Annotated in this window: 60 protein-coding genes and 1 pseudogene (2 of these 61 running past the window's edge); 38 read left to right on the top strand and 23 right to left on the bottom strand. The window is 72.7% G+C overall.

Annotation, left to right across the window (positions count from 1 at the left end; translation table 11 throughout):
• From FHU28_RS05190 to FHU28_RS05200, 3 genes are all read right to left on the bottom strand, one after another.
• Positions 1–257: the 5' portion of an HAD family hydrolase gene (locus FHU28_RS05190; protein WP_184681392.1), read on the bottom strand. It extends 394 nt beyond the left edge of the window; 257 of the gene's 651 nt are visible here — the first part of the coding sequence; its start codon is at positions 255–257; the stop codon falls past the left edge of the window.
• Between the two features lie 31 nt (positions 258–288).
• Complete coding sequence (locus FHU28_RS05195; RefSeq protein ID WP_184689252.1) at positions 289–1,137, bottom strand: SCO6745 family protein; 849 nt, start codon at positions 1,135–1,137, stop codon at positions 289–291.
• 139 nt (positions 1,138–1,276) lie between these two features.
• Positions 1,277–2,029, bottom strand: a complete 753-nt coding sequence (locus tag FHU28_RS05200; RefSeq protein WP_311773520.1) for an FKBP-type peptidyl-prolyl cis-trans isomerase — start codon at positions 2,027–2,029, stop codon at positions 1,277–1,279.
• A 76-nt stretch (positions 2,030–2,105) separates the two neighbouring features.
• On the opposite strand from FHU28_RS05200, the gene FHU28_RS33015 reads away from it, so the two are divergent.
• A complete protein-coding gene (locus FHU28_RS33015) occupies positions 2,106–2,330 on the top strand; it encodes a pyridoxamine 5'-phosphate oxidase family protein (protein WP_311773521.1) in 225 nt (74 codons plus the stop codon).
• Positions 2,331–2,377: 47 nt separating this feature from the next.
• On the opposite strand, the gene ku is transcribed toward FHU28_RS33015, so the two are convergent.
• Positions 2,378–3,373 (bottom strand): non-homologous end joining protein Ku, encoded by a 996-nt coding sequence (ku, locus tag FHU28_RS05210; RefSeq protein ID WP_184681396.1) that lies wholly within the window; start codon positions 3,371–3,373, stop codon positions 2,378–2,380.
• Positions 3,374–3,459: 86 nt separating this feature from the next.
• Here ku and ligD (FHU28_RS05215) point away from each other — a divergent pair, with 86 nt between their 5' ends.
• Together ligD (FHU28_RS05215) and ligD (FHU28_RS05220) are read left to right on the top strand one after the other, a co-directional pair.
• Positions 3,460–4,398 (top strand): non-homologous end-joining DNA ligase, encoded by a 939-nt coding sequence (gene ligD / locus FHU28_RS05215; RefSeq protein WP_184681397.1) that lies wholly within the window; start codon positions 3,460–3,462, stop codon positions 4,396–4,398.
• A complete protein-coding gene (gene ligD / locus FHU28_RS05220) occupies positions 4,388–5,302 on the top strand; it encodes a non-homologous end-joining DNA ligase (protein ID WP_184681399.1) in 915 nt (304 codons plus the stop codon). The genes ligD (FHU28_RS05215) and ligD (FHU28_RS05220) overlap by 11 nt, the downstream gene beginning before the upstream one ends.
• Here the strand turns inward: ligD (FHU28_RS05220) and FHU28_RS05225 are convergent.
• Positions 5,229–6,329 (bottom strand): hypothetical protein, encoded by a 1,101-nt coding sequence (locus FHU28_RS05225; protein WP_184681401.1) that lies wholly within the window; start codon positions 6,327–6,329, stop codon positions 5,229–5,231. The two genes, ligD (FHU28_RS05220) and FHU28_RS05225, sit on opposite strands and share 74 nt — an antisense overlap.
• A gap of 94 nt (positions 6,330–6,423) precedes the next feature.
• Positions 6,424–6,798: a DUF4267 domain-containing protein gene (locus FHU28_RS05230; RefSeq protein ID WP_184681404.1), complete on the bottom strand. Its 375-nt coding sequence runs from the start codon at positions 6,796–6,798 to the stop codon at positions 6,424–6,426.
• An 88-nt stretch (positions 6,799–6,886) separates the two neighbouring features.
• Here FHU28_RS05230 and FHU28_RS05235 point away from each other — a divergent pair, with 88 nt between their 5' ends.
• From FHU28_RS05235 to FHU28_RS05255, 5 genes are all read left to right on the top strand, one after another.
• On the top strand, positions 6,887–7,465 hold the full coding sequence (locus tag FHU28_RS05235; protein ID WP_184681407.1) for a TetR/AcrR family transcriptional regulator: 579 nt from the start codon (positions 6,887–6,889) through the stop codon (positions 7,463–7,465).
• Positions 7,466–7,492: 27 nt separating this feature from the next.
• Positions 7,493–8,191: a TIGR03089 family protein gene (locus FHU28_RS05240; RefSeq protein WP_184681410.1), complete on the top strand. Its 699-nt coding sequence runs from the start codon at positions 7,493–7,495 to the stop codon at positions 8,189–8,191.
• 316 nt (positions 8,192–8,507) lie between these two features.
• Positions 8,508–9,365, top strand: a complete 858-nt coding sequence (locus FHU28_RS05245; RefSeq protein WP_184681418.1) for a GNAT family N-acetyltransferase — start codon at positions 8,508–8,510, stop codon at positions 9,363–9,365.
• The gene (locus FHU28_RS05250; protein ID WP_184681420.1) at positions 9,358–9,681 is read left to right on the top strand and encodes a hypothetical protein; all 324 of its coding nucleotides are present in this window, start codon (positions 9,358–9,360) and stop codon (positions 9,679–9,681) included. The genes FHU28_RS05245 and FHU28_RS05250 overlap by 8 nt, the downstream gene beginning before the upstream one ends.
• A gap of 92 nt (positions 9,682–9,773) precedes the next feature.
• Positions 9,774–10,727, top strand: a complete 954-nt coding sequence (locus tag FHU28_RS05255) for a zinc metalloprotease (protein ID WP_184681422.1) — start codon at positions 9,774–9,776, stop codon at positions 10,725–10,727.
• Positions 10,728–10,776: 49 nt separating this feature from the next.
• On the opposite strand, the gene FHU28_RS05260 is transcribed toward FHU28_RS05255, so the two are convergent.
• On the bottom strand, positions 10,777–12,456 hold the full coding sequence (locus FHU28_RS05260) for a DNA repair helicase XPB (protein WP_184681424.1): 1,680 nt from the start codon (positions 12,454–12,456) through the stop codon (positions 10,777–10,779).
• Between the two features lie 195 nt (positions 12,457–12,651).
• On the opposite strand from FHU28_RS05260, the gene FHU28_RS05265 reads away from it, so the two are divergent.
• The gene (locus tag FHU28_RS05265; RefSeq protein ID WP_184681426.1) at positions 12,652–13,527 is read left to right on the top strand and encodes a L,D-transpeptidase family protein; all 876 of its coding nucleotides are present in this window, start codon (positions 12,652–12,654) and stop codon (positions 13,525–13,527) included.
• A gap of 122 nt (positions 13,528–13,649) precedes the next feature.
• Positions 13,650–13,886: a hypothetical protein gene (locus FHU28_RS05270; RefSeq protein WP_184681429.1), complete on the top strand. Its 237-nt coding sequence runs from the start codon at positions 13,650–13,652 to the stop codon at positions 13,884–13,886.
• 4 nt (positions 13,887–13,890) lie between these two features.
• On the opposite strand, the gene FHU28_RS05275 is transcribed toward FHU28_RS05270, so the two are convergent.
• Positions 13,891–16,353 carry a helicase-associated domain-containing protein gene (locus FHU28_RS05275; RefSeq protein ID WP_184681431.1) on the bottom strand — a complete coding sequence of 821 codons (2,463 nt, stop codon included), beginning with the start codon at positions 16,351–16,353 and terminating at the stop codon, positions 13,891–13,893.
• Positions 16,354–16,390: 37 nt separating this feature from the next.
• Between FHU28_RS05275 and FHU28_RS05280 the strand changes: the two genes are divergently transcribed.
• Positions 16,391–17,014: an HAD family hydrolase gene (locus FHU28_RS05280; protein ID WP_184681433.1), complete on the top strand. Its 624-nt coding sequence runs from the start codon at positions 16,391–16,393 to the stop codon at positions 17,012–17,014.
• Positions 17,015–17,042: 28 nt separating this feature from the next.
• Positions 17,043–17,429: a cold-shock protein gene (locus FHU28_RS05285; RefSeq protein ID WP_073826071.1), complete on the top strand. Its 387-nt coding sequence runs from the start codon at positions 17,043–17,045 to the stop codon at positions 17,427–17,429.
• Here FHU28_RS05285 and FHU28_RS05290 read toward each other — a convergent pair.
• Together FHU28_RS05290 and FHU28_RS05295 are read right to left on the bottom strand one after the other, a co-directional pair.
• Complete coding sequence (locus FHU28_RS05290; RefSeq protein ID WP_073826067.1) at positions 17,390–18,220, bottom strand: 1,4-dihydroxy-6-naphtoate synthase; 831 nt, start codon at positions 18,218–18,220, stop codon at positions 17,390–17,392. The genes FHU28_RS05285 and FHU28_RS05290 overlap by 40 nt on opposite strands.
• A gap of 34 nt (positions 18,221–18,254) precedes the next feature.
• On the bottom strand, positions 18,255–18,965 hold the full coding sequence (locus FHU28_RS05295) for a TetR/AcrR family transcriptional regulator (protein ID WP_184681435.1): 711 nt from the start codon (positions 18,963–18,965) through the stop codon (positions 18,255–18,257).
• A gap of 116 nt (positions 18,966–19,081) precedes the next feature.
• On the opposite strand from FHU28_RS05295, the gene FHU28_RS05300 reads away from it, so the two are divergent.
• A complete protein-coding gene (locus FHU28_RS05300) occupies positions 19,082–20,065 on the top strand; it encodes an NAD(P)-dependent alcohol dehydrogenase (RefSeq protein WP_184681437.1) in 984 nt (327 codons plus the stop codon).
• A 56-nt stretch (positions 20,066–20,121) separates the two neighbouring features.
• Here the strand turns inward: FHU28_RS05300 and FHU28_RS05305 are convergent, their stop codons facing one another.
• Entirely contained in the window at positions 20,122–20,778 is a 657-nt protein-coding gene (locus tag FHU28_RS05305; RefSeq protein WP_184681439.1) for a futalosine hydrolase, read from the bottom strand.
• Positions 20,775–22,388, bottom strand: a complete 1,614-nt coding sequence (locus FHU28_RS05310; protein WP_184681441.1) for an MFS transporter — start codon at positions 22,386–22,388, stop codon at positions 20,775–20,777. Before FHU28_RS05310 ends, FHU28_RS05305 begins: the two co-directional genes overlap by 4 nt.
• Before the next feature lie 87 nt (positions 22,389–22,475).
• On the opposite strand from FHU28_RS05310, the gene FHU28_RS05315 reads away from it, so the two are divergent.
• Positions 22,476–23,315, top strand: a complete 840-nt coding sequence (locus tag FHU28_RS05315; RefSeq protein ID WP_184681443.1) for a DUF3027 domain-containing protein — start codon at positions 22,476–22,478, stop codon at positions 23,313–23,315.
• A 4-nt stretch (positions 23,316–23,319) separates the two neighbouring features.
• Here FHU28_RS05315 and FHU28_RS05320 read toward each other — a convergent pair whose 3' ends face one another.
• Positions 23,320–23,583 carry a DUF2530 domain-containing protein gene (locus tag FHU28_RS05320; RefSeq protein WP_030503567.1) on the bottom strand — a complete coding sequence of 88 codons (264 nt, stop codon included), beginning with the start codon at positions 23,581–23,583 and terminating at the stop codon, positions 23,320–23,322.
• Between the two features lie 92 nt (positions 23,584–23,675).
• Here FHU28_RS05320 and FHU28_RS05325 point away from each other — a divergent pair, with 92 nt between their 5' ends.
• The 5 genes from FHU28_RS05325 (at position 23,676) to thpR (ending at position 28,180) form a co-directional block, all read left to right on the top strand.
• Positions 23,676–25,157, top strand: coding sequence for an NCS2 family permease (locus tag FHU28_RS05325; RefSeq protein WP_184681445.1), 1,482 nt, complete (start codon positions 23,676–23,678; stop codon positions 25,155–25,157).
• 61 nt (positions 25,158–25,218) lie between these two features.
• The gene (locus tag FHU28_RS05330; protein ID WP_184681447.1) at positions 25,219–25,668 is read left to right on the top strand and encodes a MarR family winged helix-turn-helix transcriptional regulator; all 450 of its coding nucleotides are present in this window, start codon (positions 25,219–25,221) and stop codon (positions 25,666–25,668) included.
• 68 nt (positions 25,669–25,736) lie between these two features.
• Positions 25,737–27,023 (top strand): MFS transporter, encoded by a 1,287-nt coding sequence (locus FHU28_RS05335; RefSeq protein WP_184681450.1) that lies wholly within the window; start codon positions 25,737–25,739, stop codon positions 27,021–27,023.
• 79 nt (positions 27,024–27,102) lie between these two features.
• Complete coding sequence (locus FHU28_RS05340; RefSeq protein WP_184681452.1) at positions 27,103–27,612, top strand: hypothetical protein; 510 nt, start codon at positions 27,103–27,105, stop codon at positions 27,610–27,612.
• 4 nt (positions 27,613–27,616) lie between these two features.
• A complete protein-coding gene (thpR, locus tag FHU28_RS05345) occupies positions 27,617–28,180 on the top strand; it encodes an RNA 2',3'-cyclic phosphodiesterase (RefSeq protein WP_184681454.1) in 564 nt (187 codons plus the stop codon).
• Positions 28,181–28,260: 80 nt separating this feature from the next.
• Here the strand turns inward: thpR and FHU28_RS05350 are convergent, their stop codons facing one another.
• The 3 genes from FHU28_RS05350 to serC form a co-directional block, all read right to left on the bottom strand.
• A complete protein-coding gene (locus FHU28_RS05350) occupies positions 28,261–29,247 on the bottom strand; it encodes an aldo/keto reductase (RefSeq protein ID WP_184681456.1) in 987 nt (328 codons plus the stop codon).
• Positions 29,248–29,310: 63 nt separating this feature from the next.
• Positions 29,311–30,399 carry a septation protein SepH gene (sepH, locus tag FHU28_RS05355; protein ID WP_184681458.1) on the bottom strand — a complete coding sequence of 363 codons (1,089 nt, stop codon included), beginning with the start codon at positions 30,397–30,399 and terminating at the stop codon, positions 29,311–29,313.
• Positions 30,400–30,590: 191 nt separating this feature from the next.
• Positions 30,591–31,718 carry a phosphoserine transaminase gene (gene serC, locus FHU28_RS05360; protein WP_184681460.1) on the bottom strand — a complete coding sequence of 376 codons (1,128 nt, stop codon included), beginning with the start codon at positions 31,716–31,718 and terminating at the stop codon, positions 30,591–30,593.
• Between the two features lie 239 nt (positions 31,719–31,957).
• Here serC and FHU28_RS05365 point away from each other — a divergent pair, with 239 nt between their 5' ends.
• Entirely contained in the window at positions 31,958–32,356 is a 399-nt protein-coding gene (locus FHU28_RS05365) for a DUF3592 domain-containing protein (RefSeq protein WP_184681463.1), read from the top strand.
• Between the two features lie 69 nt (positions 32,357–32,425).
• Here FHU28_RS05365 and FHU28_RS05370 read toward each other — a convergent pair whose 3' ends face one another.
• Positions 32,426–33,532, bottom strand: coding sequence for a citrate synthase 2 (locus FHU28_RS05370; protein WP_073826022.1), 1,107 nt, complete (start codon positions 33,530–33,532; stop codon positions 32,426–32,428).
• 273 nt (positions 33,533–33,805) lie between these two features.
• Between FHU28_RS05370 and pdxH the strand changes: the two genes are divergently transcribed.
• The 7 genes from pdxH (at position 33,806) to FHU28_RS05405 (ending at position 39,700) form a co-directional block, all read left to right on the top strand.
• Positions 33,806–34,435 carry a pyridoxamine 5'-phosphate oxidase gene (gene pdxH, locus FHU28_RS05375; protein WP_184689257.1) on the top strand — a complete coding sequence of 210 codons (630 nt, stop codon included), beginning with the start codon at positions 33,806–33,808 and terminating at the stop codon, positions 34,433–34,435.
• Positions 34,432–35,724: an MFS transporter gene (locus FHU28_RS05380; protein WP_184681465.1), complete on the top strand. Its 1,293-nt coding sequence runs from the start codon at positions 34,432–34,434 to the stop codon at positions 35,722–35,724. Before pdxH ends, FHU28_RS05380 begins: the two co-directional genes overlap by 4 nt.
• A gap of 16 nt (positions 35,725–35,740) precedes the next feature.
• Positions 35,741–36,667, top strand: a complete 927-nt coding sequence (locus tag FHU28_RS05385) for an aldose 1-epimerase family protein (protein ID WP_116503603.1) — start codon at positions 35,741–35,743, stop codon at positions 36,665–36,667.
• A 2-nt stretch (positions 36,668–36,669) separates the two neighbouring features.
• Positions 36,670–37,272, top strand: coding sequence for a nitroreductase family protein (locus tag FHU28_RS05390; protein ID WP_184681467.1), 603 nt, complete (start codon positions 36,670–36,672; stop codon positions 37,270–37,272).
• A gap of 54 nt (positions 37,273–37,326) precedes the next feature.
• Positions 37,327–37,632 (top strand): type II toxin-antitoxin system VapB family antitoxin, encoded by a 306-nt coding sequence (locus tag FHU28_RS05395; protein ID WP_013283726.1) that lies wholly within the window; start codon positions 37,327–37,329, stop codon positions 37,630–37,632.
• 31 nt (positions 37,633–37,663) lie between these two features.
• Positions 37,664–38,824 (top strand): acyl-CoA dehydrogenase family protein, encoded by a 1,161-nt coding sequence (locus FHU28_RS05400; protein ID WP_184681469.1) that lies wholly within the window; start codon positions 37,664–37,666, stop codon positions 38,822–38,824.
• Positions 38,825–38,923: 99 nt separating this feature from the next.
• Positions 38,924–39,700, top strand: coding sequence for a DUF4230 domain-containing protein (locus tag FHU28_RS05405; RefSeq protein ID WP_184681471.1), 777 nt, complete (start codon positions 38,924–38,926; stop codon positions 39,698–39,700).
• 83 nt (positions 39,701–39,783) lie between these two features.
• Here FHU28_RS05405 and FHU28_RS05410 read toward each other — a convergent pair whose 3' ends face one another.
• Positions 39,784–39,987: a PspC domain-containing protein gene (locus tag FHU28_RS05410; RefSeq protein ID WP_030503550.1), complete on the bottom strand. Its 204-nt coding sequence runs from the start codon at positions 39,985–39,987 to the stop codon at positions 39,784–39,786.
• A gap of 712 nt (positions 39,988–40,699) precedes the next feature.
• Here FHU28_RS05410 and FHU28_RS05415 point away from each other — a divergent pair.
• From FHU28_RS05415 to FHU28_RS05440, 6 genes are all read left to right on the top strand, one after another.
• Positions 40,700–42,070, top strand: coding sequence for an L-serine ammonia-lyase (locus tag FHU28_RS05415; RefSeq protein WP_184681473.1), 1,371 nt, complete (start codon positions 40,700–40,702; stop codon positions 42,068–42,070).
• Between the two features lie 65 nt (positions 42,071–42,135).
• Complete coding sequence (locus tag FHU28_RS05420) at positions 42,136–42,963, top strand: ABC transporter permease (RefSeq protein ID WP_184681475.1); 828 nt, start codon at positions 42,136–42,138, stop codon at positions 42,961–42,963.
• Complete coding sequence (locus FHU28_RS05425; protein ID WP_184689259.1) at positions 42,960–43,706, top strand: ABC transporter ATP-binding protein; 747 nt, start codon at positions 42,960–42,962, stop codon at positions 43,704–43,706. The genes FHU28_RS05420 and FHU28_RS05425 overlap by 4 nt, the downstream gene beginning before the upstream one ends.
• The gene (locus tag FHU28_RS05430; RefSeq protein WP_376700647.1) at positions 43,703–45,637 is read left to right on the top strand and encodes a DUF5941 domain-containing protein; all 1,935 of its coding nucleotides are present in this window, start codon (positions 43,703–43,705) and stop codon (positions 45,635–45,637) included. The genes FHU28_RS05425 and FHU28_RS05430 overlap by 4 nt, the downstream gene beginning before the upstream one ends.
• Before the next feature lie 16 nt (positions 45,638–45,653).
• A complete protein-coding gene (locus FHU28_RS05435; protein ID WP_184681477.1) occupies positions 45,654–47,837 on the top strand; it encodes a bifunctional glycosyltransferase/CDP-glycerol:glycerophosphate glycerophosphotransferase in 2,184 nt (727 codons plus the stop codon).
• Between the two features lie 158 nt (positions 47,838–47,995).
• Positions 47,996–49,309, top strand: a complete 1,314-nt coding sequence (locus FHU28_RS05440) for an ABC transporter ATP-binding protein (RefSeq protein ID WP_184681479.1) — start codon at positions 47,996–47,998, stop codon at positions 49,307–49,309.
• A 47-nt stretch (positions 49,310–49,356) separates the two neighbouring features.
• Here FHU28_RS05440 and FHU28_RS05445 read toward each other — a convergent pair whose 3' ends face one another.
• Both FHU28_RS05445 and FHU28_RS05450 read right to left on the bottom strand, forming a co-directional pair.
• Positions 49,357–49,704 carry a hypothetical protein gene (locus FHU28_RS05445; protein ID WP_073825983.1) on the bottom strand — a complete coding sequence of 116 codons (348 nt, stop codon included), beginning with the start codon at positions 49,702–49,704 and terminating at the stop codon, positions 49,357–49,359.
• Positions 49,701–49,949 carry a hypothetical protein gene (locus tag FHU28_RS05450; protein WP_184681480.1) on the bottom strand — a complete coding sequence of 83 codons (249 nt, stop codon included), beginning with the start codon at positions 49,947–49,949 and terminating at the stop codon, positions 49,701–49,703. Before FHU28_RS05450 ends, FHU28_RS05445 begins: the two co-directional genes overlap by 4 nt.
• 157 nt (positions 49,950–50,106) lie before the next feature.
• On the opposite strand from FHU28_RS05450, the gene FHU28_RS05455 reads away from it, so the two are divergent.
• Together FHU28_RS05455 and FHU28_RS05460 are read left to right on the top strand one after the other, a co-directional pair.
• Complete coding sequence (locus tag FHU28_RS05455; protein ID WP_184681482.1) at positions 50,107–50,907, top strand: helix-turn-helix domain-containing protein; 801 nt, start codon at positions 50,107–50,109, stop codon at positions 50,905–50,907.
• Complete coding sequence (locus FHU28_RS05460) at positions 50,898–51,086, top strand: DUF397 domain-containing protein (protein WP_184681484.1); 189 nt, start codon at positions 50,898–50,900, stop codon at positions 51,084–51,086. The genes FHU28_RS05455 and FHU28_RS05460 overlap by 10 nt, the downstream gene beginning before the upstream one ends.
• A 30-nt stretch (positions 51,087–51,116) precedes the next feature.
• Here FHU28_RS05460 and FHU28_RS32430 read toward each other — a convergent pair whose 3' ends face one another.
• Together FHU28_RS32430 and FHU28_RS32435 are read right to left on the bottom strand one after the other, a co-directional pair.
• Complete coding sequence (locus FHU28_RS32430; protein WP_311773688.1) at positions 51,117–51,518, bottom strand: YybH family protein; 402 nt, start codon at positions 51,516–51,518, stop codon at positions 51,117–51,119.
• Positions 51,510–52,208, bottom strand: a pseudogene (locus FHU28_RS32435) (cytidylate kinase family protein); the annotation flags it as partial. The pseudogene FHU28_RS32435 and the gene FHU28_RS32430, both read right to left, overlap by 9 nt.
• On the opposite strand from FHU28_RS32435, the gene FHU28_RS05475 reads away from it, so the two are divergent.
• A complete protein-coding gene (locus FHU28_RS05475; RefSeq protein ID WP_184681486.1) occupies positions 52,207–53,163 on the top strand; it encodes a sulfotransferase family protein in 957 nt (318 codons plus the stop codon). The pseudogene FHU28_RS32435 and the gene FHU28_RS05475 sit on opposite strands and share 2 nt — an antisense overlap.
• 70 nt (positions 53,164–53,233) lie before the next feature.
• On the opposite strand, the gene FHU28_RS05480 is transcribed toward FHU28_RS05475, so the two are convergent.
• Positions 53,234–53,758 (bottom strand): hypothetical protein, encoded by a 525-nt coding sequence (locus tag FHU28_RS05480; RefSeq protein ID WP_184681487.1) that lies wholly within the window; start codon positions 53,756–53,758, stop codon positions 53,234–53,236.
• A gap of 109 nt (positions 53,759–53,867) precedes the next feature.
• Here FHU28_RS05480 and FHU28_RS05485 point away from each other — a divergent pair, with 109 nt between their 5' ends.
• On the top strand, positions 53,868–54,281 hold the full coding sequence (locus FHU28_RS05485; RefSeq protein ID WP_184681489.1) for a GntR family transcriptional regulator: 414 nt from the start codon (positions 53,868–53,870) through the stop codon (positions 54,279–54,281).
• Positions 54,278–54,911 carry the 5' portion of an ABC transporter ATP-binding protein gene (locus FHU28_RS05490; RefSeq protein WP_184681490.1) on the top strand. Its footprint extends 275 nt past the window's final position, so the window shows 634 of its 909 coding nt (coding positions 1–634); it begins with the start codon at positions 54,278–54,280; its stop codon lies off the right edge, out of view. Before FHU28_RS05485 ends, FHU28_RS05490 begins: the two co-directional genes overlap by 4 nt.

Genomic DNA, 54,911 nt, shown 5'->3' on the forward strand with positions numbered 1-54,911 from the left:
ACGGGTACGCGCTGCGCGTACCGCCGGGCCATCTCGGTCACCACCTCGGTGGCGACCTGCTCGGCCGACCTGTCGACGCCCAGCTCACCGCTGAGATAGGCGGCCCACTCGCCGGTGCTCATGCCCATCAGCCGGCGCTGCGTGTCCGGTTGCCAGGTGCCGCCGTGCTGCGCCACGTACGCGCGCCGGACCTCCTCCCAAACCGGCTCGGAGTCCACGATCACGCCGTCCAGGTCGAAAAGCACCGCGTCCACCATGCCGCCATCCTGCCCCAGCCGGCGGCCCGGCTCACCGTGGCAGCGCGGCTCCGGCCGACCGCTGCGCCGGCAGACCGATCGGCGCCTTGGCCGGAATGATCGTGCGGCAGCGCGTCGCGATCGGTTCCAGCAGTTCCCGCAGCCGGGCGGTGCGCTCCGCGCCCAGCGCCCGCCACGGGCCCGAAGCGGCCCGGTCGGTGGCCTCCTCGACCGTGCGGAACGTCTCGGTGGCGTACGGCGTGGGGCTCCGGTCGTCGGTCAGCCAGCCCTTCTCCACCAGCCGCTCCTCGGCCGTGGTCCACTGCTCGTCGGTCCAGCCCCGGGCCGGCTGGTGGAACTCGCGGGACTGGTCCACCCGGCACCGCCAGGCCACCACCTCGACCGGTTCCAACCCGGTCGTCACCAGCGCCGCCACATGCCCGTCGCCGCGGTGCTCGCGCAGCGTGGTGGCGGCCTGCCAGAGCCGGGCCAGCGGGTACTCGCCTTGAGGCAGCGCGGCGTTGACCGCGCCGAGCACCCGGCCGGCGACGTCCACCCGCCCGGCCGCCTCCTCCAGCAGGTCGGCGGCCTCGACCAGATGCGACTCGGGCAGCTCGTAGGTGAACTCGGCGAGCGCCTGCACACCCCCGGTGAGCCGGGCCCGCAGCGCCTCCTCCGGGGTGGCCAGGCGCCACACCGACGGCAGCGCGCGGGCCACCATGGCCGGCGCGAAGCTGAAGAACGCCGCAGTCACGGCGGGCGCGTCGACCGCGCCCAGCGGCGCGGCCCGCCCGGCGAAGTAGCCGCGCCAGTAGCCGCGCAACCCGACCGCCTCGAACGCGGCGCGGGCCCGCGGGTGGAAGTAGGTCACCGCGTGGACCGGCTCGTACAGCGTCCACATCTGCCGGGTCGCCCCGGCCCCGTCCAGCGCCGCCACGTGCACCTCCGCGTCGGTGAGCAGATCACCGCGGGCGGACGTACCGCCCGCGGTGACCATGAACCTACTGCCGCAGGGTGACCGGACGGAAGCCCGCAGTGAGCTACTGCGCAGCCAGCACGTCGACGACGAAGCGCAGCGGCCCGGCCGGACGGCCGCCCGCGGCGTCGTTGCCGTACGCCAGATCGGCCGGCAGGTCCAGCTGCACCCGGCTGCCCACCGGCACGCCGACCAGGCCCTGGTCCCAGCCCTTGATGACCTGGCCCACGCCGATCGGGAAGGTGGCCGGCTGGCCGTTGTCCCACGACGCGTCGAACTGCTTGCCGTCCTTGTAGAACACACCCACGTAGTTCGTGGTGATGTTCTGCCCGGCCTTCACCGCCGGCCCGGTGCCCTTCACCAGCGTGGTGACGGTGAGCTTGGTCAGCTCGCCGGTGCCGGCCTGCACGGTCGGCTTGGTCTTCAGCGCCGGGTCGATGCCGGCGGGCAGCTCCTGAGCGGGCATCGCGCTGGACTCGCCCGGGGCGGTGGGGCTGGCCGAGGAGCCGGCGGTGGCAGCCTTGTCGTCGTCCCCGCTGTTCAGCCAGACCAGGCCGCCGACCAGGGCCACCACGGCGAGCACGCCGACCGCCGCGCCGAGCATCGACTGCCGGCGGCGACGCGCCTCGGCTGCCTTCTTCTCGGCCAGTTGGGCGGCCAGCCGCCGCTGTGCCTTGGTGGCCGGGGCCTGGCCCGCCGACCGGTTCTCCACACGCTCGCTCACGTCGACTCCCTGCAGGGTGGGTGGGTGCGCCCCCGGCGGGCCGCCGCCGAGGCCAGCGCACACGGTACCCGCCCGGACCCCCAGCGTGCCCATACGCCCGCACCGATCAGGACACAGAGCCCGATACGGGGGCACCGCACAGGCCAAGGGGCGGCAGAAGTACCTGAACATGTCGCGCAACCCGGTGGTCGCGGTCTCGGTGGCGGACAAGGCCGACGACTTCCGCACGCTCTGGATCAAGGGCACCGTCGAGTTCGTCACCGAGGGCGCCGACGAGCACATCGACCGGATGGCGAAGAAGTACCTCGGCCAGGACACGTACCCGTGGCGGCGCCCCGGCGAGGAGCGCGTCATCGTCCGGGTCACCCCGACCGAGAAGCTCGGCCGAGGCTGAGCGGTCCGGCCCCGCCTCCACCGAGGGCGGGGCCCCGGCCGTACGCGTCAGGCGGTCTTCTTCTTCTTCGCCGCCGTCTTCTTGGCGGCGGTCTTCTTGGCCGGCTCGGCCTTCTTCGCGGCCGTCTTCTTCGCGGGCGTCTTCTTGGCCGCCGTCTTCTTGGCCGGCTCGGCCTTCTTCGCCGGCGCCTTCTTCGCGGCCTTCTTCGCCGACCGGGCCGACGAGATCGGCGTGGGCTCGGCCCCGCCGCCGGACGGCGCCTCGCCCCGGGCCGCCCGGGCCCGCTCCACGGACGCCTTCAGCGCGGCCATCAGGTCCACCGCGGCGGCCGGCGCGGCCTCTTCCTCCTCCGGCTGCACCACCTCGCGGCCCTCGACCTTCGCGTCGATGACCTCCTGCAACGCCGCCCGGTAGTCGTCGGTGAAGGCGTCCGGCTCGAACTCCCCGGCCATCGAGTCGATCAGCGAACTGGCCATCGCCAGCTCGGGCGGGCGTACCTTCAGGTCCTCGTCCAGGAACCCGAAGTCGGGCCGGCGGATCTCGTCCGGCCACAGCATGGTGTTGAGCAGCAGCACACCCTCGCGTACCCGCAGCGTCGCCAACTGCTCCCGCTGGCGCAGCGCCACCTTGACGATCGCCACCCGCTCCGAGTCGGACAGCGCGTCGCGCAGCAGCACGTACGGCTTGGTGGCCGAGCCCTCCGGCTCCAGGAAGTACGCCTTGTTGTAGAGGATCGGGTCGACCTGCTCGGCCGGTACGAACTCCAGCACGTCGATCGCGTGCGAGGTGCTCAACGGCAGGTCGGCGAAGTCCTCGTCGGTGAGGATGACCATCTCCCCGCCGCCGATGTCGTACCCCTTGGCGATGTCGTCGTAGGTGACCTCCTCGCCGCAGACCGAGCAGGTGCGCTTGTAGCGGATCCGGCCGCCGTCCTCACGGTGCACCTGGTGGAAACGGATGTCCTTCTCCTCGGTGGCCGAGTAGACCTTCACCCCGATCGACACCAGGCCGAACGACACCGCTCCTTTCCAGATCGCCCGCATCCTGCGCTCCTCTCCCCGGTTGACAACCAGAATCGCAAATGATCGAACGGGACGCACGCGCTTCCGCACCCAACTACAGTCGGAACGTGCCCGGCGCGCCGTTGAAGCCGATGCTCGCGACGACCGGGCAGCTCCCGGCCGGCGCCGCCTGGGCGTACGAGTTCAAGTGGGACGGGGTGCGTGCGCTCGCCGACATCTCGCGCGGCGACCGGCACTTCTACGCCCGCTCCGGCGTCGAGATCACCACCGCGTACCCGGAACTGCTCAACCTGGCCGAGCAGGTCGGCGACGCGCTGCTCGACGGCGAGGTGGTGCTCTTCACCGACGGGCAGCCCTCGTTCACCGCGCTCGCCGAGCGGATGCACGTCCGCAACCCGGCCAAGGCGGCGCGGCTGGCGGCGACCGTACCCGTCACGTACATGATCTTCGACCTGTTGCGGCTCGACGGCGAGGACCTGACCGCCCGGCCGTGGCGGGAGCGGCGGGCGGCGCTGGAGGCGCTCGGGCTCGGCGCCGCCCGATGGGCGGTGCCGCCGGTCTTCGGCGACGGGCCGGCCACCTACGCGGCGGCGGGCGAGCACGGGCTGGAAGGGGTGATGGCCAAGCGGGTCGACTCGCTCTACCGGCCCGGCGTGCGCTCCCCGGACTGGGTGAAGGTCAAGCTGGAGGTCACCGGCGACTTCGTGGTCGGAGGCTGGCGGCCCGGCGCGCGCCGCGTCGGCGGCCTGCTGGTCGGCGTGCCCGGCCCGGACGGGCGGCTGATCTACCGGGGGCGGGTCGGCGGCGGGATCGGCGCGGCGATCGAACGGGAACTGCTGCGGGAGTTGGAGCCGCTGCGGGCCACCGCGTCGCCGTTCGCCGCCGGGGTGCCGCGCGAGGATGCCCGCGGCGCGATCTGGGTAAGTCCCCGGGTCGTGGTGGAGGTCAAGTACGGCCAGCGCACGCCGGACGGCCGGCTGCGCTTCCCGCGCATCCTGCGCCTGCGCCCGGACAAGCCGCCCGAGGAGGTCGACGATGCCGGCTGACCGGCTCAAGGTCGAGGTCGAGGGGCGTTCGCTGGAGCTGTCCAACCTGGACAAGGTGCTGTTCCCGCAGGCCGGCTTCACCAAGGGCGAGGTCATCGACTACTACACCCGGATCGCCCCGGTGCTGCTGCCGCACCTGCGCGACCGCGCGCTGACCCGGATCCGGTTCCCCAACGGCGTCGACGGCGGCTCGTTCTTCGAGAAGAACGCGCCCGCCGCGACCCCCGGCTGGGTACGCACCGAGAACCTGCCCGCCCCCGGGTCGAGCAAAGGGCGGGAGACCATCGACTACGTGGTCTGCGACGAGCTGCCCACGCTCGTGTGGCTGGCCAACCTGGCCGCGCTGGAGCTGCACACTCCGCAGTGGAAGGTCGGCGCGCACCCGGACATGATGGTGGTCGACCTGGACCCGGGCGCCCCGGCCGCGCTCAAGCAGTGCTGCCAGGTGGCCCTGCTGATGCGCGACCGGCTGGCTTCCGACGGCATCGAGGCGTTCCCGAAGACGTCGGGGAAGAAGGGCATGCAGCTCTGCTGCCCGATCGCCGGCACGCAGGACGCCGAACTCGTCTCCGACTACGCCAAGCGGATCGCGCAGGAACTGGAGAAGGCACACCCGAAGCTGATCGTGTCGAAGATGGCGAAGAACCTGCGTCCCGGCAAGGTCTTCATCGACTGGAGTCAGAACAACGCGGCGAAGACGACAGTGGCGCCGTACTCGCTGCGGGCCCAGTCGGTGCCGGCCGTGTCGACGCCGCTGACCTGGGGCGAGGTGGAGGCCGGCGCGGCCGGGAAGCGGCCGTCGGCGCGGCCCTACACGGCCGGGGAGGTGCTCAAGCGGGTGGAGAAGCAGGGCGACCTGCTGGCGCCGCTGCTCGACGGCGGTCCCGAGCTGCCGACCGGCTGACCCGCCACCACGCGCCGCCGACCAGCAGCAGCACGATCACGCTGATCGCCACGTCACCCACCAGCGCCGCCGCCGGGCTCGCCGGGGCATAGGTCGGCACTGTGTACGCGAGCGCGGCCGCGACGACCAGGCCGGCCGCGCCGGTGGCGAGCACGTGCGGCTGCTCCCAGCCGGGTCGCCGGGACCAGCGCGTCAGCAGGACGGCGGCGACAGTGGCGAGCGCGAGGGCGAGCGTGACTCCCGGCCAGCCCGGGGCGACAGTGGACCCCCGGTACGCCACCACCACGACCAGCGCGGGCCAGACCGGCCGGGGCGGGCCGGCTTCGGCGTGCGGTCGGCCGGCGTGCGGTGGCCCGGCGCGCGTCGGCCCGGGCGTTGGCGCGACGGGTGATGGCCCGGCGTGCCGGCGGCGGAGCAGGGCGGCGGTGATCAGGGCCAGCGCCACGCCGGTGGCGAACGCCAACTGGGTCGGCGAGGCCAGGAAGTTCTTGCGGCCACCGTCGTCGGCGAACACCAGCAGGCTGCCGCCGAGCCAGAGCAGCGTCGCCACGGTCAGCCCTGGTCGGCCCAGCCAGGGCCGCGTCCGGCGGCCCGCACCGAGGTACGACTCGACGAGCGCGATCGGCGCGCAGATGGTCAGCACCACGTGGTTGCCGACGTAGTCGACCGCCTGCCGCGCGCTGAACCCGAGGCCGGGCACCAGGCTGGCCTCGGCTGCGGCCCGGGTGTCGGCGAACTCGGTGTCGTCCAGGAACCCGGGGTTGAACAGCGACTGGTCGACCAGGCCGGCCTGGACCACGCCGAACGCGGCGGCGAGCAGCGCGATCCCCGGCCAGCCGAGCCCGAGCCGCCGGGCCGTCTCGCGGATCAGCAGCGCGGCCCCGCCGTACATCGGGGCGAGCACCAGCACGACGAACGGCATGCCGGTGAGGGTGAAGCCGCCCCAGGAGCACTCGGCGGTCCACGGGGCGAGCAGCAGCAACGCGATCGCCGGCACCAGCCGCCGAGGCGGGGGTTCGATAGTCATGACCGCACCGTCCCGCAGCCATCCGGCCCTTCGATACGGCCGCCGGGCGACCGGGCCCGCGACCAAAGTCGACGGCCGCGGACCGGTGGGCCGGCTAGATCGCGAACAGCAGGGCGGCGCTGACGAGGACGACCACGGCGGTGGCGAAGTGGATGCCGAAGGCGGTCGCCCGGGAGCCGCCGTGCCGCAGCACGATGACTGTGTCGCCCAGCGGCGCGAGCGCGACGACAAGCATGAACCAGGCGACAGCGTCGGCGCTGGTGAAGGCGATCAGGGCGAGGCCGACCAGGCCGTAGGTGAGGTCACGTAGCCCTTTGACGGTGAGGTACGCGGGATCTCCGGTGCCCTCCGTAGCCGGGACGCCGTAGCCGGCGGCGGCGGCTCGGGGAGCCAGCAGAAAGCGTGCGCCGATCAGGACGATGAACAGGCTGAGGACGATGGCGAGCCCGTAGGCGATGGGGGTGAGCAATTCGGCTCCCGATTTCTAGCACTGCTAGGGATGGGAGCGAAGCTAGCAGAGCATCGATAGATTGGCTAGCGGTGCTAGAGTCCCTGGCATGTCGATTCGGGCCCGCCGGGAGCGGGAGCGGGCGGAACGCGAACGGGCGATCATCACCGCCGCCCGCGACCTGGCCGAGTCGGAGGGCTGGGACGCTGTCACCACCCGCCGCCTGGCCGCCGAGATCGAGTACAGCCAGCCCGTCCTCTACAGCCACTTCAAGGGCAAGGACGCCATCATGGCGGCAGTCGCCGTGGAGGGCTGCGCCGAACTGGCCGCCGAACTCGCCGCCGCCCGGGCCGCCGCGACCGACCCGCGGGCCGCGGTGGCCGGCATCGCCACGGCGTACGCCGCATTCGCCGAACGCCGGCCCGCGCTCTACGACGCGATCTTCACACTTCCCGTCGCCCTCTCCTTCGCCAGCCAGGACACGCCGGTCGAACTGGTCCGGGCCTTCGCCGAACTGGCCGAGACGCTGCGCCCGTTCGCCGGTGACGACGACCTGGAGACGTTCACCGAGACGTTCTGGAGCGGACTGCACGGCCAGGTCACGCTGATGCGCGACGGCCGTCTTCGGCGGGCGGAACACGAGCGGCGGCTGGCCCTCCTGGTCGACCGGTTCACCCGGCTAGGGTGAGCTGACCGCCAGGGAGGAGCACATCCGATGGCCACCCGCGCACCCGCCGCCGTCGCGACCGACGAGCCGCTGCTGACCTACCTCGACGACGCCACCGGCGAGCGCACCGAGCTGACCGGGCCGCAACTGGGCGAGTGGACGGCCCGCAGCGCCGGGCTGCTGCGCGACGGTTGCGGACTGCGCCCCGGCGACCGGGTGGCGGTGCTGCTGCCGCCGCACTGGCGTACCGCGGCAGTGCTGCTCGGGGCCTGGTCGGTGGGCCTGTCCGTCTCGTTCCGACCCCGCGCGCTGGCCGGTCTGCCGGTGCTGGAACCCGGAGCGGACCGGCCGTACGACGCGGTGTTCGTGACCCCGGAACGCCTCGACGACTGGCTGGAGGACGTACCCGAGGGGACACACCGCTACCTGGTGGGCACCGGGCCGGGCCCGCTGGCCGAGGTACCGCCGGGCTGGCTGGACTGGTCGGCCGAGGTGCTGCGGCACCCCACCGACCCGCCGGACTACACAGCTGTCGACCCGTCCGGCCCGGCCACGGCGGACGGCACCAGCTTCGGCGCGTGGCGGCGCCTGGCCGCCGAGATCGCCACCCAGCTCGATCTGCACCCCGGCGACCGCCTGGTGATCGACCCCACCGAGGACGAGCAGCCCCTGAAGTGGCTGCTGGCCCCCCTGTCCGCCCGGGCCACAGTCCTGATCCACGCCACCCGAGCCTCCCAGCCTCGCTGATCTTGCAGTTGCGGCCCCTCGGATGCCGCTTTTGCGGCACTTGCCGGGGCCGTAACTGCATGATCAACGGCGTTCCTGGCGTTCGCGTCGATCCACAAAGAGATCTTGGAGCCAAACGGCCCTCATGTGGGCTCTCATGTGGGCCCTTTCCTTCCAAGATCTCCGCGAGTCCCAGTGGGCGAAACGCTCGTCTCCTGTTGCGGCCGGCGGGTGGCCGCGGGGTGGGTGGGGAATCCGGTTGACCGTGGGGGAGGGGGTGGGGCCTACTGCCTCGGTGAGCCGGACCGTGAGGTCGGGCGGGGCGACAGGAGTGGGCGTGGGTGGGACGGATGCGCTTGTGTGGCGGGAGTTCGGCGAGGACGACCTGGCCGCGTTGACCGGCCTGGCGCAGGCGTGTCTCGCCACTGACGGCGGGTTGCCGCTGTTCGGGCGTACCCCGTTGGTGCGGGCACGGCTGCTGCAGACGCGTACCCACGGTGCGTGGTCCGGCGGCGACCTGGTCGCGGCCGTCGGGGTCGGCGCCGGGCGGACGCCGGCCACCGCCACCGGCCTGGTGCACCCGGCGTGGCGCGGGCGCGGGCTCGGCGGCGCGCTGCTCGACTGGGCCGAGAAGCACGCCGGCGCCGGGGGCCTGCTGGTCACCACGGAGACGTGGAACGCGGGTGCGGAGGAGTTGTTCGCCCAGCGCGGCTACACGCGGACGTTCCTGGAGTGGGTGCTGCGGCACGACCTCGACGCGCTGCCCGAGGTCGCCGCGCCGGACGGCGTGACTGTGGAGCCTGCCGCGCTGGGGCCGGAGCTGTTCGCCACCTATCGCGCGTCGTTCGCCGACCGGCCCGGATTCGTGGAGCCGGAGGCCGACGAGTGGCTGGGCGACCTGCGCGACGACGAGGACTTCCGTCCGGAGTTGACGCTGCTCGCGCGCGGTCCGGAAGGTGAGGCGACCGGCTTCGTCACCGTGCTCGACAACTGGATCGACCAGGTCGGTGTGGTGCCGGGCTGGCGCGGGCGGCGGGTCGGCGCGTACCTGGTGGCGCGCGTGCTGCGCGGCCTCGCCGACGCGGGCGCGGATGCCGCGTGGCTCTGCGTCAACGACGACAACCCGGCGGCCGGGCTGTACCGGCGGCTCGGCTTCCGCGACTTCGGCCGCCGCGCCCGCTACCTCCATGACTGACGCGACCCGGGCGGCCATCGTGCGGGCCCTGGCCGACCTGTGGGAGAACGGCTGCCCGGTGCCCGCGCCTGAGCACCAGGACAGGCTCGCCGACGTCGGCCTGCGCCGATGGCGCAGCGTCGCCCGCCGGCACCGGGGGCGGCGCCTCAGCCCGGACCAGCGCGTCCAGGACGTGGTACGCGGACTGGTCGCCGCGTTCGAGCCGGACCGTGCGCTGGTCGGGCCGCTGGTACGCGACTACGAGTGCGTGGCACGTGCCATCGCCGACGTCATGACGGCGACGGGTCCGCCGGGGACTGTTGGCGATGCCCATTGACGTGGTCTTATGTCGGGACGACGACGTCATCGATCCGCAGCTTTGACAACCCCGCGTCGGTACTCCTTTCATGCCTCTCGAAAGGTGCAACGATGCACAGGAAACCGACGATCCACCTGGCAGTGCTCGTCGCTGCCGCCGCCACCTTCCTGACCGCCGGAGGAGCCTCGGCCACGCCCGCACCCGTGGCCGCCTCCCCGATGGTCGCCGAGTGCGAGCCGGGCGCGGACAGCCACAGCGCCGCCCGGGTACGCGAGGGCACCACCGCCAAGGAGCCCGAGCTCTACTCGACCAACGAGGCCAAGGCGTACGGCGTCATCAAGGACTCGCCGCGCCTCGCCAACGGCAGCGTCACAGTGCCGACGGTCTTCCACATGATCTCCGACCACGAGCTGAGCGCGGCCGAGAAGGCCCGCTGGAACACGCTCATCTCGGCGCAGATGACGGTGCTCAACGACTCGTTCGCGGGTCGTACCGCGGCCGACGCCTCGGACACGCCGTTCCGCTTCTCGCTGGTCGACACCACGTGGACCGTCAACAGCACCTGGTACACGGTGGTGCCGGGCAAGAACGAGCGGGACATGAAGAAGGCGCTCTACACCGGCGACTCCCGCACCCTCAACGTGTACGCGGCGAACATCGGTGGCGGGCTGCTCGGCTGGGCGTACTTCCCGAAGGGCTACAACAACGGCCGCGACTACATCGACGGCGTGGTGATGCTGGACGAGTCGATGCCGGGCGGCACGGCCGGCAAGTACGCGCTCGGCGACACGCTCACCCACGAGGTCGGGCACTGGCTGATGCTGGAGCACACGTTCGCGCACGGCTGCTCCGCGTCCGGCGACTTCGTGGCGGACACGCCGCGTGAGGCGGCGCCGCAGTTCAACTGCCCGATCGAGGCGGACACCTGCACCGCGCCGGGGCTCGACCCGATCCACAACTTCATGGACTACACGCAGGACTCCTGCATGAACATGTTCACCCCGGGCCAGGCCGACCGGATGAGCGACGCCTGGGTCGCGTTCCGGGCCAGCGGCAAGGGCTGACCGCGAGGCCGGGCGGGCCGCACCACAGCGGCCCGCCCCGGCACGCCGGTCAGTCGACTGTCGGCAGCTTCGGCCCGAGCACGTCGTCGGCGTCCACGATGGTGTACGCGTACCCCTGCTCGGCCAGGAACCGCTGCCGGTGCGCGGCGTACTCGGTGTCGATGGTGTCCCGGGAGACCACCGTGTAGAAGTGCGCCTGCCGGCCGTCGGCCTTCGGGCGCAGCACCCGGCCCAGCCGCTGCGCCTCCTCCTGCCGGGAGCCGAACGTGCCGGACACCTGGATCGCGACAGCAGCCTCGGGCAGGTCGATGGAGAAGTTCCCGACCTTGGAGATGACCAGGGTCCGCACCTCGCCGGAGCGGAACGCGTCGAACAGCCGCTCGCGTTCCTTGTTCGTGGTGGAGCCCTGCACGATCGGCGCGTCCAGGTATTCGCCGAGTTGGTGCAGCTGGTCGAGGAACCCGCCGATGACGAGGACCTGCTCGGTGGGGTGCCGGTCCACCAGCGCACGGACCACCGGCAGCTTCGTGCGGGCGGTGGCCGCCATCCGGTAGCGCTCCTCGGCTTCCGCCGTCGCGTACGTCAGCCGCTCGGCGTCGGTGAGCGTCACCCGTACCTCGGTGCACTCCGCCGGGGCGATCCAGCCCTGCTGCTCGATGTCCTTCCACGGCGCGTCGTACCGCTTCGGGCCGATCAGGCTGAACACGTCGCCCTCCCGGCCGTCCTCGCGTACCAGAGTCGCGGTGAGGCCGAGCCGGCGGCGGGCCTGGAGGTCCGCCGTGAAGCGGAAGATCGGCGCGGGCAGCAGGTGCACCTCGTCGTAGACGACCAGGCCCCAGTCGCGGGCGCCGAACAGGTCCAGGTGGGTGAACGCGCCGCCGCGCCGCGAGGTGAGCACCTGGTACGTGGCGATGGTGACCGGGCGGATCTCCTTGCGCTCGCCCGAGTACTCGCCGATCTCCTCCTCGGTCAGCGACGTGCGGGCGATCAGCTCCCGCTTCCACTGGCGTCCCGCCACCGTGTTGGTGACCAGGATCAGCGTGGTCGCCTTCGCCTCGGCCATGGCCGCCGCCCCGACGAGCGTCTTGCCGGCGCCGCAGGGCAGCACCACCACGCCGGAGCCGCCGGCCCAGAACGCCTCGACCGCCTCCCGCTGGTACGACCGCAGCGTCCACGGCTTGCCGCCGTCCTTGCCGGACTCGGCCAGCTCGATCTGGTGCGCCTCGCCGTCCACGTACCCGGCCAGGTCCTCCGCCGGCCAGCCCAGCTTGAGCAGCGCCTGCTTGAGCCGCCCCCGCTCGGACGGGTGCACCGCGATGGTGTCGTCGTCCAGCTTCGCGCCGAGCATGCCGGCGAGCTTCTTGCTCTTGGCGACCTCGATCAGCACCACCCGGTCCAGCGCGCGCAGCACCAGGCCGTGCACCGGGTCGTTGGCGAGCTGGAGCCGGCCGTACCGGTCCATCGTCTCGGCCACGTCGACGAGCAGCCCGTGCGGCACCGGGTAGCGGGAGTACTTGATCAGCGAGTCGACCACGCCCTCGGCGTCGTGGCCGGCAGCCCGGGCGTTCCACAGGCCCAGCGGCGTGAGCCGGTACGTGTGCACGTGCTCGGGGGAGCGTTCCAGCTCGGCGAAGGGCGCGATCGCCATCCGGCACGCCTGCGCGTCGGGGTGATCGATCTCCAGCAGCAGCGTCTTGTCCGACTGCACGATCAGTGGTCCACCGCTCACGCCAGCGTCCTCTCGCATCGCTCGGAACCCCGCTGCCCGGAACCCCGCCGCACCCGCCGCACCCCGGCTGACCTGCCGGAGGCCGACCAACCAGTGTTGCACGCCGGAGGGCCCCGCAAAAAAGTCCGGCTGGACAGGCAACGTCATACTCGTCCCACACGTCTAGCAAGCGGGACAACTGTCCAGGGAGGGCCCATGCAGCGTGTCCGGTTTCTCGCCCGGGTCACCGCCCTGGCGGTGGTCGTGCTGGTCGGTGTCGGCGCCTGCGCGCTCGATCCGCAGGCGGACGGCGCCGGGGGGAGCACCCCCGGCCCGGTCGGGCTGACGGAGGGAGCATCGGGGGCGAGCGCGTCGCCCACGCCGGAGCAGCCGGTCACGTCCCCGTCGGCGCAGCCGAGCCGGACGGCCTCGCCGAAACCCTCCCGATCGCCGGAGGCGACGAAGACGACGAAGCCCAAGCCGAAGCCGAGCGCGTCCGCCGGATGCCCGCAGGGGGAGCACCAGCGGGCCGTGGAGACGTACCTGACGCGGCTGGGCGGCTTCGGGACGCTGACCGTGGACGGCGAGCAGTCCGCCGCCGACTGCGCGGCGATCAAGAAGTTCCAGATCCGGTACGGCATCAGCCCGTCCTCGGGCCGCGCCGGCCCCACCACGTACGACGTGGCGAAGCGGCTGGCCGCCACCGACACCGCGCGGTGCAAGGCCGGTTCCCGGCTCACCTTCTGCGTCGACCTGACCCGGCAGACGGTCTGGGCGATGCGCGGCGGCACCGTGGTGATGGGCCCGACCGTCACCCGCACCGGCATGTCCGGCTACGCCACCCCGGCCGGCACGTACTCGGTGGGCCGGAAGAACCCGCGCGAGTGGTCCAACCCGTACGAGGTGTGGCTGCCGTACTGGCAGCAGTTCAACGGCGGGATCGGCTTCCACGAGACCACCACGTACCTGCACAACGGCGCGATCGGCTCACACGGCTGCGTCAACCTGCTGCACCGCGACGCGGTACGCCTGTGGGAGCTGGGTTCGGTCGGCACCCGCGTGGTCGTGATCGGCCGCCGCCCCGGCACCTGAGCCGCCCCGGCCGTCCCCACCCGTGACCGGACCGCCCGGATCAGGGTTTTAACCCCTGTCCGCCCGGTCCGGCAGGTGCCACTCTGGAAGCCGGGTCCATGCCGGGGCGGGGAGGGACTGCCATGACCGTTGACCAGGACGTGCTTCCCGACGAGGAGCGGACGCAGCAGCAGGAGGTGCCCACCGCGGTCCTGTTCGGCTACGCGGCCGCCGCCGTCGGGGTGTTCGGCTGGTTCCTGTTCGGGCTGCTGGTGCAGCAGCAGGGCTTCGTCGACTCGGTCGGCGAGTCGGCCGGGGCGGCGTTCGCGTTGCTGCTGGCCGTGTCGGTAGTGGGCACGCTGCGCCGCAACGGGGACTGACCCCTCACTCCTCCAGCACCGCCGCGGTGATCCGGTGCAGCGCGAACGTGTGCAGCATCTCCGTCCGGTCGTCCTCGGCGCGCAGGTAGCCGGCGCCGATCGACACCGGCCGGACCAGCCGGGACGCGGTCGCGCCGTGCGCGTCGACGTAGCCGACCCAGACCAGCGCCTTGTCCCGTACCGCCTGCTGGAGCACCGCCAGCGCGTCGCCGTGACCGGGCACCGGCGCGGGACCGCCCGTGCCCGCGCCGCCCCGGACCACCGCCGGGGCCCGCCGCGCCGCCCGGGCCGCCGCGTCGCCCCGGCGGATCTGCTCCACCACGCCGAGCAGGCGGGGCATGGGCAGCTTCGGCGTGGCGAGCGGGTCCACAGTGCGGCCGACCCCGGTACGGGCGGGCGCCCGCCGGGTCTTCGGCCGGGCCAGCACAGTCGCTCCGCTGGCGTCCTCGGGCACCGGGGCGTACCCGGCGTCGCGCAACGCGGTGAGCATCCGGTTGACCTGGTACGGCGTCACAAGCACTGTCGGGGCGAGCCGGCGGAACGCCAGCGGCTCCAGGCGCCGGTCGGCCTGCACCTCACTGAGCAGCGCCTCGTCGTCGCTGCGCACGTACCCGCCGGCCGAGCCGACGCGCAGCCCGCCGTGCTTGCGGGCCACATCGTCGACCAGGTAGGTCAGGCCCTGCGGCACCGGGGTACGCGACCGGCGGCGGAACAACGCGTGCAGGTCCTCGGCGGTGTAGCCGGCGTCCAGCGCCCGCCGGATGCTCCCCGTGGTGACCCGGTGCACGCTCGCCCCGCCCGCCGACTCGTGCTCGGCCACCACGTCCAGTTCGGCGGCGAGCGCCGGGTCGGGCGGGCCGGGCACCACTACTGTCAGGTCGGCCTGCACCAGCACGTGGTCGACCGGGGCGGGCAGCAGCCCGTCCAGCGCGCGGACGGTGGTCGACGGGTCGCCCGACTCGGCGTCGGAGCGCAGCCCGAGCGGGTCGTCGCCGCGTTCGTCGGCGTCGGTCAGCTCGGCGAGCAGCAGCCGCCCGTACGTGGTCAGCGCGCCGAGCCCGGTCACGCCCAGCGCGGCCGCCTCGGCCAGCACCTCCCGGTGCGCCGCCTCCCGCCCACGGGCCCGCCGGGGCGCGCGCCAGTCCAGCAGTTCCAGCACCTCGTCGGGGGTGGGCGCGGTGCCGGCCGGCAGGTCGGCGAGCACGGCGAGCACCGCGCGCCGGGCGGCCGGCGCTCCGGCTCGTTCCGCCTCGGCGGAGAGCACCGAGATGGGCCGGTCCCGGTCGTCGCGCTGCCCGATCAGGCCGGCCTGGCGGGGCATCGACATCCAGGCGCGGGCGAGCTGCTCCCAGCGCTGGGCCAGCGACGCCGCGCGCCACACCTCGTACCCGCCGGTGGGCAGGATCTGCTGGTCGCCGCCGTAGCGGGTGGTGGCCGCGCCGGAAAGCTCCAGCTCACCGGTCAGCCCGGCCGCGTACGCCACCTCGAACAGCAGCGCGGTGGTCGTCTCGTCCAGCCCGAGGCCACGGGCGAGCCGGCGCAGGTCGCGTACGCCGACGCCGCCGGAGCGCAGGACCGGGGCCGGCTCCACGATCAGCGCCTCCAGCAGCGCCTCGGTGTGCCGGACCACCTCCATCGTCTGCCCGGCCCCGGCCGAGTCGACGGACTTGACCTCGCGGGGCGGGCCGGAGGCCGCCGGCGGGCTGGTGCGCAGCGGGCCGAGCGGACCGGCGTCGCGGCGCAGCACCAGCCCCACCTCGCGGGGCAGCTCGACGGTGCCGTTGCGGCCGCCGGACATCCGTACCAGCAGCCGGTGCTCGACCAGCCAGCGGATCGGGGAGCCGGTCGGCGCGCCGCCGTTGACCAGGTCCGGCGGGAGCACGTCCTCGGCGCCGGTGGCGGGCGCCTCCAGCGCGCCCGGTGCGACAGTGCCGACCGGCGGCCCGGCGGCGAGCCGGTCCAGGACCGCGCGGGCCGAGGGCGGCGCGGACAGCAGCGTCCGCCGCAGCTTCGCCGGGTCCGCGCAGAGGGCCGCCACGCGCGGGTCCAGCTCCGCCGCCGGCCGGCCCAGCCCTGCCGGGTACGGGGACACCTCGTCGATGCCGCCGGCCACGCACAGGTCGTGCTCGGGGCCGTACAGCAGGAACCGGGCCCGGAGCCGGTCGACGGCGGCGCGGACCGCCGTGGGTGCGGGGGGCTGCGGTCCGGCGGTGGCCATGGCGAGGATCTGGTCGGTGGAGGTGGCGCCCTCGGGGCCGCGGGTGAGGCGGGCGGCGTCGAGGATCTGGAGGGTGAACTGGTCCAGCCCGTCGAGCGCCCGGGCCACGGAGACCCGGGACTGGGCGCGCAGGGCGAGGGCGGACACGTCGGCCGGCACCGGCACGACGAGGTCCGGCCGCAGCTGGAGCAGCGCGGCGAGGGACTCGTCGGGGAGGGCCCGCAGGTGGTCGGCGAGTGAGGTGGTCATCGTCGTACCACGCTAGCCCGCTGGGTAGGTTCTCGGCATGCCTCCGCTGATGGTCGGCTTCGACCTCGACATGACACTGGTCGACTCCCGCCCCGGGATCGCCGCCGCGTTCCGGGCGCTCACCGCGCGGACCGGCGTGCACGTGGACGGGGATCTGGCGGTCTCGCGGCTGGGCCCGCCGCTGCGCACCGAGCTGGCGCACTGGTTCCCGGCGGAGCGCGTGGAGGAGGCGGTGACGGTCTACCGGGAGCTGTATCCGGCGTACGCGATCACCCCGACGGTGCCGATGCCGGGTGCGGAGGCCGCGTTGCGCGCGGTGCAGGCGCGCGGCGGCCGGACGATGGTGGTGACCGCGAAGATCGGCCGGTTGGCGAAGCTGCACCTGGACCACCTCGGGCTGCCGGTGGACGAGCTGGCCGGGGACGTGTTCGCCGAGCAGAAGGCGGTCGCGTTGCGCGAGCACGGCGCGACGCTGTACGTGGGTGATCACGTGGCCGACATGGCCGCCGCGCGGGCTGCGGGAATCCCAGGCGTGGCAGTGGCGACCGGTCCCTGCTCGGCCGCCGAACTGACCGAGGCCGGGGCGTACCTGGTGCTTGATGATCTCGTCGAATTCCCGAGGGCGCTGGACCGGATCATCGGGCTAGCCTTGGAGGGGTAGACGGTTCGAGTGGAGCGGGGTTCAACAGGTGCCAACGGGTCGAGTGAAGTGGTACGACGCCGCCAAGGGGTACGGGTTCGTCACCAGTGACGAGGGCGGCGACGTGTTCCTGCCGAAGGGCGCGCTACCGGCGGGTGTCGCCGACCTGAAGGGGGGCCAGCGGGTCGATTTCAGCGTGGTCGACAGCCGGCGGGGCGCCCAGGCCATGGGAGTCAAGCTGCTGGAGGCGCCGCCGTCCGTGGCGGAGCTGCGCCGCCGGCCGGCCGAGGAGCTGCACGGCCTGGTGGAAGACATGATCAAGGTGCTGGAGGCGAAGGTCCAGCCGGACCTGCGCCGGGGTCGCTTCCCGGACCGCAAGGCCGCCCAGAAGATCGCTCAGCTGGTCCACGCGGTGGCGCGCGAGCTGGAGGTCTGAGGCACGAGCCCGGCGTCGGCGGCCCGGCCCAGCAGCGCCTCCACGGCGGCGAAGCCGGCCTCACCCAGGTCGGCGGTGAACTCGTTGACGTAGAGGCCGATGTGCCGGTCCACCACGTCGGGCTCCATCTCCTGCGCGTGCGCGAGGACGTACTCGCGGCTGGCCTCCGGGTCGGCCCACGCCTGGCGTACCGACTCGCGGATCCACGCGGCGGCCTCGACCGGGTCGACAGCGCCGCGGCGGGCCAGGATCGCGCCCAGCGGGATCGGCAGCCCGGTGTCGCCCTCCCACCACTCGCCGAGGTCGACCAGCGCGGTCAGCCCGTGTCGCGGGTAGGTGAAGCGCGCCTCGTGGATGACCAGGCCCGCGTCGTACCGGCCGGCGGCGACGCCCGGCATGATCTCGTGGAACGGCACCACCTCGATGCGCGCCGGGGCCTGGCCGGCCGCCCAGAGCCGGAACAGCAGGTACGCGGTGGTCCGCTCGCCGGGCACCGCCACCGTCGCCCCGGACAGGTCGGTCCGGTCGCCCCGGGTCAGCACCAGCGGGCCGCAGCCCCGGCCGAGCGCGCCGCCGCAGGGCAGCAGGTGGTAGTCGTCGAGCAGCCACGGCAGCGCCGCGTAGCTGACCTTCACCAGGTCGAACGCCCCTCGCTCGGCGGCCGTGTTCGTGACGTCCACGTCCGCGTAGGTCACCTCGACCGGCGGCGCGCCGGGCACCCGGCCGTGCACCAGGGCGTCGAAGACGAACGTGTCGTTGGGGCAGGGGGAGATCGCCAGGGAGAGCGCCACGTCCCCACCGTAACCCCGGGGGCCGGGCGGCCCGTCACAGCGTCCGGTGTGACGTCCAGCCGTCCCGGTGCAGCCGTTCGATGCCGTCGAGCAGCAGGTCCAGCGCGAACTCGAACTCGAACTGGTCGTCGCAGCCCGGCCCGACGACCGAGTCGCCGTCGTGCGACGCCGCGGTGGCGATCGCCGCGAGGTTGGGGAACCGGGCGGCCATCTCCGGCGGCAGGTCGGCGGGCGGCTCGGGCACTGTCGCGCCGGACCGGCCGGCCTGCCGGCTGGTGTCGAACAGCTCCTGGCTGAAGCCCAGGACACGGCTGCCCATGGCATGCATCACGTGGTGGGCGAGGTCGGTGGAGAACCCACCGGCCCGCAACGCCTCGACCGTCGAGTCCAGGTACGCGAGCACGGCCGGCGTCGCAGTGTTGCGGGACTCGATCGCCAGCGCCGCCCAGGGGTGGCGCAGCAGCACCTGTCGTGCGGAGAGGATGCGCCGCCGGATCGCGTGCTTCCAGTCGCCGGCCTCGGGCGGGTCGATCTCCGCGACCACGACGTCGATCATGCCGTCGACCAGTTCGTCCTTGTTGGCCACGTGCTTGTAGAGCGCCATCGGCACGACGCCCAGGTCCTGCGCGAGGTTGCGCATGCTGAGCGACTCGATGCCTGTCTCGTCGGCGAGCGCGACGGCGGCGCGCAGGATCCGGTCCCTGCTCAGCGGTGCCCGGCGCACCTTCTCCGCCTGCTTCGGCATGTGTTCCTCGCCTTCCCGGGGGCGGTTGTCACAGTATCCGCCTTGACTGGTGTACGGCGTACACCTAGCCTGGTCCCATCGAGGTGTACGCCGTACACCTGGGAGGGAGCGGGACCATGAGAGCGATCGTCCAGGACCGGTACGGCCCGCCCGAGACACTCACGCTCGCCGACGTCGACACGCCCGTGCCCGCCGCCGACGAGGTGCTGGTCCGGGTCGAGGCGGCAGCGCTCAACGCGTACGACTGGCACGTCATGCGCGGCGACCCCCGGCTGTCGCGGCTGGCGCTCGGCCTCGGGCGGCCCCGGGCGCGCATCCGTGGCCGCGACGTCGCCGGCCGGGTCGAGGCCGTCGGCGCCCAGGTGCGGCAGGTACGCCCCGGTGACGCCGTCTTCGCCGACCTCGGCGAGGCCGACGGCGCGTTCGCCGAGTACGTGTGCGTACCCGAACGCCTGGTCGCGACGCGGCCGGCGAACCTGACGCCGGAGCAGGCCGCCGCGCTGCCGCTGGCCGGCGTCACCGCGCTCCAGGGGCTGCGCGACGCCGGGCAGGTCCGGCCCGGCCACCGAGTCCTGATCAACGGGGCGTCCGGCGGCGTCGGCACGCTCGCCGTCCAGCTGGCCAAGGCGCTCGGCGCGACGGTGACCGGCGTGTGCAGCACCCGCAACGCCGACCTGGTCCGCTCGCTCGGCGCCGACCACGTCGTCCACTACACCCGGGCGGACTTCACCCGCGCCGGGGAGCGACACGACGTGGTGTTCGACCTGGTCGGCAACCGTTCACTGCGCGCGCTGCGGCGCGCGCTGACGCCGGACGGCACGCTCGTGCTCTCCGGCGGCGGCGTCTACCGCGGTGGCAGCCTCATCGGACCGGTCGGGCTGCTCGCCCGCGGACGGCTGACGGCGCCCTTCGTCCGGCAGCGCATCGTCGCGCTCGCCACCTCACCCGGCCGGCCGCACCTGGACGTGCTCCGCGAGCACGCCGAGGCCGGCCGTCTCGCGGCGGTCATCGACCGCACCTATCCACTGCACGAGGTGCCCGACGCCATCCGGTACCTCGAAGCGGAGCACGCGCGGGCGAAGGTCGTCATCACGATCTGAGGTCGTCATCCCCAGCCCGGCGAGTTGTCCACAGGGTTGTCCACAGGTGGACAAGATCAGTGGAGGGCGGCAGCGGCGACGGTGAGCGCGGCGAACGCCTCGCGCATGCGCCACGCGCTCCGGTCGCGCGGGCCGATCGGGTTGGAGACCGTACGCAGCTCGGCGAAGCGCACGCCGGCCTGGGCGGCGGCGACCGCCACGCCGTACCCCTCCATGGCCTCGGCCACCGCGTCCGGGTGCCGTTCGGCGAGGGCCGCGGTACTCGCGGCGGTGCCGGTCACCGTGCTCACCGTCAGCACCGTGCCGACCGTCGCCCCCGGCAGGGCGGCCCGCAGCCCAGCCAGCAGGCCCGGGTCGGCGGGCACGGTCCGGCCGCCGCCCAGCAGCTCGGGGGGCATGCCCAGATCCTCCACCGGGATGAACCCGCCCGGCGACTCGGCACCCAGGTCGGCGGCGACACTGCGGTCGGCCAGCACCGTGCCGCCGACGGCGACCCGGCCGGCGAACCCACCGGCGATGCCCGCGCTGACCACCGCCCGGTACGGCCGCCCGGCGGCCTCGGCCAGCGCCAGCAGCCGTGCCGTGGCGGCAGCGGCGACAGCCGGGCCGACGCCGACCGGCACCACTGTCACCGTCTCGTCCGGTGCGGTGAGGCCGGCACGGATCGCCTCGGCCTCGGCGGGTACCGCCGTGACCACGAGCAGCCCGCTCACGCCACCGGCCCTCGGGGGTCGCGCCGCTCGGTGTCCTCGACCCCGCCGGGACCGCCCACCGACGAGGAGGGCCGGTAGATGTGGAAGCCGGGCGGCGCGAGACCGTCGTCGTCCGGCGGGCCGGGCCGCTGGGGCGCCGGTGACGTCGGGGCCGGGTCGTCGAACGAGGTGGTGGCCGGTTCCTCGGCCCGGGTGGCCTGCTCCGCCGCCAGTTCCTCGTCGCCGAGCGGCCGGCCGACCAGGTGCTCGCCGCGCAGCTTGCCGGCGACCAGCACCCCGCGTACGGCCACCAGCGCGGCCACCGCGGCGGCGACGGTCACGCCGATCAGCCCGGTGAACGGCACCAGCCCGAGCCCGCCCCCGGCCACGAACGCGAGCATCAGCGCGGTCTCCGAGTGCGCGAACGAGCTGGCCCGCAGCCGCTCCGGGATGCGTTCCTGGATCGAGGCGTCCACTGTCAGCTTGGCGATCCCGCTCATCATCGCCGCCACCAGGCAGAGCAGCGCCACCATGGGCAGGGAGAACTTCAGCGCGGCGAGCACCGCCACGCCGGCCACCACTATCGTGCCGCTGGACTGGAGCGCTGTCGGCCGGTGGATGCGCAGCCGGGTGCCGATCGCGGTGGCCAGGAACGTGCCGACGGCCAGCGAGCCGCCGACCAGGCCCAGCGCGCCCTGGGCGCCGAGGTCACGGCCGAAGAAGTCGGTGGTCAGGTCACCGGCCTTGATGGCGAAGGCCAGGAAGAGCAGCAGGAAGCCGTAGAGCCCGCGCAGCGCCGCCGCGCCGATCAGCGTGGCGATCACCAGGCGGCCGGCCGGGCGGCCCCGGCCCAGCGGGCGCTCGCCGTCACGGCGGCGCATCGCGCGCAGCGGGTGCGGCATCCGCTCCGGCGGCTCGGAGTCGGCCTTCGGCGGCAGCCGGAGTGAGATCACCATGCCGATCAGGAAGATCACCGAGGCGACCCGCAGCGGCCACTGCGGCCCGAACCAGAACGCGGCCAGCCCGATCGGCGCGACGAGCGCGCCCGCCACCGTGCCGTAGACGCTCGCCCGCGCCCCGACCTGGGACAGCCCGAGGCCCTCGGGCAGCAGCCGGGGGACCGCCGCCGAGCGGGCCACGCCGTACGCCCGGGAGAGCGCGAGCACGCCGAACGCCGCCGGGTAGAGCCCGAAGCCGCCGATGTAGTCGGAGATCAACCAGGCCAGGAACGCGCGGCCGAGCATGGTGGTGGCAAGCGCGTACCGCCGGCCGTGGCGGAAGTGGTCGAGCAGCGGGCCGACCACCGGGGCGAGCATGGCGAACGGGACCATGGTCACCAGCAGGTAGAGGGCGACCTTGTTGCGCGCCTCGCCCAGCGGCACGTCGAAGAAGATCGTCCCGGCCAGGCCGATGGCGATGAGCGTGTCACCGGCGCAGGAGAGGGCGTGCAGGTCGAACAGCCGGACCATGCCCACCTCGTTGCCGGCGCTGCGGGCCCGGGCGGTGCCGGCGCGACGGGTCATCCAGCGCCCGCCGTGCAGAGACCCGCGCAACAGCAGCCGGGTGGCGCGGATGCCGGTGCCGACGGTCCGCCCCAGGAAGGAGCGGCCGGAGCGGGAGGACAGCGCCATGCGTCCCATCCTCGCCCATTCGATCCACGCGCGCCGCATCACCCGTGGAGAACGACTCCGGGGAGTGCCTGTCACCCGTGGACGGGCATGGGGAACAATGGTCGGGTGACCAGGCCCGCCTCCGCCCGCGCTCCCCGGCTCGACCAGGTCTGCGCCGCCGCCGTCGAGGTGGCCCGCGACGCCATCACCGAGGTGGAGCCGACAGACATCGGTGACCATCTCCAGGCCGTCGCCGAGGGCGACCGGATCGTCACCCATTACTTCGAATGCCGGATGGCCGGTTACCGCGGCTGGCGCTGGGCCGTCACGGTGACCCGGGTGCCGCGCAGCCGGCACGTCACCATCTGCGAGACGGTGCTGCTGCCCGGCCCGGACGCGCTGCTCGCCCCGGGCTGGCTGCCCTGGCAGGAGCGGCTCAAGCCGGGTGACCTGGGCCCGGGCGACCTGCTGCCCACCCCCGCCGACGACGAGCGGCTGACCCCCGGCTACCTGCTCTCCGACGACCCGGCGGTCGAGGAGATCGCCTGGGAGCTGGGACTGGGCCGGGCCCGGGTGCTTTCCCGGGAGGGGCGTGCCGAGGCCGCCCAGCGCTGGTACGACGGTGACCACGGCCCGGACGCCGCGATCTCGGTGGCCGCGCCGGCCGCCGCCCGTTGCGGCACGTGCGGCTTCTACCTGCCGCTGGCCGGCGCGCTGCGCCTTGCCTTCGGCGCGTGCGGCAACTTCTACGCGCCCGACGACGGCCGGGTGGTCAGCGCCGACCACGGGTGCGGCGCGCACTCGGAGACGATGGTGGAGACGCCCGAGACGCCCGTCGAGGAGCTGCCCACCATCTACGACGACAGCGCGGTCGAGGCCATGACGGTCAGCCGGGCCCTCGGCTCGGTCGAGGCGGCCGAGCCGGCGGAGCCGTACGGCCACCCCTGACCGGTCAGCGGGGGCGCTGCGCGGCGGCCGCGCGCCGGCGGCGCCGGTTGGCGTCGTGCCGCATCATCACCGCCAGGCCGGGAAAGCCCCACAGAAAACCGGCCAGGCAGGTCCAGAGCCAGTTCTGACGCCCGGACTCGGTGAGCCAGTCCCGGAAGAAGATCAGTAGCACCAGGCCGGCCACCGCCCAGGCGATCAGCCCGGCGACGGCGAACGGCACCATCGGCGGGTCGAGCGGCTCCGGCCGCGGCTGTTGCTCCTGTGACACCGGCCCAGCCTACGTGATCGTTCTTCCCTGCCCGCCAGGTGATCTGGGACGATGCGCGCGACAAAACCCGGCCGATTACCAGATGAGGAACCATGTCCATTGCGCCGCCGCCGGATCACGGCACTCCGCCCGATCCCGCGCATCCACGTAACGGCTTCGACCGCTTCTTCTTGATCTCGGAGCGTGGGTCCACGCTGAGCCGGGAGCTCCGGGGCGGTTTCGCCACGTTCTTCACGATGGCGTACATCGTGGTGTTGAACCCGCTGATCCTCGGCAGCGGGAAGGACGGCGACGGCCGTTCGCTGGCCATTCCGGCGCTCGCCGCGGCGACCGCGCTGGTCGCCGGTCTGATGACCATCCTGATGGGTGTGGTGGCCCGGTTCCCGATCGCGCTCGCGGCCGGCCTGGGCGTGAACGCGCTCGTCGCCTACGAGATCGCGCCGCAGATGACCTGGGCGGACGCGATGGGTCTGGTGGTCATCGAGGGTGTGCTGATCGGCATCCTGGTGCTCACCGGGCTGCGTACCGCGGTGTTCCGGTCGGTGCCGACGCAGCTCAAGACCGCGATCGGCGTCGGCATCGGTCTGTTCCTGACGATCATCGGCCTGGTCGACGCCGGATTCGTCCGGCGCGTGCCGGACGCGGCGGGCTCCACCGTGCCGGTCGGGCTGGGCATCAACGGCAAGATCGTCAGCTGGCCGATGCTGGTCTTCGTGGTCGGCCTGCTGATCACCCTGGTCCTTGTGGTACGCCGGGTCCGGGGCGCGATCCTGATCGGCATCCTCGCCTCCACCGTGCTGGCCATCGTGGTCGAGGCGATCGCCAACGTCGGCCCGTCCTTCGTCGACGGCAAGCCGAACCCGAAGGGCTGGTCGCTGAACGTGCCCGAGTTGCCCAAGCAGATCGTGGACCTGCCCGACCTGTCGTTGCTGGGCCAGTTCAACGTGCTCAACTCGTGGAGCCGGGTCGGCTGGCTGGTGCCGCTGATGTTCATCTTCACGCTGCTGATCACGGACTTCTTCGACACCATGGGCACGATGGTCGCGATCGGCCAGGAAGGGGACATGCTCGACGAGACGGGCACCCCGCCGAAGGCCAAGGAGATCCTGCTCGTCGACTCGATCGCCGCTGCCGCGGGTGGCGCCGCCTCGGTGTCCAGCAACACGTCGTACATCGAGAGCGCCGCAGGTGTCGCGGAGGGCGCCCGGACCGGCGTGGCCAACCTGGTCACCGGTGCCCTGTTCCTGCTGGCCATGTTCCTCGCGCCGCTGTCGTTGATCGTGCCGTTCGAGGCCGCGTCGACGGCCCTGGTGGTGGTCGGCTTCCTGATGATGACGGCGGTCCGCACGATCGACTGGACCGACTACGAGATCGCCATCCCGGCGTTCCTCACCATCGCGCTGATGCCGTTCACCTATTCGATCTCCAACGGCATCGGGGCCGGCGTGATCAGCTTCGTGCTGCTGAAGGTGGCGAAGGGTAAGGCCCGGGAGGTCCACCCGCTCCTGTACGGGGTCGCCGTGCTGTTCATCGTGTACTTCCTGCGCGGGCCGGTCGAGTCCGTGTTGCTCTGACGCTGGTGAGCCTGGTCATAACGCATGTCGTTAGCCAGGCTCATTAGTTAAGCTAACGAGTGTGACGGAGCGGACGGTGACGGCGAAACGCGTGCCACCGGCGCAGCTGGCCCCTCAGCTGCGAGATGCGATCACCCGACTCAACCGGCGGGTCCGACAGGCCCGGCCGGTCGGCGACCTCACGGTCACCCAGCTGTCGGCGCTCACCAGCCTCAAACTGGCGGGCGCCCTCACACCACGGGAACTTGCCGATGTCGAACGGGTGCAGCCGCCCACGATGACGAAGATCGTCGCGAAGCTGGAGGAGCGGGGCCTCGTGCAACGCACCCCCCACCCGACCGACGGACGGCAGGTCATCCTGGCGGCTACCGAAGGGGGACGGGCCGTGCTCGACCAGTTCGAGCGGGCCCGCAACGAGTGGCTGGCCAGCCGGCTGGCCGATCTCACCGAGGACGAACGCGAAACGCTACGGCGCGCCGCGGACATCCTCCAAGGCATCGCTCGCGCCTGACACCGCCGCCCGCGGTTCGCTTCGTCAGCTGTGGATGAAGCGTACCGACGCAAGGAGGCGCACCTAGAGTGCAGGCCAAATTGAGCACGATGTTCCAGTCCCTAGGGGTCCGCAACTACCGACTCTTCGCCACCGGACAGCTGATCAAACTGATCGGCGTCTGGATGATGTTCATCGCCCAGGACTGGCTCGTGCTCGAGCTCAGCGACAACTCGGCGACCGCGCTCGGCGTGGTCACCGCGTTGCAGTTCACGCCCGTACTCCTGCTCACGCTGCTGTCCGGACGACTCGCCGACCGCTACGACAAGCGGATGCTGCTCTTCGTCGCCAACGTGTTCTGGACCGTGCTCGCGCTGGCCATGAGCGTCCTGGTCCTCACCGGCCTGGTGCAGCTCTGGCACGTCTTCACGTTCGCCGCACTGCTCGGCGTCTCCAACGCGGTCGAGACGCCGGTCCGCCAGGCGTTCGTCTCCGAGCTGGTCGGCATGCCGCTGCTGCCGAACGCGCTCTCGCTCAACGCAGCAGTGTTCAACTCCGCCCGGATCGTCGGCCCCGCCGTCGCCGGCCTGGCCATCGCCGCCGTCGACGTCGGCCCGGTCTTCCTGGTCACCGCGCTCAGCTCGATCGCCCCGCTGGTCAACGTGGTCCGGATGCGTACCGACGAGCTGCACCGCAAGGACCTGCCGCCGGTCGGCGAGCGGGACCAGGCCCGGGTGGTCGACGGCCTCCGGTACGTGGCACGCCGCCCCGACATCCTGCTGCCGATGGTCCTCATGTCGGTGATCGGGATGAGCCTGTTCAACTTCCAGCTCACCCTCGCCGCGCTCGCGAAGACCGTGTTCAACACCGGCGCCGCCTCGTTCGGCCTGTTCAGCACCGCCCTCGCGGCCGGCGCGCTGGTCGGGGCGCTGGCCGGCACCGGACGGCGCAGCCGGCCCTCGGTCTGGCTCGTGCTCGGCGCCGCGATCGGCTGCGCGGTCTTCGGCACGCTCGTCGGGCTCGCCCCGGCGTACTGGCTGGTCGTGACGCTGCTGCTGCCCGCCGGGTTCTTCATGATCTACTTCGCCCAGGCCGCCAACCAGCGTGTACAGCTCGGTGTCGACGCCTCCTTCCGGGGACGGGTGATGGCGCTGTGGGTGCTGGTGTTCCTGGGCACCAACCCGGTCGGCGCGCCGCTGATCGGCTGGGTCGCCGAGACGTACGGCGCGGGCGCGAGCATCTGGGCCGGCGGTCTGATCTCGCTCACCGCCGCGCTGCTGGCGCTCACCTGGCAGCTGCGCCGCTCCGGCGCCCGGCTGCGCATGCGGGTGCTGCCCATGCCCCGCTTCTACGTGGTGTCACCCGGAGCCAAGTAGTCCCGTCCCCTGGCCGGCCGTACCGGTCCGATTACCCAAACGGGTGGCGGGCCGGTGCGGCAGGGCTTAGCGTCGATGTGTGGACGTGGGGCAGGGGCTACTGCTGGCGCTGGCGATCCTTGCCGTGTGCTGCCTGCCCGCCCTGTTCGCGCTGCTGTTCTGCGCCGACGAGATCATCGACCGGGTCGCCTGCGGGTGGGCCGAGTGGCGCGAGCAACGCCGGGAACGCCGCACCATCGCCCGGCTCGACCGGGCCATCGAAGCCGAGGCGCTGACCCGCGACATCGACCTCACCGAGTTCGACAGGGACGGCCGACGGCCGCTGGACCAGCTCGCCACCGACCTGCGCCGCCTCGGCGGCCACCGGCTCGCCGCCGCCGACCGCAGCGTGGTGTGGCACGGCGCGGTCATCGAGGCGTACGACGAACGGCTGCGCGCCGCCTGCCGGGCGCTCGACATCGTCGAGCACCTGGCCGAGCTGGACGGCGTCGACCGGGAGATCGAACGGGTACGCGTCGAAGGGCTGCTGCACGCCGCCGGGCTGACGTTGCCGGCCGCCCGCGCCGCGCACCACCAGCGGCATCGCTGACCTGGTGCGTCTCTTCGCGGCGATCTACCCACCTGCCGTGGCGGTCGTGGACCTGACCGCCCGGGTCAAGGGCCTGCGGGTCGCGTCCGCCCGCCACGCCCGGCTCGCCGACCCGGCGAACCTGCACCTCACGCTGGCCTTCCTCGGTGAGGTGCCGGACGTCCGCCTGCCCGACGTGGAGCACGCGCTCGCCTCGGCCGCCCGGTCGGCTCGTTCCCCGCGGCTGTGCCTGGCCGCGGGCGGCAGCTTCGGTCAGGGCCGGTCCACGGTGCTCTGGGTCGACGTACGCGGCGACGTCGAGGCGCTCGACGCGCTCGCCCGGTCGATCCGCGGCGCGCTGTGCGAGGCCGGGCTGCCCTGCGACGACAAGCCGTTCCGGGCGCACCTGACCATCGCCCGGCCCGGCGACCGAGTGCCCGAGGCCGACCTCCACGCCGACCGGGACACCCTGAACGGGTACGTCGGGCCACAGTGGTCGGCCGGCGAGGTGGTGCTGGTCCGCAGCCACCCGGGCGGTACGCCGCGCTACACCCGCGTCGCCGCGTGGGCGCTCGCGGCTGGGCGTTAAGCGCGTGGGCGCTCGCGGCAGGGCGTTAAGAAGGGGCCCCTCCTCTACCTGAGGCGTTAAGAAGGGGCCCTTCCTTTCACCTACCAGGCCCAGGCCTCCGGGCCTGGGCCGCCGTTGCCGACCGGCGGGAACAGCTCGTCGAGACGGGTCAGCGTGGGCTCGTCCAGGTGGACGTCGAGCGCGCCCAGGTTGCGGTCGAGCTGGTCCATGGTGCGCGGACCGACGATCGGGGCGGTCACGCCCGGGCGGGACAGCAGCCAGGCCAGCGCCACGTCGGCCGGGTCGTGGCCGAGGTCGGCGCAGAGCTTCTCGTACGCCTCGATGGTGCTGCGGTGCTCGGCCAGCGCGTCGGCCGAGCGGCCGGTGGTGCCGCGCGCCGCGCTGCCGTCGGCCATCTTGCGGATGATGCCGGAGAGCAGCCCGCCGTGCAGCGGCGACCAGGGGATGACGCCCAGCCCGTAGTGCTGCGCGGCCGGGACGACCTCCAGTTCGACGTGGCGGGTCAGCAGGTTGTAGATGCACTGCTCGGAGACGAGGCCGAGGAAGTTGCGCTTGCCGGCAGCGGCCTGCGCCTGGGCGATGTGCCAGCCGGCGAAGTTGGACGAGCCGACGTAGAGCACCTTGCCCTGGGCGACGAGCGTCTCCATCGCCTGCCAGATCTCCTCCCACGGCGTGGTCCGGGAGATGTGGTGCATCTGGTAGAGGTCGATGGTGTCGGTCTGCAGGCGGCGCAGCGAGTCCTCGCAGGCCCGGATGATGTGCCGGGCGCTCAGGCCCTGCTCGTTGGGCCACTCGCCCATCTTGCCGTACACCTTGGTGGCGAGGACGACCTTGTCGCGCCGCCCGCCGCCCTGCGCGAACCAGCGGCCGACGATCTGCTCGGTGACGCCCTCACCGAGCTTCCAGCCGTAGACGTTCGCGGTGTCGAAGAAGTTGATCCCGTGTTCGAGCGCCCGGTCCATGATGGCAAAGCTGTCCGGCTCGTCGGTCTGCGGACCGAAGTTCATCGTGCCGAGGCAGAGGCGGCTCACCGAGAGGCCGGTGCGTCCCAGGTTCGTGTACTCCATGGCTCCACCCTGGCACGCCGGCACTTCGAGTGCCCTCTCAACGAGCCAGGGTGGAGCTGTGGATCAGGAGGATTCGCGCGCTGCCGGGCCGGTGCCGAAGAGCACGTCGTCCCAGCTCGGCAGCCGCTTGCGCGGCTTGCCACCGGCCTCGGTGGACTCGGCGCCCGCGCCGCCGGTCGCCGCCGCGGCGCCGGTGCGCCGGGGCCGCAGCACGGCGAGCGAGGGTACGGCCGGGACCTCCTTCGGCGCGTCCGAGTCGTCGTCGAAGGCCGAGCCCTGCCCGCCCCCGAGCAGCGCGGCTGCGCCACCGGCGACCGCACGCTGGCGGGGTGCCTCCGAGCCGGCCAGCGCGGCCGGGGACCGGGTGTCGAGGCCGCGCCCCGACGTGCCGCCGAGCGGCCGGTCCAGCGAGGCGAGCAGCGCGTCCCGGCCGGCGCGGATCGGGTCGCGCCCCGGACGGGCGTGGTCGGCCCCGGAGGGCAGGCCGTGCCCGCCCCGGCTCGGCTCGCCACGCGACGGACCGGGCAGCGCGTGGCCGCCCCGCTCCGGCGCCGGCTCCTGGCCGAGGATCGGCGTGGGCCGCTCGGCGCACAGGTACTGCGCCATGTCGTCGTGTGGGGCGACGTTCTGGCGGGTCTTGTCCAGGTCCCACACCGCCTGCGCGGTGGCCTTGCCGGACGGCCAGGTCGCGATGATCCGCCAGGTGCCGTCGTCGCGGCGGTAGGCGTCCCACGAGATCTTCTCGGTGTCGATCCCGTGCTGGGCCAGCCGGCCGTTGACGACCTCGGCCAGCGGGGTCGGCTTCTCCGCGCCCTTCAGCCGGGTGCGCCGGGCGTGCTGGGCGAGCATGGCCCGCTCCTGGAGCACCGGGCCGGCGTAGCGCAGCACCCGGTCGACAGGCACGCCGGCGATGCGGGCGACGTCCTCGGCGGACTCACCGGAGCGGATCCGGGCCTGGATGTCCCGTGGGGACAGTGACGGTGTCAGGTCGGCGGCGCTCGGCACCACCACGAGCGGCGGGGCGCCCGGCTCGGCGTGCAGCGCCGACGCGATCCGTTCGTCGATGGGCAGGGCGAGCAGGCGCCCCACCTCGTCGGCGAGCACCAGGGCCTGGCCGTCCTCGGAGAGGGCGACGAAGCGTACTGGGCGCATGGGCTTGCCTCCGTCCCGCTTCGCTGGCCGTCACGCCACGGGAGCCGGCCACCCGGGCGTCTCGCACCACCGTACGCTCATCTACCCGGCGATGGGGACTGCGACACCCCGGCATGTCGTGACTGAGCTGCGGTAATGATCACGGTGGGTGGCCGCCGGAGCCCTGACGGCCACGCACCGTGACGGAGTGATCAGAGTCGCTCGACCACGTAGTCGATCGACGCGGTGAGCGCTTCGACGTCGGCCGGCTCGACGGCCGGGAAGAGCGCCACCCGCAGCTGGTTGCGGCCCAGCTTGCGGTACGGCTCGGTGTCGACGATGCCGTTCGCGCGCAGCGCCTTCGCGATCGCCGTGGCGTCCACCCCGTCGGCGAAGTCGACTGTGGCGACCACGTTGGACCGCAGCGCCGGGTCCGACACGAACGGCGTGGCGAACGACGAGCGCTCGGCCCAGCCGTACACGATGCCGGCGCTCTCGGCGGTGCGCTTGGCCGCCCAGGTCAGCCCGCCCTGGGAGTTCATCCAGTCGGTCTGCTCGGCGGCCAGGAAGATGGTCGCCAGCGCCGGGGTGTTGTACGTCTGCTCCAGCCGCGAGTTGTCGATCGCGGTGACCAGGTCGAGGAAGGCCGGGATGTAGCGGCCGGACTCCTTGATCTCGGTGGCCCGGGCCAGCGCGGCCGGCGACATCAGGGCCAGCCAGAGGCCGCCGTCGGAGCCGAAGCACTTCTGCGGCGCGAAGTAGTAGACGTCGGTCTGCGCGACGTCCACGTCCAGCCCGCCGGCGCCGGAGGTGGCGTCGACGAGCAGCAGCGAGCCCTCGTCGGCGCCCGCCACCCGGCTGATCGGCACCGCGACACCGGTGGAGGTCTCGTTGTGCGGGGTGGCGTAGACGTCCACGCCGGCCTCGGCCACCAGCGTCGGGGCGCTGCCCGCGTCGGACTTGCGCACCGTCGGCTCGCCCAGGAACGGCGCGTCGGAGACCGACTTGGCGAACTTGGCGCCGAACTCGCCGAAGCTGGCGAACTGGGCCCGGTCGCGGATCAGGCCGAACGTGGCGACCTCCCAGAACGCGGTGGTGCCGCCGTTGCCGAGCACCACCTCGTACCCCTCGGGCAGGGAGTAGAACTCGGCCAGGCCGCGGCGCAGCCGGGCGACCTGGTCGCGGACCGTCTTCTGCCGGTGCGACGTGCCCAGGTAGCTGGTGGCGACGTCGGCCAGGGCGGAGACCGCGGCCGGACGGACCTTGGACGGCCCGCAGCCGAATCGTCCGTCGGCGGGCCTGATCTCGTCGGGAATCCGGATGGTCGGTGCGTCAGCCACGGTCTTCAAGATCCTTCCGCATGGGCGAGAGCCCGGTGAGCTGGCAGGGCGCGGACGATGTCCTGCCGCCGTACGGCGGGCGGCGTCCGAGCCTTGTTCCGGCGACACTGCCACGGCCATCCTCGCACCTGCTCGGGGCCGTCCGGCGGCCAGTCCCACGCCGGTCGGTGAGGCGTCCGCCACACGGGCGGCGACGGTGGGTTGCCCGCGTCCGCGATCATGAGTTGCGGAGGTGACGGATGAGCCGAAGACACCGCCGCCCGTTCGGGGAGTGGCTGGCGCTGGCGTTCGGCGCCGTGGCGGCGACGGTCTTCCTGACGCTCGCCGTCCAAAAGGCGGATCAGGACGCGCGCCTGCTCCACGCGGAGCACACCGCCACCGGCATCGTGCTGGGATTTGAGGGTGACCCGGCGCGGGTGGCCTTCGTCACCGCCGAGGGCCGGCGGGTGGTTGCCAAGATCGATGTCTACTCCGGCACCCGGGTCGGCGACGAGGTGCCCCTGCTGTACCACCCGGACGACCCGTCCTGGTATGCCATGGACACCCGGACCCACCACCTGCCGTTCCTCCTGCCGGCCATCGCGCTGGCCGGAGCGGCGGTCATGGGCGGGATCACCTGGCACCTGTGGCGGCGCTGACCGGGGCGCCCCCGGACGTGCCGGGGCCCCGCTCCACCGGCGGGTGGAAGCGGGGCCCCGGGCGAGACGTCAGACGCCGTGCGGGATCGCGTCCCAGCCCTCGACCTCCTGCGGCTTGCGCGAGCCGGGACCGACGTACGTCGCCGACGGGCGCACCAGCCGCTGGAGCTTCTTCTGCTCCAGGATGTGCGCGGACCAGCCGCCCATCCGCGCGCAGGTGAACATCGAGGTGAACATGTGCGCCGGCACCTCGGCGAAGTCCAGCACCACTGCCGACCAGAACTCGACGTTGGTGGCGAGGACGCGGTCCGGGCGGCGGGCCTGCAGCTCGGCCAGCGCGGCCTTCTCCAGCGCCTCGGCGACCTCGAAGCGCGGCGCGCCCAGGTCCTTGGCGGTACGCCGCAGCACGCGGGCGCGGGGGTCCTCGGCCCGGTAGACCCGGTGGCCGAAGCCCATCAGCCGCTCGCCCCGGTCGAGCACGCCCTTGACGTACCCGTCGGCGTCGCCGCTGCGCTCGACCGCCTCCAGCATGCTGAGCACCCGGGACGGTGCGCCGCCGTGCAGCGGGCCGGAGAGCGCGCCGATGCCGGAGGAGATGCAGGCCGCGGCGTCCGCGCCGGTGGAGGCGACGATCCGGGCGGTGAAGGTGGAGGCGTTCAGGCCGTGCTCGGCGGCCGAGATGAAGTACGCGTCGACGGCCTTGACGTGCCGCGGGTCGGGCTCACCCCGCCACCGCTTCATGAACCGCTCGACGATGGTCTCCGCCTTGTCGATCTCCTTCTGCGGCACGGCCGGCAGGCCCAGGCCGCGCGCCGACTGGGCGACGAAGGACAGCGCGGTCACCGACACCCGGGCCAGGTCCTCGCGGGCCTGCTCGTCGGAGATGTCGAGGAGCTGGTTGAGCCCCCAGTACGGCGCCAGCATGGCGACCGCGGACTGCACGTCGACGCGGATGTCACCGGAGTGCACCGGCACCGGGAACGGTTCGGCCGGCGGCAGGCCCGGGCCGAACCGGCCGTCCACCAGCAGTGCCCAGACGTTGCCGAACGAGACCTGGCCGATCAGGTCCTCGATGTCCACGCCCCGGTAGCGCAGTGATCCCCCCGCGCGGTCGGGTTCGGCGATCTCGGTCTCGAAGGCTACGACGCCCTCCAAGCCGGGTTTGAAATCGGACATGTCGTCTCCTGGCTTCGGCTCGGCGCGCCCGGGCGGGCTGATCGAGCCCCGCAGCTCAGGCGACCCTTCAGGGATGTGGTTCGGAACATCTTGCCCGGTGGGTAACAAGCTGCGCGACCCACAGCCACTGTGCGCCACGCGACATCCCCGCCGCTGGCCGTCGGTGAGAGTAGGAGAAGACTGGGTAGCGGGGCCTGGCCAGCGTCGGGGGACGCCGGCACGCCCGGGAGAGGGACGACCACAGTGACAGGCGACACACCCGCACCGGCCGGAATGCGTAACGAGTACGCCGCCGACCTGGGCCTGACCGAGACGGACCTGGCGACGGACTGGCACACCCAGTTCGCCAGATGGTTCGCCGACGCGGTGGCACATCCGCTGCCCGAGCCGAACGCGATGGTGCTCGGCACCGCCGACGCCCGGGGCCGGCCCAGCGGGCGCACCGTGCTGCTCAAGGGGTACGACCCGGAGGGCTTCGTCTTCTACACCAACCACGGCTCGCGCAAGGGCGCCGAGATGACCGGGAACCCGTGGGCCAGCCTGGTGTTCCCCTGGTTCCCGATGCAGCGGCAGGTGACGGTGACCGGCCGGGTCGAGCAGGTGGACCGGGCCGAGACCGAGGCGTACTTCGCCAGCCGGCCGCGCGGCTCGCAGCTCGGGGCGTGGGCCAGTGCCCAGTCGTCGGTGGTGCCGGACCGGGCCGCGCTGGACGAGGCGTACCGGGCGGCGGCGGAGCGGTTCGCCGACGTGGACCCGATTCCCGCGCCGCCGCACTGGGGCGGGTTCCGGGTCCGGCCGGAGACCGTCGAGTTCTGGCAGGGCCGGGCCAGCCGGCTGCACGACCGGCTGCGCTTCCGGCGTACCGGGGACGGGGTTTTCGTCGTCGAGCGGCTCGCGCCGTGACCGACGTCACCACGCCCCGGCGGCGGGAAGCGCGCCGCTGGGCGATCGACCTGCGTCCGCTGCGCGTGCCGGCGTACCGGCGGGTGTGGACCGGCAACGCGATCGCCATGTTCGGCTTCCAGTTCACCGCCGTGGCGGTGCCGGTGGAGATGTTCGACCTGACCGGCGGCTCGCTCTGGGTCGGCCTGCTGGGCATCGCCGGTTTCGTGCCGCTGCTGGTGTTCGGGTTGTGGGGCGGCGCGATCGCCGACGCCCGGGACCGCCGCCGGGTGCTGCTCGTCGGCGGTTGCGTGCTCTGGGCCTCGACGCTGGGGCTGCTGGTGCAGTCGCTGGCCGGCGCGCGCAGCCCGCTGCTGCTCCTGCTGCTCGTCGGCCTCCAGTCGACTGCCTTCGCGATCACCTCGCCGGCCCGCAGCGCGATCCTGCCCCGGCTGGTGCCGGCCGAGCTGGTTCCGGCGGCCACCACGCTGAACTTCACCACGTTCACCGCCGCCGCCGTCTTCGGCCCGCTCGCCGCCGGCCTGATCTTCGCCGGGTGGCAGGTCGAGACGGCGCTGCCCATCGCGTACGCGGTGGACGCGCTGCTGTACACCGCGGCGCTCTGGGCCACGCTGCGGCTGCCCGCGATGCCGCCCACGCCGGACCCGGACGGCGGCGTCCGCAAGGCCGGGCTGGCCAGCATCGTCGACGGCTTCCGCTACCTGGCCTCCACGCGGGTGCTGCTGCTCTCCTTCGCCATCGACCTGATCGCGATGATCCTGGCCATGCCGCGCGCGCTCTTCCCGGAACTGGCGCAGGAACGCTTCGGCGGCGCCTCGGCGGTGGGCTGGCTCTACAGCTCCATCGCCATCGGCGCGATGCTGGGCGGCCTGACCTCCGGATGGATCGGCCGGGTACGCCGGCAGGGCGTCGCGCTCACCGTGGCGGTGGTGGGCTGGGGCGTGGCGATCGCGCTCGCCGGGCTGGCTGGCCAGTTGTGGCTGGCGGTGGTGCTGCTCGGCGTCGCCGGGGCGGCGGACCTGGTCAGCGCCACGCTGCGCCAGTCGATGCTGCTGGTCTACGCGCCCGACCGGATGCGGGGCCGCCTCCAGGGCGTGAACACCGTCGTGGTGGCCGGTGGCCCGCGCCTGGGCGACCTGCGTGCCGGCGCGATGGCCGCCGGGTTCGGCACCGGTTTCGCCATGGTCGGGGGCGGTCTCGCCGCCGCCGTACTCGCCGTGCTGCTGGTGGCGGCGTTCCCGGCGTTGCTGCGCTATCGCTCCACCACCCCAGCCGAGGAGCGGCGCTGACGGTAGGGTCGCCGACATGGGGATCGACGTGCAGCCACCGTCCGGTACACAGTGGACCATCGCCGCCGACGGCCACGAGGCCGTCGTGGTCGAGGTGGGCGGCGGGCTGCGGGCATACCGGCACGACGGCCTGGACTACCTCGACGGGTACGCCGAGGACGAGGTCTGCCCCGGCTCGGCCGGCCAGGTGCTCGCGCCCTGGCCGAACCGGATCCGGGACGGCGTCTACTCGTTCGGGGAGAAGTCGTTCCAGCTCGACCTCACCGAGCCGGAGCGGCACAACGCCCTGCACGGCCTGGTGAACTGGGCGCGATGGCAGCTGATCGAGCAGTCTGCGGACAGCGTGACGATCGGCTACGACCTGCCGCCCAGCCCCGGCTACCCGTGGGCGCTGCGGGTGCGGGCCCGGTGGAGCGTCGGCCCGGACGGGCTGCGGGCCGAGCACGAGGCGACGAACCTGTCCGGCGAGCCCGCGCCGTTCGGCTTCTCCGTGCACCCCTACCTGCAACTGCCGAAGGTCGGCGTGGACGGGCTGCGGCTGCACCTGCCGGCCCGGCGGCGGGTGCTGGTGGACGGCCGGCTGCTGCCCGTCGGGGCGACCGAGGTGACCGGCTCCGAGTTCGACTTCACCAGCCCACGCCCGATCGGCGACCTGGTCCTCGACACCGCCTTCGGTGACGTCGAGCGGGACGCCGACGGCGGTTCGGCGGTGACGCTCAGCGCGCCGGACGGCTCGTCCGGGCTGCGGATCTGGGCGGACCGCGAGTTCGGCTGGTGGCAGGTGTTCACCGGCGACACGCTCGGCGGGGAACGGCACCGCCGGTCGGTGGCGGTGGAGCCGATGACCTGCCCGCCGGATGCGTTCCGTTCCGGCCGGGACGTCATCACGCTGGAGCCGGGGCAGACCTGGCGGGGCGCCTGGGGCGTCCGGCCGGAGGTCTGAGCGTGGAGTTCGCCGAGGTCGTCCGCCGCCGCCGGATGGTGCGCAACTACGACCCCGACCGGCCGGTGCCGCCGGAGGTGGTGGACCGGCTGCTGGACCACGCCGTCCGGGCGCCGTCGGCCGGGTTCGCCCAGGGCTGGGGCTTCCTGGTGCTGGAGGAACCCGAGGACCGGGAACGGTTCTGGGCGGCGACCACGCCTGGTGGCGGCGGCCGGGAACGCTGGCTGGCCGGGATGCGCCGGGCGCCGCTGATCGTGGTGCCGCACGCCAACCGCGACGCCTACCTGGACCGCTACGCCGAGCCGGACAAGGGCTGGGCGGACCGTGCCGAGGACCGCTGGCCGGTGCCCTACTGGTACGTGGACACCGGCTTCGCCGCTCTGCTGATGCTGCTCACCGCCGTGGACGAAGGGCTGGGCGCCTGCTTCTTCGGCATTGCGTCGCAGCGGATCGAGGCGTACCGGGAGGCGTTCGGGGTACCGCCGGAACTCAGCCCCGTCGGTGCCATCACTGTGGGTTACCGGGCTGCCGACCATCGGTCACCGTCGCTGCGCCGAGGGCGGCGTCCGGTGCAGGATGTGGTGCGGCGGGGACGGTGGACCTGAGCGGTTAGGCTGACATCCACATCGTCAGCCGGGCCTGGGGGAGGAGAGCACGCCGTGATCTTCAGGGCGGTCCGGGACGGGCGTCCCTACCCGGAGCACAACCTCACGCTGAAGCAGTGGGCCGAGATCCCGCCGCGCCCGCTGCGGCTGGACCAGCTCATCACCACCAAGCGCGAACTGGCGCTGGACAAGCTGCTCGCGGAGGACTCCACCTTCTACGGCGACCTCTTCCCGCACGTGGTCCAGTGGAACGGCGGCCTCTACCTGGAGGACGGCCTGCACCGGGCGCTGCGCGCGGCGCTGCAGCAGCGCAACCAGATCCACGCGCGCGTGCTGGTCCTCGGCGACCAGGGCGAGTGACGCCCGGCTGAGCCTTGGTTAAGGTGACGCCATGACTCCTCTGGACCTGCTCGACATCGATGCGTCGCTCAGCGAGGAGGAGCGGCAGATCCGCGCCGTCGTGCGCCAGCTCGTGACCGACCGGGTACGCCCCCACGTCGCCGGCTGGTACGAGGACGGCCAGGTCCCGGCGCGCGAGCTGGCCCGCGAGTTCGGCAAGCTCGGTCTGCTCGGCATGCATCTGACCGGGTACGGCTGCGCCGGCGCGTCCGCCGTCGCGTACGGGCTGGCCTGCCTGGAACTGGAGGCCGGCGACTCGGGCGTCCGCTCGCTGGTGTCGGTGCAGGGATCGCTGGCCATGTACGCCATCTGGCGCTTCGGCAGCGAGGAGCAGAAGCAGCGCTGGCTGCCCGCCATGGCGACCGGCGAGGCGATCGGCTGCTTCGGGCTCACCGAACCCGACCACGGCTCCGATCCAGGGTCGATGGCCACCCGTGCCCGCCGCGACGGCGACGACTGGATCCTCAACGGCAGCAAACTGTGGATCACCAACGCCCCGATCGCCGACGTGGGCGTGATCTGGGCGCGCACCGACGAGGGCGTGCGCGGCTTCGCCGTACCCATGGACACGCCGGGGGTGACGGCGCGCGAGATCCGGCACAAGATGTCGCTGCGCGCGTCCCTGACCGGCGAGATCGCGCTCGACGACGTCCGGCTGCCGGCGGACGCGCGACTGCCCGAGGCGATCGGGCTGAAGGCGCCGCTGGGGTGCCTGACCGAGGCCCGGCACGGCATCGTCTGGGGCGCGCTCGGCGCGGCCCGCGACTGCCTGGAGACCGCCCTGGAGTACGCGACCACGCGCACCCAGTTCGGCCGCCCGCTCGCCGGTTTCCAGCTCACCCAGGCCAAGCTGGCCGACATGGCGGTGGAGTGGAACAAGGGGATGCTGCTCGCGCTGCACCTGGGCCGCCTCGCCGACGCGGGCACGCTGCGGCCCGATCAGGTGAGCGTGGGCAAGCTGAACAACGTGCGGGAGGCGCTCGCCATCGCCCGGCAGTGCCGCACGATCCTGGGCGCGAACGGCGTCTCCGGCGAGTACCCGGTGATGCGGCACGCCAACAACCTGGAGAGCGTGCTCACCTACGAGGGCACCTCCGAGATCCACCAGCTCGTCATCGGCCAGCGGCTCACCGGCCTGTCCGCGTTCGCCTGACCTGCGGTTTCACCCGATCGGGGCGCTCGGCGAGCGACTGTCGCACGGTGGCCGTACCGTCATTGTCAGTCGATGTGTCGGACGAGGACGGTGAGGGCGATGGCCCGCGACGGTGACATCAACGAGCCCACCCGGGAGTTCCCGGACTACCCCACCAGCGAGTCCCTTCGCGACCGGGCGGAGGGCTCGCCCGACCCGGACCGCGAGCCCGGTCCGGGAGTCCCGCCGTCGGGCGGCGGCGCGGCACGTGGCCTGCTCTGGGTGCTCGGCGCGGCGGCTCTGGCGGTGGTGGTGCTGCTCGGCGTGCAGGCCACCGGTCTGCTGCCCGACTTCCGCAATCCGTTCGCCAAGGAGCAGACCGACCGCAGCCAGCCGCCACTGCTCAAGTCGATCCGTGACCTGAGCCGCTACGTCGCCGCCGAGGGCAACTTCCAGGTCGTGGTCGACGTGCAGAACGACAGGCGCAACGTGCCCGACTTCCTGCTCAACGAGCGCACGCTGTTCGTCGGGGCGGGCCGCGTCGAGGCGTACGTCGACTTCGCGAAGATCGCCGACGGCGCCGTGGTCGTCTCCGAGGACGGCAAGTCCGCCGAGATCAAGCTGCCCGCGCCGCAGCTCGGCGAGACCGACCTGGACATGGACAAGAGCTACGTGTTCGCCGAGCAGCGCGGCCTGATCAACCGGCTCAACGACCTGGTGGCCGGCGACCCCAACCGGCAGCAGCAGGTATACAAGCTCGCCGAGGACCGGATCACCGCGGCGGCCCGGGACAGCGGGCTCGCCGCCCGCGCCGAGGAGAACACCCGCAAGATGCTGGAAGGGCTGCTGCGGTCCCTCGGCTACGAGAAGGTGACAGTCACCTACACGGCTCCCTGATCTTCATGCGCTGACGCCGCGCGCCCGCCCCGATCGTCCGGGGCGGGCGCGTTCGCGTGCCGGTGTGCCGGCTTCGTGTCGCGTCAGCGGGTGGCGAGGTAGCGGTCCTCGTTCGGCATCAGAACCCACAGGATCAGGTAGATGATCACCTGCGTGCCGGGCAGCAGCAGCGACAGCAGGAACAGCAGCCGGACCATGCCGGCCGACATGCCGAACCGCTGCCCCAGGCCGGCGCAGACACCGGCGATCATGCGCCCCTGGCGGGGCCGGACCAGTTTGCGACTCATCGTCGTCTCCCACTTCTGCGGCGATCCGCCGCGCTGATTCCACGGTAGAAAGGGGTGCGCGCCGCGCCCTCGGCCCCGAGGATGATCGGCGACCCGGGCACCCGTAGGTGCATACCCCGGACCATCCCCATCGACTCGCCCGCGAAGATTCCCCGCCCGCCGCCGCGCGGCGTCTACGGTCACGCCGCTCCTGCTCCTGCGATCTTGCACTTGAGGCCCCGGCCGCGCCCCATTTGCGGTGGATTGACGGGGCCGGAAGTGCAAGATCGCGGGAGTGGTGGGGGTGGTGGGCGGCCGGGAGCATCGTTCGGTCGGGTGTTGCTTCGGGTGCGTTTCGTGTGGCGAGACAGGTGTTCCGGTTGGTGGGATTGGTCGAGATCTTGGTAGGAGAGGGCCCCTGTGGGGGCCGTTTGGTTCCAAGATCTCTCGGGGTCGGTCGCGGGTGCGGCGATCTTGGAGTTGTGGCAGTTCGCGAAAGCCGTAAACCTGTCCATCCTGGGTGCCACAACTCCAAGATCGACGGGGAGGAGGGCGGGCGGTTGCTGCGGGGTGGGCATGCGGCGGAGTGGGGGCGGGTATTCATGAGGGCGGGGTAGGCTCGCCGGTCGGGCGCCCCCACCCCGGGCGCCGGCCGTCCACCCGCCTGGCGGGCGCGGCAACCCACGCACCGGCTCGGATCCGCACAACGGGGACGACGGCGAGGAAGCAGCACATGATCAGTGTTTTCGATCTTTTCAGCGTCGGTATCGGGCCGTCCAGCTCGCACACCGTCGGGCCGATGCGGGCCGCCCGTACGTTCGTGGCGGGCCTGAAGGCCGACGGGCAGCTCGCCGACGTGGCGCGCGTACGGGCGGAGCTGTTCGGCTCGCTCGGCGCGACCGGGCACGGGCACGGCAGCGGCCGGGCGGTGCTGCTGGGGCTGGAGGGCGAGGTCCCGGAGACTGTCGACACCGACTCGGTGGGGCCGCGTGTGGAGCGGATCCGCACGCAGCGGCGGCTCGACCTGTTCGGCAGCCAGGGGATCGACTTCGACCCGGACGCCGACCTGGTGCTGCACCGCCGGCGCTCGTTGCCGTACCACCCGAACGGGATGACGTTCGCGGCGTACGACGCGGCCGGGAACGAGGTGCGGTCACGCACGTACTACTCGGTCGGCGGCGGCTTCGTGGTGGACGAGGAGGCGGCCGGGGCGGACCGGATCAAGCCGGACGCCACCCGGGTACGGCACCCGTTCCTCACCGGCGCGGAGCTGCTCAAGGTCACCACCGACACCGGGCTGTCGATCAGCGAGGTGATGCTCGCCAACGAGCTGTCCTGGCGCAGCGAGGCGGATGTCCGCGCGGGGCTGCTGGAGATCTGGCGCGTGATGCGCGAGTGCGTGGAGAGCGGCTGCACGCGTGACGGCGTACTCCCGGGTGGGTTGAAGGTCCGGCGGCGCGCGGCCGAGATGCGGCGCAGCCTGGAGGCGGAGACCGGCAGCCAGGACCCGCTGCGCGCGATGGACTGGGTGACGTTGTTCGCGCTGGCGGTCAACGAGGAGAACGCGGCCGGTGGACGGGTGGTCACCGCGCCGACGAACGGCGCCGCCGGGATCATTCCGGCCGTGCTGCACTACTACACCCGGTTCGTGCCCGGCGCCTCCGAGGAAGGCGTGGTCCGGTTCCTGCTGGCCGCGGGCGCGATCGGCGTGCTGTTCAAGGAGAACGCCTCGATCTCCGGCGCCGAGGTGGGCTGCCAGGGCGAGGTGGGGTCGGCGTGTTCGATGGCGGCGGCCGGGCTGGCCGAGGCGCTCGGCGGTACGCCGGAGCAGGTGGAGAACGCCGCCGAGATCGGCATGGAGCACAACCTGGGGCTGACCTGCGACCCGGTGGGTGGCCTGGTGCAGATCCCGTGCATCGAGCGCAACGCGGTGGCCAGCATCAAGGCGATCACCGCGGCCCGGCTGGCGTTGCGTGGCGACGGGGTGCACCACGTGTCGCTGGACAAGGTCATCAAGACCATGCGGGAGACCGGCGCGGACATGAAGGTCAAGTACAAGGAGACCGCGCGGGGCGGGCTCGCCGTCAACGTGATCGAGTGCTGACTCCGTTGGAGTGACCCGGCGCGGACAGCAGTCGCGCGGGTACGAGAAGGCGCGACCATGATGCGGTGACGTCAGGCGTCGCGGCGCTCTGGTCCGCCCGCACCTCGCTGCGCATCCTGGTCCGGCGGGATCTCGCGGTGAAGTACCAGCAGTCGGTGCTGGGCTACTTCTGGTCGCTGATCGAGCCGCTCGGCATGGGCCTGATCTACTGGTTCGTCTTCGGCGTGCTCTACTCCGGCGCGACCCGGCGGCACCTGGGCGAGGCGGCCGGCTCGTACCCGCTGTTCCTGATCACCGGGATCTTCGCCTGGATGTGGGCGAGTTCGGCGCTGACCGAGGCGGCGAACGCGCTGACCGGGCAGTCCCGGCTGATCACCACGATGAACCTGCCCCGGCCGATCTTCCCGATCGGGCGGGTCACCGGTCGCTTCGCCGAGTACCTGGCCGGGCTGCCGATCCTGGTCGCCGTGGCGGCGATCTACGCGAGCCAGGGGAGGATCCGGCCCGGGTGGAGCCTGCTCGCCCTGCCGCTCGCGGTGGCGGTGCAGTTCGTGCTGCTGGTGGGCCTGGCGCTGCTGCTGTCGGCGGGCAACGTGCTGATGCGCGACATCGAGCGCACCATGCGGTTGATCATCCGGCTGTTGTTCTACGCCACGCCGATCATCTATCCGCTCGACCTGGTCCGGGAGTCGGGCATGCCGGGCTGGCTCAAGATCGGGTACGAGCTGAACCCGCTGGTCGGGATCTTCCAGCTGCACCACGCGGTCTGGTACCCGGACGAGTTCCCGGACGCCCGGCTGCTCATCATCACGGTGTCCGGCAGCGTGGCGGTGCTGGCGCTCGGCTGGTGGGCGTTCCACCGCCTCGAACCGGCAGTGCTGAAGGAACTCTGATGGCCCCGATCATCGAGGCGGACGGGCTCGGCATCCGGTTCGTCCGCAACCGGCGCCGTCAGCTGCGGCTGCGGGAGCTGATCGTGCACCGGGGCGCCCGCGACCCGGACGCCGGCCGGTTCTGGCCGTTGCGCGACCTGTCGTTCCGGGTCGAGCCGGGCGAGACGGTGGGCGTGGTGGGGCGCAACGGCACCGGCAAGAGCACGCTGCTGCGGCTGATCGCCGGCGTGCTCATCCCGGACGAGGGCTCGATCCGGGTGCACGGCCGGGTGGCGCCGCTGCTCGAACTGTCCGCCGGGTTCTCCGGTGACCTGACCGGCCGGGAGAACCTGTACCTGGTGGGTGGGCTGCACGGACTGTCGTCGGCGTACCTACGGGAACACTTCGACGAGATCGTCTCGTTCGCCGGTGAGCAGGTGGAACGCGCCATCGACACGTCGGTGCGGCACTACTCGTCGGGGATGAAGGTGCGGCTGGGCTTCGCGGTGATCGCGCACCTGCCGCACCCGGTGCTGCTTGTGGACGAGGTGACAGCGGTCGGGGACGCGGAGTTCCGCGCGAAGTGCTATGCGACCATCGAGCGACTTCTCGCGGAAGGGCGCACGCTGGTGCTGGTGTCACACAACGACAAGGACCTCACTCGGTTCTGCCGTCGGGGGCTCTACCTCGACGCCGGACGGCTGATCGTCGACGGGACGATCGACGAGGCGCTGGCGGCCTACGCCGACGCGGCGAAGCGGTGACGCTCGCGATCGTGCTCGCGGCCGACCCGGCGGCGGGCCACCCCACCGAACCCGGCCGAGCCGCCGGGGAATCGCTCACCGAGCGCCTGGCGGCGCAGTGGCGTCGGGCCGGGGCGGACGACGTGCGTATCGCCGCCGACCTGACCGAGCTGGCCGACCTGGTGGCCGCCGCGACCGGCCCGGTGCTGGTGAGCGGCGCGGACCTGGTGGCGCACACGGCCGTACTCAGGCATCTCGCGACCAGCCCGGTCGGGCCGACGGTGGCGCTGGTGCTCACCGATCCACCCGCTCCCGGGCAGGCGACGGTGCGCGAGGAACGCGGGCAGGTGGTCGAGGTCGACGCCGACGACGCGAGCGGCGTGTTCGGCGGCGCGCTGCGGGTGGGCGCGGCCGACCTTCCGGCGCTCGCCGACGCCGCCCGCCGCGCCGCAGACGGCGGGCCGCTGGGCGCGGTGGACCGGCTCGTGGCCGACCTCGCCGCGCGGGGCACGCTGATCTTCGCCCAGAGGGTACGTCTGCTCGTGGCGCACCGGGTCGGCGACGAGACGCAGCGGGTGGCGGCCGAGGCGGCGGTGGCCGCCGTCGACGAGGACCGCGCCGAGTTGAAGCTGTCGGTGAAGGAGCGGGACGACTTCTTCACCACGTTCTTCGTCAGTACCTGGTCCCCGTACGTCACGAAGGCGGCGGCGCGGATCGGGATCGGGCCGACCGGGGTCACCATGGTCTCGGTGGCGTTCGCGGTGGCCGCGGCGGTGCTGTTCGGCGCCGGGGGACGGCCCGCGCTGGTGGCCGGGGCGGTTCTGCTCTACCTGGGGTTCGTGCTGGACTGCGTGGACGGGCAGCTCGCCCGCTACACCCGGCACTTCAGCGCCTGGGGCGGCTGGCTGGACACGATGGCCGACCGGTTCAAGGAGTACGTGGTCTACGCCGGTCTCGGTTTCGGGGCCACGCACGCCGGGTTCCGGTACGGCTGGGCGCTGGCGCTGGCAGCGATGACGTTGCAGACCGTGCGGCACATGACCGACACCTGGTACGGGGCGCTGCACGACGAGGCGGCCCGGCGGCCGAAGGTGGTGACCGCTGACGCGGGCGGCATCGGCGGAAAGCTGAACGCCGCGTCGACGCGGGTGCAGGCGGACACCGGCTCGGTGTCGTACTGGCTGAAGCGCACAGTGGTGTTCCCGATCGGGGAGCGGTGGGCGCTGATCGCGATCGCCGCCGCGCTGTTCGGTCAGCTGGTGGCGCTGGTCGCGGTACTGGTCTGGGGTGCGCTGGCGTTCGCGTACACCGGGGGGTTGCGGACCTTGCGGGCGCGGTGGATGCGGGTGCCGGTGATGGCCACTGTGGACGCGGCTCTGCACCGCGACGACGGCGTGCTGGCGCGGACGCTGCCGACCACGCGGCGGCCGCTGCTGCTGGCGGTGCTCGGCGCGCTCGGCTCGGCGGGGACGCTGGTGTGGGCGCTGCTCGCGGTGCACGGCGGCGGCGACCTGCCGGTCTTCGTGCCGGTGCTCGCGCTGGTGCTGCTGCTGGGCGCCGCGCAGGCTTCGCGGGCGCCGCACGACGGGTCGCTGGACTGGCTGGTGCCGGCCGCGTTGCGGGCCGCCGAGTACCTGTTCGCCATCGCGGTCGGGGTGGCGGGCCGGGCGCCCGCGTGGCTGATCTTCGGGTACGTCCTGGTGCTGACGCTGCACCACTACGACCTGACCGCCCGGCTGGAGAAGCGGCAGTCGGCGCCGCCGCTGCACGCCGCCACGCTGGGCTGGCCGGGGCGTTCCCTGCTGCTGGCAATCGGGCTGATCGCCGGATATGCGAGTATCGCTCTGGCTACACTCGGTGCGTACCTTCTCGTGGTTTTTGTCGCGAGCGTGGTCCTCGCCTGGGTGGTCCTGCCGGCCCGCGCCCATGGGGGTGTGCGCTCGCCGGGCTGACGGAGGGCGGGCCGGGGTGACCTTGATCAGCTTCGTCGTACCGGCCTTCAAGGTGCAGGGCTACCTGCGGGAATGTCTCGACTCGATCCTCGACCAGCCGTTCGGCGACATCGAGGTCATCGGTGTCGACGACGCCTCCCCTGACGACAGCGGCGAGATCCTGGCCGAGTACGCGCTGCGCGACCCCCGCGTGCGCCCGGTCCGGCTCGCCGAGAACGTCGGGCTCGGTCCGGCCCGCAACATCGGGCTGGACCGGGCCGTCGGCGAGTACGTGTGGTTCGTCGACGGGGACGACTGGCTGGTGCCCGGCTGCCTGCCGCACGTCGCCGACCGGCTCCGCGACACCGCGCCGGACGTGCTGATCGTGGACCACGTCCGGGCGCACTGGAACAACATCGGCACCCGCAGCGCGATGCGCGACGTGTTCCCGGTGCCGCCGGGCGCGACGACGTTCGCGCTGCGGGACCGGCCGGAGACGCTGAAGCTGCTGCACACCGCGTGGAACCGGGTGGTGCGGCGGGAGTTCCTGATCGAGCGCGGGCTGCGCTTCGAGCCGGGCTGGTACGAGGACGTCTCGTTCAGCTATCCGGCGCTGATGGCCGCCGGGCGGATCGGCGTACTCGATCGGATCTGCCTGAACTACCGGCAACGCCGCACCGGCGCGATCACGAAGACCCGGGGGGACCGGCACTTCGAGGTCTTCGCGCAGTGGCACCGGGTGTTCGGGCTGATGGACCGCTGGAAGGTGACCGGGCTGCGCCCGGCGGTCTTCGAGCGGATGATCTGGCACTACCTCACGGTGCTCGGCAACGGCGACCGGATCGCGCCCGAGCTGCGGGCGCCGTTCTTCGCCCAGATGCACGCCGACTACGTGCGGTTCCTGCCGCCCGAGGGCTATCCGGTCCCGCCCGGCCCGGAAGGGCTCAAGCACCGGCTGGTGGCGGCCGGCCGATGGCGGACGTTCAGCGCGTTGCGCGAGGCGCACCAGGCGGGAGAGACGGCCCGGCGGACCGCCCGGCGGGCCCGGCGGCGGGTCGCACCCGTGGTGCGGCGTACCGCCCGGAGGGCCCGTGACCTGGCGCTGGGCGAGTACTACCGGGCCGAGCTGCACCGGCCGGTCGACCCGACGCTCGCCGTCTACGCGGCCTACTGGTACCGGGGTTACTCGTGCAACCCGGCCGCGATCTACGAGGCGGCCCGCCGGCTCGCGCCGCAGGTGCGTGGCGTGTGGATCGTCCGCCGCGACCGGGTGGCCACGTTGCCGCCCGGCGTCGAGTACGTGGTGGCCGGCACCCGCGAGTACCACCGCGTCCTGGCCCGTGCCCGCTGGCTCGTCAACAACGTCAACTTCCCGGACTTCGTCCGCAAGCGGCCCGGTTCGGTGCACGTGCAGACCCACCACGGCACGCCGGTCAAGGTGATGGGCCTGGATCAGCAGCGCTACCCGGTGGGCGCGGTGGGGATGAACTTCGCCGGCCTGCTGCGCCGGGTGGACCGCTGGGACTACAGCATCACGTCGAACAGCTTCTCGACGCAGATGTGGGAGCGGGCGTACCCGGCGGACTACACCACGCTGGAGGTCGGCTACCCGCGCAACGACCGGCTGGCGCTGGCCACCGCCGAGGACCGCGGCCAGGTCCGCGCCGCGCTGGGCATCGCACCCGACGAGTACGTGGTGCTGTACGCGCCGACGCACCGGGAGCACCTGCCCGGGTGGCGGCCGCCGTTCGACCCGGACCGGATGCTCGACGTCCTCGGGCCCCGGGGCCGGCTGCTGATGCGCAGCCACTACTTCCACGACCGGGAGCGGCGCCCCGGGGGACCGGCGGCGGACGGCGTGCTGGACGTGAGCGCGTACGACCGGGTGGAGGACCTCTACCTGGCGGCGGACGTGCTGATCACCGACTATTCCTCGGCGATGTTCGACTACGCGGTGCTGGACCGGCCGATAGTGGTCTACGCGCCGGACTGGGACGCCTACCGGGTGGCCCGTGGTGTCTACTTCGACCTGCTGGCCGAGCCGCCGGGCGCTGTCGCGCTGGACTTCCCCGGGCTGCTCGACGTGTTCCGTTCCGGCGCTGTCGACGACGAGGCGGCCGAGCGGGCCCGGACGGCGTTCCGGTCGCGGTTCTGCGCCCTGGACGACGGGCACGCCGCCGAGCGCGTGGTGCGCCGCGTGTTCCTCGGCGAAACGCCGTAAAAGCGGCTACTCGCTGGTCACTTAAGCGTGGAGTCCGGCGAACACCGCTTAATAGGACTGTCACGAGCCGAACATGGCACGTTTACCCGATGTGCGGATCAGATGATCCTGGTCACAGTCATTCCCGGGTTTGGGGAGAGAAAACTGGGGAGGTGGCGGTGGCGACCGTCGCGCTCAAGGATGTCACCAAGGTGTTCCCGGATGGAACAGTCGCGGTCGACACCATCAATCTGGACGTCAACGACGGCGAGTTCATGGTGCTGCTCGGCCCGTCGGGCTGCGGGAAGTCGACGGTGCTGCGCATGGTCGCCGGGCTGGAGGACCCGTCCTCCGGCGCGATCATGCTCGGCGGTGAGCTGGCGAACGACCTGCCGCCACGCGACCGAAAGATCGCCATGGTCTTCCAGGACTTCGCGCTCTATCCGCACATGACAGTCGGCGACAACATCGGCTTCCCGCTGCGGCTCTCCGGCGTCGAGCCCGGCCCGCGCGGTGAGCGGATCCAGGACGTGGCGAGCGCGCTCGGCATCGGCGACGTACTCGCGCGTAAGCCAAGCCAGCTCTCCGGCGGCCAGCGGCAGCGGGTCGCCATGGGGCGGGCGATAGTGCGCCGGCCCGGCCTGTTCCTGATGGACGAGCCGCTGTCGAACCTGGACAGCGGACTGCGCGCCGAGCTGCGCGCCGAGATCTCCGGCCTCACCCGCGAACTCGGCGTCACCACCATCTACGTCACCCACGACCAGGCCGAGGCGCTGACCATGGCCGATCGGGTGGCGATCATGCGCAAGGGCGTGCTCCAGGACGTGGGCACCCCCACCCAGGTGTACGGCCGTCCGGCCACGCTCTACGTCGCCGCGTTCCTCGGCAGCCCTCGGATGAACCTGCTGGAGGCGTCGGTCTACGTCCACCTCGACCGGTACGTCGCGCTGAACCTCGGTGAGCAGTCGCTCTACCTGCCCTGGGACGACATCCGCAGCCGGGCGGTGGCGCACTACCACGGCGAGCGGATCGTGGTCGGTATGCGTGCCGAGGCGCTCACCCCGGTCGCCCCGGACACCGCCGGTGACGTGCTGCACGGGCGCATCCGCTTCCTGGAGCACCACGGGCACGAGTCGCTCGCGTTCCTCGACATCGGCGCCACCGCGATCGTGGTCGACGAGATGGGCACCGCTGTCGAGCAGGCCGCACCGGGCCAGCGCGGCCTGCGCCGGTTCAACCAGGTGATGCAGCGGCTCACCGGGCGTGCGACGGAGTCTTCCGCGCCCGCCCCGGAAGCCGGCGGGGGCGGCGGCAACCGGACGAGCGTGCTGCCCGACCCGGGCCGCCACCACCGCCGTCCGGCGGAACTGGCGGTACGGCTGGCGCCGTACCCGCAGGTGTCGCCCGGGCACCCGCTCGCCGTGCAGGTGCGGATGGACGCGCTGCACTTCTTCGACGAGCGAGGCGACCGCATCGACGTCGGCTGGCGGTGAAAGGAGGGGCACCCTGTTAACGCCTCCGGTAGAGGAAGGGCCCCTTATTAACAACCGCCGCCCGGAGGGACGGGCCGGTGACGGCGGTACGGGCCCCAGCCGACGAAGCGGGCGAACATGTCGGCCGGGGCGGGCGCGTCGTTCGGGTTCAGCCGGTAGAGGTCGCGCGTCGCCTCGTACAGCAGGCCGCACAGGTAGATGGACAGCCCGATCCGGTTGTCCTCGTACTCGCTGCGCAGCAGCAGACGGGCCGTCGGGCACGGCCACGGCTGGCCGCACGCCCGGCAGCACCACATCGGACGCAGCGGCGTGTGCGGGGTGGCGTGCAACGGGTACGGGCGGGGGCGATCCGGCGTCGGCCCGTCCGGCGGCTGCCCGAGCTGGTGGCTGATCATCGAGGCTCCTCGTGGTGGCCGTCTCGCCGGTTGCCGGCGTCGCCGCCGCGCTGCTCCGGGGCGGACCAGCGACCGCCGTTCGCCCGCCACTGCTGGGCCGGGGTGAGGTTGCCGACCCGGCCGGGGCCCATCGTCGGGAGTGGACGGGTAGGTTGCCGCATCCACTCCGGCAGGTTGTCGCCCCGTACCCGCTGGGGCAGTGTCGGTGCCGACGCACCCCGGCAGCGGAACCAGCGCAGTCGCACGGCGCAACTCCTCTCGGTAGCGGGAACCGGACGAATTCGGCTCCACTGCGTGACAGTCTCGTCACCGCGCCGCTAGGGTCGGAAGGCGTTCCACCCCCACCTTCCTGGCCGTCCGACCGGCCGATTTCCGTGTGCAGCCGTGTGCAGAGGTGTGCAGATGATCCGTGTGCCGTTGTGGGAACTGTTCGCCGGTGAGCTGCGCCGGTTACGTACCGATGCGGGGCTGACCCAGGAGGCCCTCGGCGAGCGGGTGAGCTATTCGGCGTCGCTGGTGGCGGCCGTCGAGCAGTGCCGCCGCGCGCCGCGCGCCGAGTTCACCGAGCGCTGCGACGAGGTGCTGAACGGCGGCGGCCTGCTGGTGCGGATCCGGGACGCGCTGATGCAGGAGGCGCTGATGCCGTGGTTCCGCGAGTGGGTGAGCATCGAGCAGGAGGCGACGGCGTTACGCAGCTTCCAACCGCTGGTGGTCCCCGGTCTGTTGCAGACCGAGGAGTACGCACGCGCGCTGCACGAGGGCGCGAGCCCACTTGTCGGCGACGCCATGGAGCAGCAGGTGGCCGCGCGGATGGCGCGGCAAGTGGTGCTGGACCGCCCGGCGCCCCCGCAGTTCGTGGCGGTGCTCGACCATTCGGTGCTCACTCGCGCCGTCGGCGGCCCGAAGGTGATGCGGGAGCAGTTGTCGCACCTGGTCGAGGTGGGTCGTCGGCCTCGCGTGCACCTGCACCTGGTGCCGGAAACGGTCGGTGCCTATCCAGGGCTCAACGGTGCTTTCGTGCTCGCCACCCCGGCCGACGGTGACGACGTGGGCTACCTGGACAACCAGTTGCACGGCACGATTGTGGAGCGACACGCGGACGTAAAATCACTGCGGCAAACCTGGGAGTCGGTGCGCGCGGAGGCTATGCCGCACGGGGCGACTCTGGCGGCGATCACGGAGGCGGCGAAGCGATGGAGTTGACCGGCGCGATCTGGCGCAAGAGCACCCGCAGCAGCGGCAACTCCGGCGACTGTGTCGAGGTGGCGGACAATCTGCCCGGCGTGGTGGGGGTGCGGGACAGCAAGGACCGGCCGGGGCCGGCGCTGACGTTCACGCCGTCGAGCTGGGCGGCGTTCGTCGCGTACGCCAAGCGGGGTTAGGCAGCGACCGCCGTCGTCGGCGGTCCGCCGTCACGGCGCGAACGGCCACTCCTCGAACGACAGGCACCGGCCGTCCTCGGCGAACCGCATGATCCAGAGGTCGCGCCACTCCTGATGGACGGGGTCGCCGTACCGGACATGCACCCGTGCCACAGCGGTGTCGCCGTCGACCGCGACGACCTCCGAGGTCATCTGGAAGACCTCGTCGGGTCCGTCGCGCTCGCTGTCCCACATGCGGACGATGGCGGGCAGGCCGACGACCGGCTCCCGGTACGGGCCCTGCTGGTAGGTCGCGTCGGGCGTGAACATCGTGCCGAGCGCCGCCGTGCCCGGTGTGCGCCACGCCTGCTCGTACGCCTCGATCCAGGCCGCCACCCGATTCCTGTCCATGGTTGCCAGCCTGCCATCCAAGGCCGTCCGGATCTCCCACATCGGCCGCCCGGGGTCGTCGTTGTGCACGACGACGTCGGCGTGCTCGGCCGGGCGGGCAGTGGCGAAGTAGAGCCGCTGGGCGGGAAGGTAACGCTCGCGCCAGCGCCGTTCGACGTCGGCCCGGGACGACACCGGGCTCTCCCGGACCACCGCCCGCTCCACGGTACGGTCCAGCGCTGTCGACACGAAGACGCGCAGCTCCCACCGGTCGACCAGTTCCGGGCGCAGGAGGAAGACCCCGTCGAACACCAGCACGGCGTCGGCGGGGGCGGTCGTGGGCGACCGGGACAGCACCGTATCGGTGGCGTGGTCGTAGACCGCGTGCCGGAAGCGCCTGTCGCCGCCCGGGCCGAGCGGGTCGAGCAGCACCCGGTTCAGCGACTGGTGATCGTGGGTGTCGACGTAGCAGCCCTCGGCCGAGTACTCGCCGCGCCGGTAGCGCTGGGCGCGGGGGAAGAGGAAATCGTCGACTGTCGCGCGGATGACGTACCGGCCCTGGGCGCGCAGGACGGCGGCCAGCTCGTCGGCGAGCGTCGTCTTGCCGGCGGCGGGCGGCCCGTCGACGGCGACCCGGGTCGGGTGCGCCACTGTGACGGACCCGACCGCGTCGGCCAGGAGGCCGATCAGCTGATCGCGGCGGGGATAAATGGATTGCCCCTGCGCCGGGCCGGGAGTTTGACTGCCGTCCATGCCGTCCCCCTCACCGGTCTTCGTCGCGGGCACTGGCCGTTCCGGCACGTCGCGGATCGCCGACGTCATCGGCCAGCACCCGCTGATCCACCGGATCCCGATGGAGACCAAGTTCCTCGTCGAACCGGGTGGCCTGCGGGACCTGGCCGACGCGCTCACCGAACGGTACGACCCCATCGTCGGTGAGGACGCCCTGCACCGGCTGAGCGACTTCCTCACCGTACGGGTGCCCGGACGGCGTGACGATCGTGGCAAGACCGTGCCCGAGCTGGTCGGCGAACGGCGCTACCGGGACGCCGTACACCAGCTCTGGCCGCAGGTGATCGCGCACGCCTTCGAGGAGCCCGCGCCCGCGGCGGGCTTCGGCGACGGCGACCGGCCCGCCGGGCCGTTCGGGCCGGTCAGCCGCCGACGGGTCGTCCCGAGGTATTTCCGTGACCGGGCCGAGTTGATCGCCGTTCTGCGCGGCCTGGTCGAGACGCTGTTCGGCGGGGCGGCGGCCGACGCGGGCAAGCCGACCTGGTGCGAGAAGACGCCGTTCAACCTCTTCGCCATGGACTTCCTCTGGGAGTTGGTCCCCGAGGCGACGATCGTGCACATCAAGCGTCACCCGGTCTCGGTGCTCGCCTCCCACCTCGCCCAGTCATGGGCGCCGTCCGCCGTCGACGGTGCGCTGGCCTACCTCGTGCCTATCTACGACCGGTGGCTGACCTGGAGGAACGCGACCGACCTGACGAGCAGGCGGTACGTCGAGGTGAAGGCGGAGGACCTGGCGGCCGACTGGGCCGGGCAGCGGCGCGCCCTGTTCGAACGGCTCGGCGTCGAGGACGCCGTCACTGCGTTGACGTTCCAGGCGGACAAGCTGGCGCACCGCGACGACCAGTTCGACGCCGGCACCCGCGCTTACGTCGAGCGGGAACTGGGCGAGATCATCCCCGCGATGGGATACGAGTGACGGCCGCGATGTCGAGGGCCGGCCGCGCTGTCCGGAGCTGACCGGCTCGATCAGGTGATGCGGCTCCGGATCACGCCTTGCGGCGCAACTCGCGGAGCACGCCGTGCCGGCGGAGCGCCCACGCCAGGCGCCGCGCGCCGGGGTGCCGGACGAACAGCACCGCCGCCCGGCGGATCAGCCCGAACCGGTTGTCGCTCACCTGGTCGTCGACCGCCCGCCAGATCAGCTCGCGGACGTGGGCGCTGTCCAGCATCGCGCGCACCTCGTGGCGTACCCGGGGGTCCTCGGCCGCGGACGTGACGGCGGTGACCAGACCGGGCCGGTCGGCGAGCGGTTCCACCGCCGCGGCGACGAGCGGCCGGCGTACGGTGTCCCGCTCCAGCAGCAGCAACACCGCCTCCCGGACCTCGGTGCTGTCGAGCCCGGACCGCAGCAGGCCCAGCGCGCTCCGCTCGACCTCGCGGTCGCGGTCCGGAAGGGACAGCGCGGCCAGCAGCACTGTCACCTCGTCGAGGTCGACGAGGTGACGCAGCCCTTCGCGGAACTCCGGCAGCGCCCACGCCACCGTCAGCCCGCGTGCGAGATCGCGGTTCATGGGCCACTCGCTACCCGGAGTCGGCAGCCGTCGAAACGCCGTCAGTCGTTGCCATGTCGCTTAACTGGTGTTCTACTTAACCATAACAATCTGACGGAGGGTCACCAGGGTGATCAACTTTCATGTCGACCGGTCCAGCAGCGTCCCCGCGTACGCCCAGCTGGTGCGGCAGGTCCGTGAGGCGCTGCGGATCGGGACGCTGCGGCCCGGAGACCAGCTCCCCACCGTGCGCAGCGTGGTGACCTCGTGCACCGTCAACCCGACCACAGTGCTCAAGGCCTACCGGGAGCTGGAGCTGTCCGGCCTGGTGGAGGCGAGGCAGGGGGCGGGCACGTTCGTCAGCGGAACGCTCGGGCACGCCGATCCCCACGTCATGGCCCGCCTGCGCGGCAGCCTGGCCCGGTGGCTCGGCCAGGCCCGCGAGGCCGGTCTGGAGGACGAGGACGTCCAGGCGCTGCTCGCCTCGGTGATCGCGGAGAACGCGACACCCGCGAAGAGAGAGAACGCGGAGGGCGCGGCGTGAGCGGCGAGCCGGCCGCCGTCGAGGCGCGTGACCTGAGCCGGCGCTACGGCGCCGTGTGGGCGCTCCGGGAGTGCTCGTTCGCACTGCCCGCCAACCGGGTCGTCGCGCTGGTCGGCGCGAACGGCGCGGGCAAGTCCACGCTGCTGAGCATCATCGCCGGCACCCTGGCGGCCACCAGCGGCACGGTGCTTGTGCATGGCCGGCCGATGGTGCGGGGCGGATCCGTCGACGGCGGCAGCCGGGTGGCGATCCTGGCCCAGGACAAGCCGCTCTACCGCGACTTCACCGTGTCGGACATGCTCCGCTTCGGCCGCTCGACGAACCGCGTGTGGGACCAGCGGCGGGCGCTGTCGTGGCTCGACCGCTTCGCCGTCCCGCTGGACCGGCGCTGCGGCAAGCTGTCCGGCGGGCAGCGGGCGCAGGTCGCGCTGGCGGTCGCGCTCGGCTCCCGCCCCGCGGTGCTGCTCCTGGACGAACCCCTCGCGAACCTGGATCCGCTGGCCCGCGTCGAGGTGACAGGCGAGCTGCTGGCGGAGGTCGCCGACGACGACATGACAGTCGTGCTGTCGACCCACATCGTCGCCGAGCTGAGCGGCGTCGGTGACCACCTGCTGCTGCTCGACGCCGGTC

The sequence above is a fragment of the Micromonospora echinospora genome (assembly GCF_014203425.1).
In the GTDB taxonomy this organism is placed as follows: Bacteria; Actinomycetota; Actinomycetes; order Mycobacteriales; family Micromonosporaceae; genus Micromonospora; species Micromonospora echinospora_A.

Excerpts from the sequence above, each read along its gene's own strand:
- FHU28_RS05195 (WP_184689252.1), bottom strand. The coding sequence starts at position 1,137 with ATGTGGACGCTGTACGAGCCGGTCCACGCGGTGACCTACTTCCACCCG.
- FHU28_RS05200 (WP_311773520.1), bottom strand. The coding sequence starts at position 2,029 with ATGGGCACGCTGGGGGTCCGGGCGGGTACCGTGTGCGCTGGCCTCGGC.
- FHU28_RS33015 (WP_311773521.1), top strand. The coding sequence starts at position 2,106 with ATGTCGCGCAACCCGGTGGTCGCGGTCTCGGTGGCGGACAAGGCCGAC.
- ku (WP_184681396.1), bottom strand. The coding sequence starts at position 3,373 with ATGCGGGCGATCTGGAAAGGAGCGGTGTCGTTCGGCCTGGTGTCGATC.
- ligD (WP_184681399.1), top strand. The coding sequence starts at position 4,388 with ATGCCGGCTGACCGGCTCAAGGTCGAGGTCGAGGGGCGTTCGCTGGAG.
- FHU28_RS05225 (WP_184681401.1), bottom strand. The coding sequence starts at position 6,329 with ATGACTATCGAACCCCCGCCTCGGCGGCTGGTGCCGGCGATCGCGTTG.
- FHU28_RS05235 (WP_184681407.1), top strand. The coding sequence starts at position 6,887 with ATGTCGATTCGGGCCCGCCGGGAGCGGGAGCGGGCGGAACGCGAACGG.
- FHU28_RS05240 (WP_184681410.1), top strand. The coding sequence starts at position 7,493 with ATGGCCACCCGCGCACCCGCCGCCGTCGCGACCGACGAGCCGCTGCTG.
- FHU28_RS05250 (WP_184681420.1), top strand. The coding sequence starts at position 9,358 with ATGACTGACGCGACCCGGGCGGCCATCGTGCGGGCCCTGGCCGACCTG.
- FHU28_RS05255 (WP_184681422.1), top strand. The coding sequence starts at position 9,774 with ATGCACAGGAAACCGACGATCCACCTGGCAGTGCTCGTCGCTGCCGCC.
- FHU28_RS05265 (WP_184681426.1), top strand. The coding sequence starts at position 12,652 with ATGCAGCGTGTCCGGTTTCTCGCCCGGGTCACCGCCCTGGCGGTGGTC.
- FHU28_RS05270 (WP_184681429.1), top strand. The coding sequence starts at position 13,650 with ATGACCGTTGACCAGGACGTGCTTCCCGACGAGGAGCGGACGCAGCAG.
- FHU28_RS05275 (WP_184681431.1), bottom strand. The coding sequence starts at position 16,353 with ATGACCACCTCACTCGCCGACCACCTGCGGGCCCTCCCCGACGAGTCC.
- FHU28_RS05280 (WP_184681433.1), top strand. The coding sequence starts at position 16,391 with ATGCCTCCGCTGATGGTCGGCTTCGACCTCGACATGACACTGGTCGAC.
- FHU28_RS05295 (WP_184681435.1), bottom strand. The coding sequence starts at position 18,965 with ATGCCGAAGCAGGCGGAGAAGGTGCGCCGGGCACCGCTGAGCAGGGAC.
- FHU28_RS05300 (WP_184681437.1), top strand. The coding sequence starts at position 19,082 with ATGAGAGCGATCGTCCAGGACCGGTACGGCCCGCCCGAGACACTCACG.
- FHU28_RS05310 (WP_184681441.1), bottom strand. The coding sequence starts at position 22,388 with ATGGCGCTGTCCTCCCGCTCCGGCCGCTCCTTCCTGGGGCGGACCGTC.
- FHU28_RS05315 (WP_184681443.1), top strand. The coding sequence starts at position 22,476 with ATGGGGAACAATGGTCGGGTGACCAGGCCCGCCTCCGCCCGCGCTCCC.
- FHU28_RS05325 (WP_184681445.1), top strand. The coding sequence starts at position 23,676 with ATGTCCATTGCGCCGCCGCCGGATCACGGCACTCCGCCCGATCCCGCG.
- FHU28_RS05350 (WP_184681456.1), bottom strand. The coding sequence starts at position 29,247 with ATGGAGTACACGAACCTGGGACGCACCGGCCTCTCGGTGAGCCGCCTC.
- sepH (WP_184681458.1), bottom strand. The coding sequence starts at position 30,399 with ATGCGCCCAGTACGCTTCGTCGCCCTCTCCGAGGACGGCCAGGCCCTG.
- FHU28_RS05365 (WP_184681463.1), top strand. The coding sequence starts at position 31,958 with ATGAGCCGAAGACACCGCCGCCCGTTCGGGGAGTGGCTGGCGCTGGCG.
- FHU28_RS05370 (WP_073826022.1), bottom strand. The coding sequence starts at position 33,532 with ATGTCCGATTTCAAACCCGGCTTGGAGGGCGTCGTAGCCTTCGAGACC.
- pdxH (WP_184689257.1), top strand. The coding sequence starts at position 33,806 with ATGCGTAACGAGTACGCCGCCGACCTGGGCCTGACCGAGACGGACCTG.
- FHU28_RS05385 (WP_116503603.1), top strand. The coding sequence starts at position 35,741 with ATGGGGATCGACGTGCAGCCACCGTCCGGTACACAGTGGACCATCGCC.
- FHU28_RS05400 (WP_184681469.1), top strand. The coding sequence starts at position 37,664 with ATGACTCCTCTGGACCTGCTCGACATCGATGCGTCGCTCAGCGAGGAG.
- FHU28_RS05405 (WP_184681471.1), top strand. The coding sequence starts at position 38,924 with ATGGCCCGCGACGGTGACATCAACGAGCCCACCCGGGAGTTCCCGGAC.
- FHU28_RS05410 (WP_030503550.1), bottom strand. The coding sequence starts at position 39,987 with ATGAGTCGCAAACTGGTCCGGCCCCGCCAGGGGCGCATGATCGCCGGT.
- FHU28_RS05415 (WP_184681473.1), top strand. The coding sequence starts at position 40,700 with ATGATCAGTGTTTTCGATCTTTTCAGCGTCGGTATCGGGCCGTCCAGC.
- FHU28_RS05445 (WP_073825983.1), bottom strand. The coding sequence starts at position 49,704 with ATGATCAGCCACCAGCTCGGGCAGCCGCCGGACGGGCCGACGCCGGAT.
- FHU28_RS05455 (WP_184681482.1), top strand. The coding sequence starts at position 50,107 with ATGATCCGTGTGCCGTTGTGGGAACTGTTCGCCGGTGAGCTGCGCCGG.
- FHU28_RS05460 (WP_184681484.1), top strand. The coding sequence starts at position 50,898 with ATGGAGTTGACCGGCGCGATCTGGCGCAAGAGCACCCGCAGCAGCGGC.
- FHU28_RS32430 (WP_311773688.1), bottom strand. The coding sequence starts at position 51,518 with ATGTGGGAGATCCGGACGGCCTTGGATGGCAGGCTGGCAACCATGGAC.
- FHU28_RS05475 (WP_184681486.1), top strand. The coding sequence starts at position 52,207 with ATGCCGTCCCCCTCACCGGTCTTCGTCGCGGGCACTGGCCGTTCCGGC.
- FHU28_RS05480 (WP_184681487.1), bottom strand. The coding sequence starts at position 53,758 with ATGAACCGCGATCTCGCACGCGGGCTGACGGTGGCGTGGGCGCTGCCG.